At 72.6% G+C, this 57,671-nt stretch carries 38 protein-coding genes and 4 pseudogenes (2 of these 42 running past the window's edge); 15 read left to right on the top strand and 27 right to left on the bottom strand.

From position 1 onward, the window contains the following. The 3 genes and pseudogenes from IE251_RS03510 to IE251_RS03500 form a co-directional block, all read right to left on the bottom strand. On the bottom strand, window positions 1–9 hold the 5' end (the start) of the coding sequence (locus IE251_RS03510; RefSeq protein ID WP_189751426.1) for an ATP-grasp domain-containing protein. It extends 1,233 nt beyond the left edge of the window; 9 of the gene's 1,242 nt are visible here — the first part of the coding sequence; the start codon lies at window positions 7–9; its stop codon lies beyond the left edge, outside the window. 45 nt (window positions 10–54) lie between these two features. Further along, complete coding sequence (locus IE251_RS03505; RefSeq protein WP_189751751.1) at window positions 55–1,314, bottom strand: hypothetical protein; 1,260 nt, start codon at window positions 1,312–1,314, stop codon at window positions 55–57. An 85-nt stretch (window positions 1,315–1,399) separates the two neighbouring features. Beyond that, window positions 1,400–1,642, bottom strand: a pseudogene (locus IE251_RS03500) (SDR family NAD(P)-dependent oxidoreductase); the annotation flags it as partial. A 177-nt stretch (window positions 1,643–1,819) separates the two neighbouring features. Here IE251_RS03500 and IE251_RS03495 point away from each other — a divergent pair. The 7 genes and pseudogenes from IE251_RS03495 to IE251_RS03465 all read left to right on the top strand — a co-directional run bounded on the left by IE251_RS03495 (window position 1,820) and on the right by IE251_RS03465 (window position 10,599). Then, window positions 1,820–2,785: an alpha/beta hydrolase gene (locus tag IE251_RS03495; protein WP_189751425.1), complete on the top strand. Its 966-nt coding sequence runs from the start codon at window positions 1,820–1,822 to the stop codon at window positions 2,783–2,785. A gap of 285 nt (window positions 2,786–3,070) precedes the next feature. Further along, window positions 3,071–4,768 carry a peptidase dimerization domain-containing protein gene (locus IE251_RS03490; protein ID WP_189751424.1) on the top strand — a complete coding sequence of 566 codons (1,698 nt, stop codon included), beginning with the start codon at window positions 3,071–3,073 and terminating at the stop codon, window positions 4,766–4,768. A gap of 186 nt (window positions 4,769–4,954) precedes the next feature. Beyond that, window positions 4,955–5,422: an SsgA family sporulation/cell division regulator gene (locus IE251_RS03485; protein ID WP_189751423.1), complete on the top strand. Its 468-nt coding sequence runs from the start codon at window positions 4,955–4,957 to the stop codon at window positions 5,420–5,422. Between the two features lie 243 nt (window positions 5,423–5,665). Continuing rightward, a pseudogene (locus IE251_RS40610) lies at window positions 5,666–6,231 on the top strand (Bax inhibitor-1/YccA family membrane protein); the annotation flags it as partial. A gap of 316 nt (window positions 6,232–6,547) precedes the next feature. Beyond that, a complete protein-coding gene (abc-f, locus tag IE251_RS03475) occupies window positions 6,548–8,182 on the top strand; it encodes a ribosomal protection-like ABC-F family protein (protein WP_189751422.1) in 1,635 nt (544 codons plus the stop codon). Window positions 8,183–8,260: 78 nt separating this feature from the next. Further along, window positions 8,261–9,943, top strand: a complete 1,683-nt coding sequence (locus IE251_RS03470; protein WP_189751421.1) for an ABC-F family ATP-binding cassette domain-containing protein — start codon at window positions 8,261–8,263, stop codon at window positions 9,941–9,943. Between the two features lie 95 nt (window positions 9,944–10,038). Continuing rightward, the gene (locus tag IE251_RS03465; protein ID WP_189751420.1) at window positions 10,039–10,599 is read left to right on the top strand and encodes a CGNR zinc finger domain-containing protein; all 561 of its coding nucleotides are present in this window, start codon (window positions 10,039–10,041) and stop codon (window positions 10,597–10,599) included. Window positions 10,600–10,736: 137 nt separating this feature from the next. Here the strand turns inward: IE251_RS03465 and IE251_RS03460 are convergent, their stop codons facing one another. The 4 genes from IE251_RS03460 to IE251_RS03445 all read right to left on the bottom strand — a co-directional run bounded on the left by IE251_RS03460 (window position 10,737) and on the right by IE251_RS03445 (window position 15,513). Beyond that, a complete protein-coding gene (locus IE251_RS03460; RefSeq protein ID WP_189751419.1) occupies window positions 10,737–10,931 on the bottom strand; it encodes a hypothetical protein in 195 nt (64 codons plus the stop codon). A 259-nt stretch (window positions 10,932–11,190) separates the two neighbouring features. Next, window positions 11,191–12,396: a vWA domain-containing protein gene (locus tag IE251_RS03455; protein ID WP_189751710.1), complete on the bottom strand. Its 1,206-nt coding sequence runs from the start codon at window positions 12,394–12,396 to the stop codon at window positions 11,191–11,193. 227 nt (window positions 12,397–12,623) lie between these two features. Beyond that, window positions 12,624–13,907: an AAA family ATPase gene (locus IE251_RS03450; RefSeq protein WP_229896563.1), complete on the bottom strand. Its 1,284-nt coding sequence runs from the start codon at window positions 13,905–13,907 to the stop codon at window positions 12,624–12,626. Window positions 13,908–14,019: 112 nt separating this feature from the next. Next, window positions 14,020–15,513 (bottom strand): amino acid adenylation domain-containing protein, encoded by a 1,494-nt coding sequence (locus IE251_RS03445; protein ID WP_189751418.1) that lies wholly within the window; start codon window positions 15,511–15,513, stop codon window positions 14,020–14,022. Between the two features lie 667 nt (window positions 15,514–16,180). Here IE251_RS03445 and IE251_RS03440 point away from each other — a divergent pair. Then, window positions 16,181–17,191 (top strand): methyltransferase, encoded by a 1,011-nt coding sequence (locus IE251_RS03440; protein WP_189751417.1) that lies wholly within the window; start codon window positions 16,181–16,183, stop codon window positions 17,189–17,191. A 444-nt stretch (window positions 17,192–17,635) separates the two neighbouring features. Here the strand turns inward: IE251_RS03440 and IE251_RS03435 are convergent, their stop codons facing one another. Further along, a complete protein-coding gene (locus IE251_RS03435) occupies window positions 17,636–18,493 on the bottom strand; it encodes a helix-turn-helix domain-containing protein (protein ID WP_189751416.1) in 858 nt (285 codons plus the stop codon). 368 nt (window positions 18,494–18,861) lie between these two features. Here IE251_RS03435 and IE251_RS03430 point away from each other — a divergent pair, with 368 nt between their 5' ends. Further along, on the top strand, window positions 18,862–19,308 hold the full coding sequence (locus tag IE251_RS03430) for a hypothetical protein (RefSeq protein WP_189751415.1): 447 nt from the start codon (window positions 18,862–18,864) through the stop codon (window positions 19,306–19,308). Between the two features lie 218 nt (window positions 19,309–19,526). Here the strand turns inward: IE251_RS03430 and IE251_RS03425 are convergent, their stop codons facing one another. The 4 genes from IE251_RS03425 to IE251_RS03410 form a co-directional block, all read right to left on the bottom strand. Next, window positions 19,527–20,396 carry an endonuclease/exonuclease/phosphatase family protein gene (locus IE251_RS03425; protein ID WP_189751414.1) on the bottom strand — a complete coding sequence of 290 codons (870 nt, stop codon included), beginning with the start codon at window positions 20,394–20,396 and terminating at the stop codon, window positions 19,527–19,529. Between the two features lie 212 nt (window positions 20,397–20,608). Next, window positions 20,609–21,958: a dicarboxylate/amino acid:cation symporter gene (locus IE251_RS03420; RefSeq protein WP_189751413.1), complete on the bottom strand. Its 1,350-nt coding sequence runs from the start codon at window positions 21,956–21,958 to the stop codon at window positions 20,609–20,611. A 342-nt stretch (window positions 21,959–22,300) separates the two neighbouring features. Next, window positions 22,301–22,957 carry a hypothetical protein gene (locus tag IE251_RS03415; protein ID WP_189751412.1) on the bottom strand — a complete coding sequence of 219 codons (657 nt, stop codon included), beginning with the start codon at window positions 22,955–22,957 and terminating at the stop codon, window positions 22,301–22,303. 104 nt (window positions 22,958–23,061) lie between these two features. After that, entirely contained in the window at window positions 23,062–23,295 is a 234-nt protein-coding gene (locus IE251_RS03410; protein ID WP_229896562.1) for a hypothetical protein, read from the bottom strand. 153 nt (window positions 23,296–23,448) lie between these two features. Here IE251_RS03410 and IE251_RS40605 point away from each other — a divergent pair. Beyond that, a pseudogene (locus IE251_RS40605) lies at window positions 23,449–23,670 on the top strand (diadenosine tetraphosphate hydrolase); the annotation flags it as partial. A gap of 104 nt (window positions 23,671–23,774) precedes the next feature. On the opposite strand, the gene IE251_RS03405 reads toward IE251_RS40605, so the two are convergent. The 5 genes from IE251_RS03405 to IE251_RS03385 form a co-directional block, all read right to left on the bottom strand. Continuing rightward, entirely contained in the window at window positions 23,775–27,785 is a 4,011-nt protein-coding gene (locus IE251_RS03405; protein ID WP_189751411.1) for a tetratricopeptide repeat protein, read from the bottom strand. 6 nt (window positions 27,786–27,791) lie between these two features. Continuing rightward, on the bottom strand, window positions 27,792–28,115 hold the full coding sequence (locus IE251_RS03400; protein ID WP_189751410.1) for a trypco2 family protein: 324 nt from the start codon (window positions 28,113–28,115) through the stop codon (window positions 27,792–27,794). 251 nt (window positions 28,116–28,366) lie between these two features. Further along, window positions 28,367–29,311, bottom strand: a complete 945-nt coding sequence (locus IE251_RS03395; RefSeq protein WP_189751409.1) for an amidohydrolase family protein — start codon at window positions 29,309–29,311, stop codon at window positions 28,367–28,369. A 589-nt stretch (window positions 29,312–29,900) separates the two neighbouring features. Further along, window positions 29,901–31,637: an outer membrane protein assembly factor BamB family protein gene (locus IE251_RS03390; RefSeq protein ID WP_189751408.1), complete on the bottom strand. Its 1,737-nt coding sequence runs from the start codon at window positions 31,635–31,637 to the stop codon at window positions 29,901–29,903. 88 nt (window positions 31,638–31,725) lie between these two features. Continuing rightward, complete coding sequence (locus IE251_RS03385; RefSeq protein WP_189751407.1) at window positions 31,726–32,472, bottom strand: hypothetical protein; 747 nt, start codon at window positions 32,470–32,472, stop codon at window positions 31,726–31,728. A 284-nt stretch (window positions 32,473–32,756) separates the two neighbouring features. Between IE251_RS03385 and IE251_RS40600 the strand changes: the two are divergent. Further along, a pseudogene (locus tag IE251_RS40600) lies at window positions 32,757–32,879 on the top strand (IS110 family transposase); the annotation flags it as partial. Window positions 32,880–32,977: 98 nt separating this feature from the next. Here the strand turns inward: IE251_RS40600 and IE251_RS03380 are convergent. Further along, on the bottom strand, window positions 32,978–33,688 hold the full coding sequence (locus IE251_RS03380; RefSeq protein ID WP_189751406.1) for an ABC transporter ATP-binding protein: 711 nt from the start codon (window positions 33,686–33,688) through the stop codon (window positions 32,978–32,980). After that, window positions 33,685–34,773, bottom strand: coding sequence for an ABC transporter permease (locus IE251_RS03375; protein ID WP_189751405.1), 1,089 nt, complete (start codon window positions 34,771–34,773; stop codon window positions 33,685–33,687). The genes IE251_RS03380 and IE251_RS03375 overlap by 4 nt, the downstream gene beginning before the upstream one ends. 172 nt (window positions 34,774–34,945) lie before the next feature. On the opposite strand from IE251_RS03375, the gene IE251_RS03370 reads away from it, so the two are divergent. Next, window positions 34,946–36,166 (top strand): sensor histidine kinase, encoded by a 1,221-nt coding sequence (locus IE251_RS03370; protein ID WP_189751404.1) that lies wholly within the window; start codon window positions 34,946–34,948, stop codon window positions 36,164–36,166. Beyond that, window positions 36,163–36,801, top strand: a complete 639-nt coding sequence (locus IE251_RS03365) for a response regulator (protein WP_189751403.1) — start codon at window positions 36,163–36,165, stop codon at window positions 36,799–36,801. Before IE251_RS03370 ends, IE251_RS03365 begins: the two co-directional genes overlap by 4 nt. Window positions 36,802–36,834: 33 nt before the next feature. Here the strand turns inward: IE251_RS03365 and IE251_RS03360 are convergent, their stop codons facing one another. From IE251_RS03360 to IE251_RS03340, 5 genes are all read right to left on the bottom strand, one after another. Beyond that, entirely contained in the window at window positions 36,835–37,320 is a 486-nt protein-coding gene (locus IE251_RS03360) for a hypothetical protein (protein ID WP_189751402.1), read from the bottom strand. A 151-nt stretch (window positions 37,321–37,471) separates the two neighbouring features. Further along, window positions 37,472–39,274 (bottom strand): hydroxysqualene dehydroxylase, encoded by a 1,803-nt coding sequence (locus tag IE251_RS03355; protein WP_189751401.1) that lies wholly within the window; start codon window positions 39,272–39,274, stop codon window positions 37,472–37,474. A gap of 222 nt (window positions 39,275–39,496) precedes the next feature. Beyond that, the gene (locus IE251_RS03350) at window positions 39,497–40,765 is read right to left on the bottom strand and encodes a CE1 family esterase (RefSeq protein ID WP_189751400.1); all 1,269 of its coding nucleotides are present in this window, start codon (window positions 40,763–40,765) and stop codon (window positions 39,497–39,499) included. A 41-nt stretch (window positions 40,766–40,806) separates the two neighbouring features. Then, on the bottom strand, window positions 40,807–42,225 hold the full coding sequence (locus IE251_RS03345; protein ID WP_229896561.1) for a glycoside hydrolase family 43 protein: 1,419 nt from the start codon (window positions 42,223–42,225) through the stop codon (window positions 40,807–40,809). A gap of 46 nt (window positions 42,226–42,271) precedes the next feature. Further along, window positions 42,272–43,918, bottom strand: coding sequence for a glycoside hydrolase family 27 protein (locus IE251_RS03340; RefSeq protein WP_189751399.1), 1,647 nt, complete (start codon window positions 43,916–43,918; stop codon window positions 42,272–42,274). A gap of 469 nt (window positions 43,919–44,387) precedes the next feature. Between IE251_RS03340 and IE251_RS03335 the strand changes: the two genes are divergently transcribed. Then, entirely contained in the window at window positions 44,388–45,494 is a 1,107-nt protein-coding gene (locus IE251_RS03335; RefSeq protein WP_189751398.1) for a ricin-type beta-trefoil lectin domain protein, read from the top strand. Between the two features lie 250 nt (window positions 45,495–45,744). Here the strand turns inward: IE251_RS03335 and IE251_RS03330 are convergent, their stop codons facing one another. From IE251_RS03330 to IE251_RS03320, 3 genes are all read right to left on the bottom strand, one after another. Continuing rightward, on the bottom strand, window positions 45,745–46,896 hold the full coding sequence (locus IE251_RS03330) for an LLM class flavin-dependent oxidoreductase (RefSeq protein WP_189751397.1): 1,152 nt from the start codon (window positions 46,894–46,896) through the stop codon (window positions 45,745–45,747). 85 nt (window positions 46,897–46,981) lie between these two features. Then, the gene (locus IE251_RS03325) at window positions 46,982–53,023 is read right to left on the bottom strand and encodes a non-ribosomal peptide synthetase (RefSeq protein WP_189751396.1); all 6,042 of its coding nucleotides are present in this window, start codon (window positions 53,021–53,023) and stop codon (window positions 46,982–46,984) included. Between the two features lie 385 nt (window positions 53,024–53,408). Continuing rightward, window positions 53,409–55,199 carry an asparagine synthetase B family protein gene (locus IE251_RS03320; protein WP_491590659.1) on the bottom strand — a complete coding sequence of 597 codons (1,791 nt, stop codon included), beginning with the start codon at window positions 55,197–55,199 and terminating at the stop codon, window positions 53,409–53,411. 473 nt (window positions 55,200–55,672) lie between these two features. Here IE251_RS03320 and IE251_RS03315 point away from each other — a divergent pair, with 473 nt between their 5' ends. Then, on the top strand, window positions 55,673–57,671 hold the 5' end (the start) of the coding sequence (locus IE251_RS03315; RefSeq protein ID WP_189751394.1) for a type I polyketide synthase. It continues 3,998 nt past the right edge of the window; 1,999 of the gene's 5,997 nt are visible here — the first part of the coding sequence; the start codon lies at window positions 55,673–55,675; the stop codon falls past the right edge of the window.

The raw sequence follows: 57,671 nt of genomic DNA, 5'->3' as shown, positions 1-57,671 counted from the left end.
GTCGGGCATACGGTGTTCGTTCCTTTCGCCGGTCGGTCCGTGAAGGGGCGCGGATCAGTCCGTGACGGGGCCGAGGGTCTCGGCGACGCGGTGGCGGGCCGTCAGCAGCCGGTGCACGGCGTTCGTCAGGACGTTGTGCACGCTGAAGCCGGATGTGCCCAGCTCGTCGCCCCGGCCGTCCCCCGGCCCGGCGCCGTCGAGGAAGTCCCGTTCGCCGTCCTGGGCGAGGATGCTCTGCCGGGTGGGCCTCGCGGACGGTTCGAACGCCTCCGGGAGCGCCTTCCTGGTGACGCCCAGGTGCACCATGCGGAAGTCCACGAACATGTCGATCACGCCGAGCAACGCGGCACCGGCGCGGCGGTCGGGCTTCAGACGGCCGTCGAGCACCGCCTGTACGACGTTGCCGCCGGCGCGGGACCGCTCGCGCCACTCGGAGACGACGGGCCGCGACCACGCCGGGAAGTACGCCAGGGACTGGCCGAGGTACCGCTCGTACAACGGGGTCGGCGCCAGCAGCGCCAGCTCCAGCAGCTGCACGCTCGGCATGAACGCGCCGCTCACGCCGCGGGCACCGCCCGGATGGCTCATGTGATAGCGGCGGAACGCCTGGAACGCCTCCCTGGGCAGCCTGCCGTACTGCGCCATGTACCGCCGGAAGTCGCCCAGGCCGCGCAGCGCCTCCTCCAGCGCGGCGGCCGGATCCACCGCGTCCGGCTCCAGCACCAGTGCGCTCAGGCGGTCGAAGGCGCCGCGCACGGCCGGTTCCGCCAGATGGTGCCCGAGGTAGAAGTCGCGTTCCAGGCACCCGAGTTCACCGTCGGAGAAGACCCGGATGCGCCCGGTGGTCTCCCATTCGGCGCAGTTGACGTCGATGAGTAGTTCGTAGCTCATGTGGGGGTCGAGCGAGGGATACCGGTCGCACTGCGCCGCCAGGGATGCCAGCAGCGGGCGGGGGAAGGCCGTCGGACCTGCCGGAAGGTATCCGTTGAGCATGAACAGCAGGTCGAGCTGGACCAGGCGCGCGGAGGACGGGTCGGTGGCGAGCGGTCCGTCCTCCGCGCCGGCCGCGCGCAGCACGCGGCACTGCTCCGCCGCGAGCTGTTCGTACGTGGCGCGGCCCTGGGCGACGGCGGCCAGGTCGGCCGGCAGCCGGTTCAGCACGTAGGACGCGAGCGGGGAACGTAACAGGGGGTCCGCGTCCCGCGCGGGGCCGCGTCGCGGACGCTCCGGCGGTTGGGATCGGGCCGGGTGTCCCTGCGGGGAGAACAGGTCTTCCTTCTTCACCTTCGCCTCCATGGTGCGGGCAGGTCTCATGGAGGGAACGAGACCGCGGGCGAGCAAGGTTCACCGGAATCTGGTCGCGGAAGGCCTGCCCGGGCATGTCCTCGATGGCGGCCACGCCGGCGTAGCCCGCGTCTTCCACGGCCACGTCCAGGCGACCGGACGCCTCGACGGCGACCCGCACCGCGTCCCGGGCCGCCGCGCCGTCGGTCACGTCCAGGGTGACCAGGCGCACGCGCTCGCCGTATGTCTCGGCGAGGCCGCGGAGGGACTCGGTGCGCCGGGCGGTGGCAACCACGTTGTGGCCGGCCTCCAGGACGGATTCGACGAGGGTACGGCCCAGTCTCGTGGAGCCCGGCATGACGAGCGCCACACCTGACCGTGAAGGGGGGAAGGTTCTTTCCCAGGCAGAAACCTGTCTCTTCCGCCCGTGCGGGAGCTGACGGACGGTGGACGCGTGCCCGGCGCACAGCCGCCCCCTGGGAGCGCGCCGCCCGGCACACGACCGCACCGTCAACCTCTTCGCAGGAGTGCCCCCATGGCCAGGACCACCATCGCCTACGACAGCGCCGGCATCCGCATCGCCGCCCACCTCCACATCCCCGACGCCCCGGCGGCGGGCCCGCGCCCGGCGCTGGTCGTCGGCCACCCCGGTACGGGTGTGAAGGAGCAGACGTCCGGCACGTACGCGCGGCTGATGGCCGAACGCGGCTTCGTCACCCTGGCCTTCGACGCCGCCCACCAGGGCGAGTCGGGCGGTCTGCCGCGCGGACTGGAGGACCCGGCGCAGCGCGTGGAGGACTTCAAGGCCGCGGTGTCCTACCTGACCACCCGTCAGGAGGTCGACGCGGAGCGGATCGGTCTGCTCGGCATCTGCGCCTCCGGCGGCTACTCGCTGGCCGCGACCGGCGGCGACCACCGGGTCGCGGCCGTGGCGACCGTGTGCACCGCCGACCCCTCCCGCCAGTTCCGCCTCGGCGCCGGGGGCGACCAGGACCCGGCCGTCTTCCGGTCCCTGCTGGACGCCGCCGCCCGGGCCCGTACCGCCGCCGCCCGCGGCGAGGACCCCGGCGTGATGACGATGTTCCCGGAGACGGCGGAGCAGGCGCGCGCGCTCGGCGGTGAGCACGGTGCCGAGGGCTTCGAGTACTACTGCACCTCACGCGGCGGGCACGAGAGGTCCGCGAAGTTCCTGGCCTGGGAGAGCGTCGACAGGCTGGCCTTCTACGACGCCTTCTTCGCGGTCCCGTTGATCGGCCCCCGCCCGATGCTGCAGATCGTCGGCGAGCGCGCCGTCACCGCCTGGATGGCCGTGGAGGCGCACCACCGCGCCACCGGGCCGGCGGAGTTGTACCGGATCCCGGGCGCCGGTCATGTCGACCTCTACGACAAGAGGGAGTACATCGACCCCGCCGTCGAGAAGCTCACCGACTTCTTCACCACCGCCCTGGGCTCCGCTGCCCGACCGGCGGCGGGGCCGGCTCCCCGCTCCGCCGCCGCGTAGGGATCGCTGTCAGGTGGTCGGGACGGTGCTCCCACGCACCTGCACAGGCATCGGCAGCCTGTGCGCCGCGTCCGGCTCGAGGACGGTCCGGACGGGCGCTCGAAAACACATGTGACCGTCTGCCCGCACGTTTCGAGGCGAGTCACCCGGGAGAAGGCGGAGCGTTTCCGGCCACAGGGCGTCGGCTTCCCGCGGAGACACCTATGCTCTTCGGTGGCACGCCAGGAACACATGTCATGGAGCCGGCCACCGGCCCTTCCCTCACGACTTCGAGGACGAACCGACGTGAACGACTTCCACCCCGGCCGTCGACGCCTGCTGAAGATGTTCGGACTGAGCGCCACCGCGACCACCGCGGCCGTCCTCCAGGCCGACCCGGTGCTCGCCGCGACCCTCGGCCACGACGAGCGGACCGGGATCGACCCCGCCACCTACCGCGCCCCCACAGGGCTGGCGAAGAACACCGCGGCCAAGCAGACCGCACTCGAGTGGATCAACGCCAACGAGGGCGCCGTCACCGGGCTGAGTGACCGCGTGTGGGAGTACGCGGAGTTGTCGCTGCGCGAGTGGAAGTCCTCCCTCGCCCACGCCAGGCTGCTGAAGGACAACGGCTTCACCGTCACCTGGGGCCCGGCCGGCTTCCCGACCGCCTTCGTCGCCACGTACGGCACCGAGGGTCCCGTCCTCGGTTTCAACGCCGAGTACGACGCCCTGCCCGGCCTGTCGCAGAAGAAGGGCGTGGGCACCCACGACCCGCTGGTGCACCACTACGACGCCTACGGCCCCACGTACGGCGCCGGCCACGGCGACGCCCACAACTGCCTCGGCGCGGGCGGCACCGCGGCCGCCATAGCCGTGGCACGGGCGATCCGCGCCCACGGGCTGAAGGCCACGGTCAAGCTGTTCGGCAGCGCCGGCGAGGAACAGCTCGTCGGCAAGGCCTACGCGGTCAAGGAGGGCGTCTACGACGGTCTCGACGCCTTCCTGGACTGGCACCCGTTCAACATCACGGTGCCGTTCTGGAACACCACCAGCGCGCTGATCTCGGCCACGTTCACCTTTCTCGGCGCCTCCGGTCACGGCGGCACCCCGCTCGGCAACAAGAGCGGCCTGGACGGTGCCCTGCTGATGGCGACGATGTCGGAGTACCTGCGGGAGAAGAACGTCGCCCCGTCCGGACGGTTCCACTACGCCGTCATCAACGGCGGCGGCGCCCCGAACGTGACTCCGGACATGTGCTCCATCTGGTTCTTCGTCCGCGAGGGCAGCCCGGCACGCGCCCAAGTGCTGTACGACAAGATCGTGGAGTGCGCCAAGGCCGCCGCGCGGGCCAGCCAGACCCGCCTGGTGCACAAGTTCCACTCGGCGACGTGGAACCTGCTGGCCAACAAGGCCGGAGCGGAGCTGCTCAACGACAACATGCGGCAGATCGGCGCGCCTCGGTTCACCGACGCCGACCACGCCCTGGCCAGGAGCATCCAGAAGTCACTGGGCCGGCCCGAGACCGGCATGCCGACCTCGCTGACGCCGCTCGCTCCCCCGGCCGCCGCCTACACCGGCGGACTGGCCACCGACACCGCCGACGTCAGCTGGCAGGCGCCGACCGCCGTACTGCTGTCCGCGGCCTATCCGCCCGGCATCCCGAACCACAACTGGGGCGCCACCGCGACGGCGGCCACCAACATCGGGCACCAGGCGCTGCTGTCCGCCGCCCGCTATCTCGCGGCCGGCGCCATCGACCTGATCGAACAGCCGGAGCGGCTGGAGGCGATGAAGCAGGAGTTCGCCGAGCGTACCGAAGGCGTCGGCTGGGCCTCGATGATCCCCGACGGAAGCCAGCCGCCGCTGTACGAGCCGCCGGCCGAGTTCCTCAGGGCGACCGGGCAGAGCTGGCCGCCGAAGGGCGTGACCTGGCCGGTGCCGCCCGTGGTGGCGGACGGACAACTGGGCACCACCGGCCCCGACTTGCCGCCCGTGACCTGACAAGGGTCACCCGAGGACACCTGGGAGGGCGTTGACTTACGTCAGGACCCGGGACACGTCCGAGGAGGGTTCGTCCACTGCCGCGCGAAGCCCCGCCGCCCGACCGTCAAGTGACCGATGTGCGGCCGGGACGCGCGGCGGACAGTGGGAGGCGCGGACTTCGTACCATCGAGGGGAACTCCTGTCATGCACCGTGATCAGTCACCGCCGCGGGCCCGGTCGGCGCCCCGGCACGTTCCGTCGCTGCTCCTGGACGTCGGCCAGATGCTGGACGAGTTCTCCCGTCAGGCCGTTCAGGCGGAGTTCCGGTTCGACCCGGACATGCCCGCGGTGATCACCGTCGAGTTCCGGGCGGAACGCGGACCCAGTGTGATCTGGCGGATCGGCCGCGGGCTCCTGCGTCGCGGGCTGACGGAGATGAGCGGCTGCGGCGACGTGCGGATGTGGCCGACACTGCCCGGTGAACGGCCGTCGTCCTGGCTGCTCCTGGAATCGCGGGAGGTGGAGGCGCTGTTCGAGCTGCCCAGGGCGGAGCTGACGGAGTGGCTCGACGCCACCTACCGGATCGCCTCGGCCGAGACGGAGCTGGACGGTCTGGACTGGGACGGGTTCCTGCTGGGACTGACGGGCGGCCCTGGGGTGCCGGACGAATGAACGCGACCGTACCGGGCCGAGGATGACTCGCCCCCTCTCGCATCACCTGTCAGAGTGATGACGCGAGAGGGTCACCTCGTCGGCCCGGTGGACGGTCTTCGGCACACGTGTGCTCCGGGCACCCGATGGCGACGCCCTGCCCGGGGGCCGCACCCGCGGCACCCGAGGAGGAACGACGTGAAGATCGGCAACCCGGTCTTCTTCTCCCGCTGGGGTGCGAGCCGTGACGACACCCCCGCCAGGCACATCGGCCGCTCCTACGGTCTCGCCGTGGGGGCCGCCGTCGTCGCCTTCGTCCTGTCGCCGGTCCAGAGCCTGCGACGTACGCCGTCCCCGGCGCTGATCCTCGCCCACGCGGCGTTCGAGGGGTCCTCCCCAACGTCATCTCCAGAGCGACCTCGACGTACTTCGCACCGGGTGTGGTCGTGCAGGGCGTGTTCGGTGCCTTCGCGGTGTCCGCGGGCGTCCTGATCGCCTACCGGACGCGCTGGATCCGCGTCACGCGGCGCTTCGCCGGGTCCGTCGCCGCGGCCGCGACCGGTTTTCTCCTGCTCCTGGCCGCCGGCCTGCTGTTCTCCGCCTTCGGCGCGGGCAACGGTCTGGGCATGCACAGGGGCGGACTCGGCATCCTCTTCGGTGTGCTGGGCGTCCTGCTCGGTGCGGCCTTCCTCGCTCTCGACTTCCGGCAGCTCGAGGACGCCGTCGCCCACGGCGCCCCTCGCGAAGAGGCGTGGCCGGCCGCCTTCGGGCTGACCACCACCCTGGTGTGGATCCACCGGGAAGTGCTCCGGGTGCTGACCGTCTTCAACAGCGCCCTCCCGCTTCAGCTTTCCTGCCATCGTCAGTGCGCTCCTTCGGCTCACACGTGTGAACGGCGGGCTCCGGCCAGGCGAACGCGGGAGCGACACCTGCTACGCTGTCGGTGACCTGGACCGTGTGATCGAGGAGTCGCAGACGTGGTGGGTGAAGACGACATCTCCGGGTGAGATCCGGATCTGACGGCCACCGGCCGGCGCACAGGAGCGCCGCCGCCGACGTGGCCCGTCTCGTCGTACCCCTTTCCCCGTGTCTGCCCAGGGCAGAGGTCTCTCTTGGTTCTGCCCTCCGTGCCTTCGAGGTCCCTTCATGTCTCACGCCGCCATCGTCTGCTCCGGCCTCTCCTTCGCCTGGCCCGACGACACCCCCGTCTTCCACGACCTGTCCTTCACCGTGACCACCGGCCGTACCGGACTGGTCGCCCCCAACGGCTCCGGCAAGAGCACCCTGCTCAAGCTGATCGCCGGTGAACTCCGGCCGGCCACTGGCTCGGTGTCCGTCGGCGGCACGCTGGGCTACCTCCCGCAGACCCTCCCCCTGACCGGCGACCTCACCGTCGCCGAGGTGCTCGGCGTCGCCGCGGTGATCCGCGCCCTGGACGCCGTCGAGTCCGGCGACGTCAGCGAGGAGCACTTCACCACCATCGGCGACGACTGGGACATCGAGGAGCGCACCCGCGCCCAGCTGGACCGGCTGGGCCTCGCCGGCCTCGACCTGGACCGCAGCCTGAGCACCCTCAGCGGCGGCCAGGTCGTCTCCCTCGGCCTGGCCGCCCAACTGCTCAAGCGCCCGGACGTCCTCCTGCTCGACGAGCCGACCAACAACCTCGACACCGAGGCCCGCCACAAGCTCTACGACGTCCTCTCGGACTTCACCGGCTGCCTGCTGCTGGTCAGCCACGACCGCGCCCTGCTCGACCGCATGGAACGCATCGCCGAACTCGGCAGCGGCGAACTCCGCTTCTACGGAGGCAACTTCACCGAGTACGAAGAGGCCGTCCGCGCCGAGCAGGAGGTCGCCGAGAAGAACGTCCGCAACGCCGAGCAGGAACTCAAGCGCGAGAAGCGGGAGATGCAGCAGGCCCGCGAACGCGCCGAGCGCCGGATGAGCAACGCCTCCAAGAACCTCAAGAACGCCGGCCTGCCCAAGATCTTCGCCGGCACCATGAAGCGCGGCGCGCAGGAAGCAGCCGGCAGGTCCGGCCAGCTGCACGCCTCCCGCGTCAGCGAGGCCAGGGCCCGCCTCGACGAGGCCGGACGCGCGCTGCGCGACGAACAGCGCCTCACCCTGGAACTGCCCGACACCCACGTGCCCGCCGGCCGCAACCTCTTCCTCGGCGAGGGCTTGCAAGTCCACCACGCCGGCCGCGCCGTCTTCGCCGACGGCGGCGTCGACCTGACCGTCCGGGGCCCCGAGCGCATCGCGCTCACCGGACCCAACGGCTCCGGCAAGACCACCCTGCTGCGGCTGATCACCGGGGACCTCGCCCCGGACAGCGGGGAGATCAAGCGCAACGACGGCCGGATCGCCTATCTCTCGCAGCGCCTGGACCTGCTCGACCTGGACCGCACCGTGGCGGAGAACTTCGCCGCGTTCGCCCCCGAGCGGCCCGAGGCGGAGCGGATGAACCTGCTCGCCCGCTTCCTCTTCCGCGGAGCCCGCGCCCACCTGCCCGTCGGCGTCCTCTCCGGCGGCGAACGGCTGCGCGCCACCCTGGCCTGCGTCCTGTGCGCCGACCCGGCCCCCCAGCTGCTCCTGCTCGACGAGCCGACCAACAACCTGGACCTGATCAGCGCCGGCCAGCTGGAGAGCGCGCTCAACTCCTACCAGGGTGCCTTCCTGGTGATCAGCCACGACGAGCGGTTCCTCGCGGAGATCGGCGTGAACCGCTGGCTGCGGCTGGCCGACGGCGTACTGAAGGAGACGGGAGCTCCCGTGGGGTGAACCCCGGCGTGTGACGTGGCCCGCGTCCGAGGCTCCGCGCCCGGCGGGCCGACCACCGACCACGTGGGAAGGTTCCCCATGCCCCAGCCCGCTCTGCTCGCCCGCGACGTCGTCCGCACCCTGGGCGGCCGGCGCGTCCTCGACGGCATCTCCCTGACCGCCTCCCCCGGCCACCGCATCGGCCTGATCGGGGAGAACGGTGCCGGCAAGTCCACCCTGCTGCGGGTGCTCGCCGGCGTCGACGAACCCGATTCCGGAACCGTCACACGCCCCGCCGGACTGGGCTTCCTCCACCAGGAGATGCCCTACGACGCCGACGCCACCGTCGCCGCGGTGCTGGACGAGGCGCTGCGCGAGGCCCGCGAGGACCTCGCCGAACTGGAACGGCTCGGCGAGGAACTCGCCCGCGTCCCGCAGGGCGACCCCGGCCACCAGGAACTCCTCGACGCCTACGGCAGGCGGCTGGAACAGGCGCAGGACCGGGAGTCCTGGGACGCCGACCGCCGCGCGGCCCTGGTACTGGACGGACTGGGCCTCGGCACGGTCGGCCACGACCGCACGCTGGGCTCGCTGTCCGGCGGGCAGCGCGGCCGGCTGGCCCTGGCCGCGCTGCTCGTACGACGCCCCTCGGCGCTGCTGCTCGACGAGCCGACCAACCACCTCGACGACGGCGCCGCCGCCTTCCTGGAGGAGCAGCTGCGCGCCCTGCCCGGAACGGTCGTGGCCGCCAGCCACGACCGGGCGTTCCTCGACGCCGTCTGCACGGACCTCGTCGACCTCGACCCGGCGGTGGACGGCCCGGTCCGCTACGGCGGCGGCTACACCGCCTACCTCGGCGAGAAGCGCGCCGAACGGGCGCGCTGGGAGCGGCGGTACGCCGAGGAGCAGCGGGAACTGGCGGAGCTGCGGAAGGCGGCCGGGGTGACCGCGCACCGGGTCGCCCCGGACCGGGGGCGCACCGACAACGAGAAAATGGGCTACGGCCACCGGGCGGGCCGGGTGCAGAACCAGATCTCCCGCCGGGTGCGCGACGCCACCCGGCGGCTGGAGGAGCTGGAGCGCGCCCGGGTCGCCGAGCCGCCGCGCCCGCTGCGGTTCGCGGCCGGTGACCTGGCCGTACGGGTCGAGGAGGGCCCGCAGCCGCTGGTGGCCCTGCGGAACGTCCGGGTGCCGGGCCGGCTGGCGCCGGCCACGCTGGAGATCTCCGCGACCGACCGGCTGCTGGTCACCGGCGGCAACGGGGCCGGCAAGTCCACGCTGCTCGCCGTACTCGCCGGGCGGCCGGCGGCCGAGGGCGAGGTGCGCAGGCGGCCCCGGCTGACGGTGGGGCTGCTCACCCAGGACACCGTGTTCGACCGGCCCGACCGCACGGTCCGCGACACCTACGAGCTGTCGCTGGGCCCGGCACGGGCCGAGCGGGTGCCGCTGGTCTCGCTCGGGCTGCTGCACGAGGCGGACCTGGACAAGCCCGTCGGGCTGCTGTCCGTCGGGCAGCGTCGGCGGCTCGCGCTGGCGCTGCTGGTGGCCCGTCCGCCCCAGCTGCTGCTGCTCGACGAGCCGACCAACCATCTCTCCCCGCGGCTGTGCGACGAACTGGAGGAGGCCCTGGGCTCGGGCCCCGGCGCCATCGTCGTCGCCAGTCACGACCGCTGGCTGCGGCGGCGGTGGCAGGGCCGGGAGTTCCGGCTGGAGCCGGGAGGCCGGCCGGACGCGGGAGGCGGACGGCGAGAGAACCCGGCCACGGTCCGGTCGGGGGCCTGAGCCGGGAGGCGCCGCGGGTGGCGCCCTGGCACGGCACCGCCCGGAGCGGTGACGGGTTCTTGCGCTCCTCATCAGTCACCTGTCAAGATGGTGATGTGAACCTTGACCACGTTTTCGTATGCGGACACCCGGCCCTCGACTTCGCGGCCACCCTGCGTGCCCGGCGGTCGACCCGGTTCGAGATGTTCGCGGCGCCGGACCGGCTCAACGCCTGGTACCTGGAGTCCGGACTCGTGGACACGATCACGCCCGCCGACGAGTCGGACGTCCGGGAGGCGATCACCGTGCGCGAGGCCGTCTACCGCCTCGTCACCAACCGCCGGCTCGCTGAGGACTTCGACCGCGAGGCACTCGCCGTGGTCAACGGCGCGGCGCGCAAGACGCCGGTGACGCCGCAGCTCACCATGGCGGGCCGGCACAACGAGGCGACCCCGGCGCAGGCCCTGGCGACCGTCGCGCGGCAGGCCGTCGAGCTGCTCAGCGGCCCGGACGTCCCGCTGATGAAGGAGTGCGGCAACCCCGAGTGCACGCGGGTCTACATCGACCGCTCCCGGGGCATGCGGCGCCAGTGGTGCGGCATGGAGTCCTGCGGCAACAAGATCAAGGCCGCCGCCTACCGCGCCCGGAAGAAGACCACGCCCGTGCCCGCGCGCTGACCTCCCGCCCTGGGCATCACACGGTTCCGGCGGACGCCGGGGCTCGGCCGGCCCCGACAGCCGGTCAGCGTGGTCGTACCGGCCGACGGTGCTGCCGGTGTGCCGGACGGCGACGGCTGCCGGCTCATGGCCGTGGCTCACGCCGGACTCCCCGCGGGGTTGGCCGGCCCTGCGGTGAGGGTGAGGAGCGCGGAGGGGTCGGCGGGCCGGTCCGCGAACGTCGGATCGCCGGGCACGACGGCCGGGACCGGCCGTCCCAGCTCGTAGCGGGCCGCCTTCAGAACCGTCGGCGTCAGGTGGCGCAGCGTCTCCCCGCCGAGATCCGCGCACACTTTTCCGCCCGGTCGTTCCGGCGCGGATCGGAGAGCGCCCCGAGACGCGAGACAGTGCGGGCCTGATTTTCGTTTCCCAAGCGTCGGCGTGCCGGTAGCTCCGGTGCGGGGAGCGGCGCCTGGCGCACTCGGATCCGGTCCGGCCTACGACGTGCCCGGCCGGTACGGCCCCGCCGCCTCCGGTCCCGTCACCGGCGCCCCGCGCCCGCCGCGCGTGCGGACGCGGACCGGGCGAAGGCAGACCGGGCGGGGCGGGGCCTCAGCCGATGGTGACGACCCGGGCCCAGTGCGGTGGGGTGTCCGGGACGTGGTCGGGGTCCGTCTCGTCGACGGCGCGGGCGGGACGGGGGAACAGCCCGACGACGGTCCGGCAGGCCGGCTGCTCGGAGGGCCAGGGTGTCTGACCGTCCGTCAGGGCGACGATCACGTCCGGGCGGGGCCGGGAGCGGAGCGCCCGGGCGAAGCCGGAGCGCAGGTCGGTGCCCCCGCCGCCGACCAGCTCCATGTTCTCGGCACGGCATAGGGGTACGGCGATCCCGGCCGCCGCGTCGCAGGAGATCACCGAAACCAGGTCGCGCCGCCCTCCCACGGCCCGCGAGATCGCCGCGACTTCCAGCAGCGCGCTGCCCAGTTCGGCGTCGCTCACCGATCCGGAGGTGTCGATGACGACGCAGACCCGGGGCGGCGTACGGCGCAGGCTCGGCAGCACCACCCCGGGGACGGACGCCGAGCGCCGGGACGGACGCCGGTAGGTGTGGTTCTCGCCCGTCCCCGGCGCGCTCGCTGCCGAGCGGACCGCCGCCCCGAGCAACTGCCGCCACGGCTGCGGCGGATGGAACGCCTCGTCGGCCCACCGGCGCCAGCCGTCCGGCGCGTTGCCCGGTGCGCCCTTGATTCCCTCGGCCACCCGGAAGCGGACCGCGTCGCGCTGCTGTCTGGTCAGCCCGTGGGCCCCGTCGGGCCCCAGCTCCCATGGCCGCCGCTGCCCGTCGGCACCGCTGCCGCAGTCCAGCCAGGCCGATTCCGCGGCGAGGGAGGACATCGTCGCCGTCCGCAGGTACTCCTCCATCAGCAGCCCGGTGGGCAGCCGCAGCAGCGACGGCAGCACGGCTCCGGTGGGCAGGGGCAGGCCGTCGCCGTAGATGTCGTCGTTGATCTCGAAGTCCGCTGCGATGTTCCGCCGCAGCCGCTCGCCCGGCCCGTGCCGTTCATGCTCGCGTGCGTAGCGCTCGCCCCGCTCGTGGTGGTCGCGCAGCAGATGGGAGACTTCGTGCACCCAGACGCCCGCCAGTTCCTCCACCGGGGTGCGCGCCACGAAGCCGGGCGAGACATAGCAGCGCCAGTGTGCGTCCACCGCCATCGTCGGGACCGACCGGTCCGCCACGATGTGCAGCGCGAAGAGCGCGTCGGCCAGGTAGGGACGGACCTTCACCGCGTGCAGCCTCGCGGCCAGCAGTTTCTCCATGTCCAGCGGGAGCCCGGGCCGGCCGTCCGGCCCCGTGGAGCCCGCCGGTCCGCCGGGTACGCCCGACGTCTCCTCCACAGTGGCCCGCACCGGGCGCGGCGCCGGGGGCGGGGCCATGGGGCGTGGCACCGGGCGGGACGGCGGGCGCGCGGGCACGGAGTGTCCCATGGGGCCCACGGGTCCCATGGGACCTGTGGACGTGGGGCCTGTGGGTCCCGTAGGGCGCGTCATCGGCGTGCCCCCGTCGTGTGTCCGGCCTCGGCCGCCGTGGCCTTCGCCACCGACCGGTCCGCGCGCCGGGCGATTCCGACGACCGCGGCCAGCCGCTCCACCGCCCGCGGCACCTCCCAGTCGTCGCGGCGCAGGGAGGCCAGCGTCCTGGCCGGGGCGACGAGCAGGTCCGGAGCGCCGGTCTCCATGGCCCGGACGAGCACCGCCCAGGCCGCCTCCCACCGCTGCCGCTCCGGGCGTGCCCCGACGGCGGCGACCACTGCCTCCAGCGCCGCCTGGCGCAGATCACCCCGCTCGGGGAGTTCGGCGGAGGACGGTTCGGCGAGCAGTGTCTCCGGGTCCGGCAGGTCCATACGGTCCAGGTGGGCGAGGAGTTCCAGCCCGGGGCCGTCCCCCACCGCACCCCGCACCAGCAGCGCCATCACCTCGCGGGAGGCGGCGGCCGCCGTGCCGAAGGCCAGCAGGGTCAGCGCGGCCTCCCAGCTGCGGGGCGAGGGCCAGGCGCCGCCGCGCCGTGTCTCGGTGCTCGGCAGCCGGTGGATCAGCGTCGGCCTGACCTCGAGGAAGCCGCAGACCGCGCGCCGGGCGAATGCCACCGCCTCCGGCAGCCGCTCGGGCGCCAGCCGTGGCAACTCCGCGCGGGGCCAGACTCCGCCCAGCCCGCGCACCACCACGTCCCGGTCGTGCACCCAGTGGAGGTGGACGAACCGGTTGGCCAGCGGCGGGCTCAGTTCCCATCCGTCCGCCGCCGACGCCCGCGGATTGGCTGCGGCCACGATCCGTACACCGGGCGGAAGTTGCAATTCCCCGACCCTCCGTTCCAGGACCACCCGGAGCAGGGCGGCCTGGACGGCCGGGGTGGCGGTGGACAGCTCGTCCAGGAAGAGCAGCCCCCGCCCGGCCCGCACGAGTTCCACCGCCCACCGCGGCGGCGCCATCGGCACCCCCCGCACCCCCGGGTCGTCGCCTATGACGGGCAGCCCGGAGAAGTCGGACGGCTCGTGGACGCTTGCGATCACGGTCGTCAGCGGCAGGTCGAGGGAGGCGGCGAGCTGGGTCAGGGCCGCGGTCTTGCCGATGCCCGGCTCGCCCCAGAGCAGCACGGGCAGGTCGGCGGCGACGGCCAGGGCGAGCGCGTCGAGTTGTTCGTCGGGGCGCGGCTCGGTGGCGGTCGTCCGCAGGAGGGCGAGGAGGTCGTCGGCAACGGCGAGTTGGGCGCCGGACGCGGACGCGTCGGCGGCAGTGGGGGCGGACGCGGGCAGCGGGGTGCTGCGGGTCATGGGCATCACCTGAGTGGGATCGGGGGACGGGAAAGCCCGTTCCGGAGGTCATGGGAGGCGTACGGCACCGAACGGGCGGTACGGTTCGGGGACTTCTGCCGGGTGCCGGTGATCAGCGGGTCTGGCCGGTACGGGGACGGCCCCGGCCGGTGCGTTTGCGGCGCATGTCGTAAGGCGTGCGGCGGTCGAGCCGGGGACGGTGGTCCGTCTGCGCGTGGCCGCCGCCCCCGGCGGTCCCGCCGCCCGCCGTCGCGGCGGCGGGGTGGACGGCGACCAGTCCCGAGCGGAAGAGCCCGTGGTCGACACGGCGTTCCGCGGCCGACTCCAGTTCCTGCCGGAGCGGTCCGTCGCGCAGGACCGCGGCGGGGCCGAGCAGGCCCTCGACCACGGCCAGCGCCCCGGCGACGTCACCGTGGCGGAGCCGCTCCCGGACCGCGGGCAGCGCTTCCGGGGTGCGGTGGACCGCGTCGATCGCGCGCAGGCAGGGCAGTGCCGGACCGCCGAGCGCCACCAGCAGCTCCTCCCGGCGCAGTTCGGCCGGGTCGTGATCGACCGCCGTCAGCACCCCGTCCCGCAGCGCGATCCGGTGGACCTCGCCCCGGCATGCCACCCGGTGCGGATCACCGGGCTCGGCGGCGGGGCCGGTCACCGCCGCGCGACCGGACACCGGCAGTGCCGCGGCGACGAGCGGATGCAGCCGCTCGGGCGTGATCAGCCCGGCCCGCAGCAACTCCAGGTCCGGCAGGACCCGGGCCGCCGCCTCCGGCAGCAGCGGAAGCGCCGCGGCCTCCCGCGGCGGCAGCGTCTCCCGCAGCGGTCGGCACACCGGGGCGTGGCTGTCGTCCGGGGCGACGAGTTCGAGGACGACGCGGCTGCGGGCGCCGAGTCGTACGGTGAACGCCCCGCGAGGACGCCCCTCGGCCCGCAACAGCAGTTCCGCCTCGGCGGCCCAACGGCCCACCGCCCAGGGGGCACCGGGCACATGGGGCGAGTCGGGCGGCGCGGACCGGCCGCGCCCACCGGGCGGGGCGGGCAGGTCCGTGGGCGCCGTGGAGGTTGCTCCGTACGCTCCGCACCGCCGCGCCAGTTCCCCGCTCCGTGCGGCGTCCCAGAGGTGCCGGTGCAGGTCGAGCCGGAATCGCCGGTCGGGGTGCGGATGCGGGTGGTGCCGTGGTGTGCCGTGCGCGGACCCGTCCCACAGGGCCAGGGACAGCCGCTGTCCGGCGTCCGCCCAGGCCGGCGGGGTGCGCACCACCAGTTCCAGCGGCGGGGCGCCGGCCACCCCGTAACGGGCCAGCGACAGGGTGAGGCCGGGTCTGAGCCGACCGTCGGGGGCGACCCGGGGCATGTGCCAGCGGAGCAGATCCGGCGAAAGCCGCCGCAGATCCGCACGGAGGCGGTGGACGAGGTCGGTGCCGTGGCGGTCGCGCACGGCGCGCAGATCGAGATCGACGTCGATCCGGGCAGCGGCGCAGGCCCCCGCCCAGTCACCGACAGCACGCCGTGCGGTCACGGTCTCGATCATGGACGGTGGCACGGCGTACTCACGCACGCGTTGCCACATCGACAGGCGGGACGGGAGGTCGTTCGCGAAGTGATGTGCCATCAGCCATCACCTTGCGCGGACGATTCCCCCAATCCGTACGAGGAGAAGTTCATCATCGCGGGCATCGTAACCGTCCCGACGACGATCCGCCTCTCCTTTTCCCGCCCCGGGCACCCGGCCGGGCGCCCCCGGGAGGATCCGGGCGCGCGGCAGCCGTGACCTCTGAACGCTCGTGCGCGGCGTGCTCCGGGCCACCGTTCTGCCGCCGCCACCGGCCGTCGTACCGGCTCCGGGGCGGCGGAGGTTCCTGGCCTCGGTGGCGGCCCTGCGCGATGCGCGACGAGGTACGGGCGGCCGAACCGGGCGCCGTCACCCCTGCCGCCCTGTCGCGCACCGTGCCCGGTTCCTCCCGGACACCGAGCCTGAGCCGGCGGCCGGGGCGGAGCCGCTGCGGATCGGGGACGAGTACCGACGGGTGCCCCGCAACAGCCTGCCCACGTCCGGGTGAAGACGGCCGGAAGCCCCCTGTCCGCACCGTGCCCGAAGGGATGCACTGGGACCAGCAGCCCCACCGGACCCACCCACCGTCAACACCGGTCACCCCGACCGCTGCACCCGAGTCGGCAACCGCCCGTCCCCGCCATCCTGGTCCCCCGCCCTCCCGTCCCCGCCCCGCGGCCCTGCCGCCGCGAGGAACCGGGGCCCGCCAAGAAGAGGTGACGCAGCAATGAACACGGCACGGCAATCCGCCGCCCGGCTGATCGACGAGAGCCTGGGCTTTCTGTTTCCCGCGGCGCTGCGCGCTGCCGCCGCCGTGCGGGTGGCCGACCACATGACGGACGACGCCGAGAGCGTCGAGCGGCTCGCCGAGGCGACAGGGACCGACGCCCGCAACCTCGGGCGGGTCCTGCGGCTCCTCGCCACGCGCGGCGTGGTCGAGGAAACGGCCCCGGGACGCTTCCGGCTGACCACCACCGGTCAGGCACTGCGCTCCAACGCCCCCCACTCCGCCCGCGCCGCGATCCTGATGCTCACCGACACCACGATGTGGCGCCCCGCCGGGGAGATGCACCGCTGTCTGACCGACGGCGGCTCCGCCTTCACCGACATCTTCGGAACGACGTTCTTCGACTACTTCGCGCGCGACGCGGAAACCGCCGCCGTCTTCCACGACGGCATGGCCGCCATGTCGGACCACGAGAACGAACCCATCGCCGAGGCCTACGACTTTCCGCCCACGGGCACCGTCGTCGATGTCGGCGGCGGCCACGGCGGACTGCTCCTCGAAGTCCTCCGCCGACAGCCCGGCCTGCGCGGAATCCTCCACGACCAGACGCACGTCCTCGCCGAGCACCGGCTGGGCGACCACGACGACATCGCCGGCCGATGGTCCACAGCCGACGGAGACTTCTTCTCCACGGTCCCGCCCGGGGACATCTACCTCATCAAACGCATCCTGCACGACTGGAACGACGAGCAGTCCGCCACCATCCTGCGCAACTGCCGGCAGGCCATGGCACCCGGAGGCCGCATCCTCGTCATCGACGCCGTCGTACCGCCCGGCGACCAGCCCCACCAGTCCAAGACCCTCGACCTGATGATGATGAGCTCCCTGGTGGGACGGGAACGCACCGAAGAGGACTTCGTCCAACTCCTCAAGGAAGCGGGACTGCACCTGCGCCGCATCGTGCCGACATCAACCGTGCTGTCGATCGTCGAAGCCGTAAGCACCGACTAGGAGAAGAAGGGGCATGGGCCGATCCGCTGGGAGCTGACGATCTCGGCGGTGGACTTGGCGGCTTGTTGCGCCTCGGCTGCCGGCCGACCGGCCGTTTTCTCGTAGACGCGAAGCTACTTGGACGGAGCGGAGGCAGAGCAGCCGGGCTGTGTCGCGGTAGTGGGAGACGGTGAATCGGGTCAGCCGCTCAATGGCGGGCAGAGATCCGGCTGGTCGAGCGGCCCGTGCGGTCACCAGCTCGGACCGTCTCGAACGCCGGGGGCCGTCGTGCGGATGCGAGGCTCTCGCTCAGCCCTAGGTGCCCAAGGGCCGCCGCATCGGTACGGGTGGCCGCGCGGGCCTCCTCTACGGGGTACGCGCGCCGGCACCGCCGGGCTCAGGCCCGTGCGCGCTCTCACGTCGCGGAATCCTCGCTCAGCGCCTGGCGCTTGGGAACCGGGCCGGTCACCCGCGCAGCGCCTGCCACGTGTGCGGGCCCACCACGCCGTCCGCCGGCAACCCGGCCTGCTTTTGCAGACGCATCACGGCGGCGATGGTCTGCTGCCCGTAGACACCGTCGACGGTACCGGGGTCCAGCCTGCGGTAGCGCAGCAGGCACTGGGCCTCCACCACGTCCCAGCCGGGACCGGCGAGGACGGCGGTGCGTGTCGTGCTGTATCCGGCGCTCAGCCCGCCGCCGGCCACGCCGCCTCGGCGGACCTTGCACGGGTAGGTCCGCCCCGGCTTGAAGACGTACCGTCCCGGCCCCGTGCTCGCGGTGGTGCTGCCGCTCGGCCGTGCGCTGGGCGTGCCCTGCGCCGCGGGCGGGCCGTCGGCTCCGCCGCCGCCCAGGGGCAGGCCGATCAGGATGCCGGCGCCCGTCCCGAGGACCGCGGCGAGGACGACGGCGGCGAGGACGACCGGTTTGCGTACGCCCGGTGGACGTTCGTCCGCCGCCGCCGTCGCTTCCTGCTCAGGGTCCGGCCGCGGGTCGGGCTCACCGGTCCGGCCGTCGGCCGTCGCCTCCTGCCCGGTGCCGGGCGGCGCCGGGACGCGTTGCTGCCAGACCTCTTCGGCCACTTCGTGCAGGGCCAGCAGCCGGGCCGGGTCGGCCCCCGTGGCCCGCGCCAGTTCCTCCACGGCCTGACGGGGCGGCAGGGCCTTGCCGTTGAGGTAACGCTCCCATGACGAGCGGCTGTAGCCGGTCTTGGCCGCGAGCGACGTCAGGCTCATGCCGCTGCGGTCTTTCAGTCTGCGCAACTGCACGAAAAGCTGCCGGACCCGCTGATCGTGCATGTCCGGCAGTTCTTTCCAACGCGCCATGTGACACCCCCGAAGGCATCGGGCTCCCGCAAGGCCCCCCGGCCCGGCCACCCCTCGCTTGATATACCGAGTGGCGCTCGCACGGACCAGGCCCTGGCACCGGTGGTTTCGGCCATGTTCCGCGCGGGCGGCATCCCATCGGTTCGCCGTCCCGTCCGGCGTCCCAGCAGGTCACGGCGGCAGGCGTCCCATGGTGTCCCATGAGGGCCGCTGCCGATGGCGGCCGTGCGGGCCGGGCGGCAACCCTGTGGAGGCAAGCACGGCGGACCGGGCGAGAGACCCGGAGCCGCCGCCCGTCCGGAGATCCACGGGAGCACCCACGGAACCGGACGCACGTCGTCCCACCCATAGGGGAAGGAACCACGACCATGGAATTCCGCAAGACCCTCGCACTCTCGACGGCCACCCTGACGCTCGGCTCCGGCTTGGCGCTCGCCTCCGGCGTGGCCGTGGCGGACACCGCGCCGGCCGTCCCCGCCAAGGAGGTCGCGGCCCGGGCCGGATGGCACACGATCTGGGGCAACTCCTGGGTCCCGGCGCAGCGCAGCGGGCAGTGGACGTCGGGGAAGTACCGCTCGCCGAGCAAGCCGACCCGTGCCGTGCTGCGGTGCTACAACACCCGCGCCTCCATGAGGGTGCGCCTCTTCGAGTACAAGGGCGGCCACTGGAAGCAGATCGCGAGCAGCGGCTACAAGCGGTGCAACCCCAACGGGGGCATGATCGCCAAGGGGAAGGTCAGCAACACCCGCCACTGGCTCAAGGTACGTATCGACGGCCGCCAGGGCTCCTTCGTCCGTGCGGAGAAGTGGTCCTGAGCCCGGCCGACCGGGGCCTCGGGCCGGCCACGCGCGTGCTGTCCAGGCGCGTGGCACTCGGGCAACGGGCACACTCACCGACGACGGGAGGGCCGGTGAGTCGCGAGGTGCACCGAGGCGGGTAACCCACCGGCTGCCGGGCGATGTCCCGGCAGCCGGTGACCAACTCGTACTTCCGCAGGGCGAACACGAGCGTCCCACAGCCGTGGGGCGTTCGGTCAGCGGTCGGCCTCAGGTGCCGTGGCTTCCTGGCCGATGTCCAGGTCGGTGTGCAGCAGGTCGTGGTCCGAGTACTGGGTCGGGTGCACGCGGTGTCCGAGCGGGACGATGCCTCGTAGGAACACGTAATCGAACTTGCTCTGCCAGTCGGTGGTCGGGGTGCAACCGCCGGTGGACAGGGGACGGCACCGGGGGTCCGCGTCCGTGGCCAGTTCCCACATGGGGGCGAGTTCGGGGGCGTCCGGCACGGCGTTGAAGTCGCCGAGGACGATCACGCGGTCGTACCGGGCGACGGCCGCGGCGAGCACCCTGGTCTGCTCCGCCCGGACCGCTTCCTGGCGTCGTTGGGCAAGGTGGGTGTTGAAGACGCGGACGGACCGGCCGTCCACCGTGGCGGTGACGGCCATGTACCCACGGTCCTCTGACCCGCCGTCGGGGTATTCCGCGCTGACGGGATCCGTCAACGGCGCCGCCGAGAGGATCGCCTGACCGTAGCCCCCGGGATTCCACGGCACTCCCCCGCAGCGGCCCCAGTCCTGGAGAACCGTCCCGTACCGCACGTGGTACACCAGCCCGTAGTACCTCCTCAGATGGATGCGTATCTTCTCGACGTCACGCACGCAGGCTTCCTGCAGGCCGATGACCTGGGGCGCGTACGTGGCGATCTCCCTTGCCCGGTCGAGGTTGTTCGTGCCGCACGGGTTGCAGATGTTCCACGTCATGACCCGGTCCGGTACGACGCCCTTGACGGCTCCGGCCGGCAGTGGTCTGGCGAAGAGGGCGCCGGTCGGCGCGCTGGGGCCCATGAGCACCACGCATGCCACGACCAAGGCGCCCGCCCACATCCGCGTGCGTCTGCCGAACACCATCGCCTCCTCGCCCCGCGATTCCTTGCCATCCTGCCTTAAGGTGTCGAGCCGGTGTGGCCGGCCGCGGATTCTCCGTGCGCTGGTGAACCGGTGGTCCACCGCCATCGGGCCCGCTGCCGGGAAGTGTTCGACCTCCCGGCGGCCCGCGACCGCACGCGCGAAGCGCCCCCGCCGGCCTGCCGGCCGATGGGGGCGCTTCGTGGGAAGGAGCGTCAGGCGGTGACCGGCAGGGTCACCTTCTGCTCGGCGTCGCGCACGCCGTACTCGTCGTCCACCGGAGACGCCGAGGCGGAGTTGTACGCGTCGACGTCGAGAATCTTCTCGCGGGCGGCGACGACGACCGGGACCAGTGCCTGGCCGGCGACGTTGGTGGCCGTGCGCATCATGTCCAGCACCGGGTCGATCGCCATCAGCAGGCCGACGCCCTCCAGCGGCAGGCCCAGCGTGGACAGGGTCAGCGTCAGCATGACCGTGGCACCCGTCAGACCGGCGGTGGCCGCGGAGCCGACCACCGAGACGAAGGCGATCAGCAGGTAGTCGCCGACGCTCAGCTGCACGTCGAAGATCTGGGCGATGAAGATCGCGGCGAGGGCCGGGTAGATCGCGGCGCAGCCGTCCATCTTCGTCGTGGCGCCGAACGGGACGGCGAAGGAGGTGTATTCCTTCGGCACGCCGAGACGCTCGGTGACCTTGACGGTGACCGGCATGGTGCCGACGGACGAGCGGGAGACGAAGGCCAGCTGGATGGCGGGCCAGGCGCCCTTGAAGAACTGGACCGGGTTGACCTTGGCGACGGTCGCCAGCAGCAGCGGGTAGACACCGAAGAGGACCAGGGCGCAGCCGATGTAGACGTCGGCGGTGAAGGTGGCGTACTTGCCGATGAGGTCCCAGCCGTAGTCGGCGATGGCGTAGCCGATGAGGCCGACGGTGCCGAGCGGGGCGAGGCGGATGACCCACCACAGGGCCTTCTGCAGCAGTTCCAGGACCGCCTCGCTGAGGGTGAGGATCGGCTGCGCCTTCTCACCGAGCTTCAGCGCGGCGATGCCGGCGACGGCGGCCATGAAGACGATCTGCAGGACGTTCAGCTCGGTGAACGGCGTGATGACGTCCGTCGGGACGATGCCGGTGAGGAAGTCCAGCCAGGAACCGGCGTGCTCGGGCTTCTGGCCGTCCTTCGGGGTGAGGCCGGTGCCCGCGCCCGGGTTGGTGACCAGGCCGATGACGAGGCCGATGGCGACCGCGATCAGCGATGTGATCATGAACCAGAGCAGGGTGCGGGAGGCCAGCCGGGCGGCGTTGTTCACCTTGCGCAGGTTGGTGATGGACACCAGGATCGCGAAGAAGACCAGCGGGGCGACGGCCAGCTTCAGCAGCTGGACGAAGATGTGGCCGATCTTGTCGAGCGTGGTGTGCAGCCACTGCACGTCATAGCTGCGGGTGATCCAGCCGAGGACGACGCCGAGGACGAGACCGGCGACGATCTGGGCCCAGAAGGGGACCGCGGGTATGCGCCGGGCGGGCTTGACGGGGGTTTCGGTGCTCGCGGACGCGGACACGGACACACTCCAGTGAGGGCGTATCGGGGACTACGGAAGGACGGGATGGGTGCGGCGCACCCGCGCCGGGGCGCGGTGCCGCTGTTTGTTGCCGGTCACACCGCGCGGCAACAGACCGCGGACATACAGCGGCACAGGTCGACATGCAGGCGCGCCACGAGTAGGGGGCTCGTGGCTTCACGGGGGCGCACAGATGTCTTCACATCGAACACGTTAACACTTGTACTTTGAGACTCTCAAAGCACTTCTTTGGGGGCCGTCCTTCCGGAACACCGACACCTTGTGCCGAAGCCCCGACTTCGGCACGGAGGCACGTACGGCCATATGGCCCATGTCACGGCATAGTGGCTAGCCCGCGGGCCAGTGCGGGTTGGGCATACCGTCATCGTTCATGTGCGCGCGGTGCCAGATCTCGTCCCATCTGTACGGGGTCTGCGGCACGAGCCGGTGCCGCCGCCCACACGGACACGGTGTTCGCGCCCACGCGCACCGGCCGCACAGCTCCACCCGACCGTGCCCGGTCGAGTGCCGCTCCAGCGGCCCCTCCTCCTCCCCGCAAGCGGGGCAGCCGGGCGGTTCGGCACCGTCCAGAAGCGCGTTCTGCCGCCGGACGTAGTCGGACAGCCGCAGCGACGGATGGCGCGACGGAGCGTCGTACCAGGCGCGCTCCGATCCCTCCCACCCACTCCTCAGCCACCACGGCCGAGGGTCGGGTACGGCCCGCCGCCCGGTCCGCTTCTCGGCCCGGCGCTGTACGGCGTACTCCTCCGCCCGCGCGATCCACAGCACCCGCGCCTCGTGCACTTCCTCCACCGCCCGCACCAGCGCGTCGGGATCCGCCTCCAGCCGCCGGGGGATCGCGGCACTGAGCGTGAGGTGGTGGTACGTCGCCCTCAGCCCGTAGGGCGCGAAGAGGGTGAGGCAGGTGCGCAGCGCGCTGTGCCGCCGGTGGAGGGGGAGCCGCGCGTCGTGCACGCGCGCCCGGTGGGTCAGGAAGCTGGGCATTCCGCGAACTCCAGGTGGGATGCCCGGGCCAGGGCGACGGTGACGGCGTCGGCGTGCGCGGGCAAGTGTCCTTCGGCCCGGTTTCCGGCGGCGCCGGGGAAGTTTCACGCGTCCTGCTCGGTGCCGGTGACGAGCGGGCCTCCGGTCGGACACGGCCCCCGCTCCTCCCGCGGCTCGGAGACGACACAGTCGGCGATCCGCACGACCGCCCTGCCGACCTCCGCCGAAGCCGGCTCCGCGTCCGGCACGAGGCAGCCGAATGACCCGTGCTCGTCAACCGACCGGAGCGCGGAGTCGTCGGGAGCGTAGATCCGGGGAACGGGGTGCGTCACCATCACACGGGGATGATGCCGGACCCACCACCACACCGCCACGGGCTTTCGGCTACGGCATCGGGCGCGGGGCGTCCCACCGCCTCGACAGGCTCGCGCCCGGCCGGATCCCCAGGCCGGCCATCGGCTGACGGCTGTGCTTGACCAGCGCAGGTCGCTTTCCTCCGGGTCAATCTGGAGATCCTGGGGAACACGGACCCGTTCTTGCATGCGCATGTCTGGCCGCGGTACGAGTGGGAGCCGGCCTATGTGGTCGGCAGGCCGGTGTGGCTCTATCCGCGTGAACGGTGGAGTGACGAGCAGTTCAGGCTCGGTCCGCAGCACGACGTTCTACGGGATGCGATCAGCGGCGAGTTGGACCGGCTGCGCTCGGTGACTTGACGGCCGATCCGTTCTCCGTCTCCCCTGGAACCGGCCGGCCGACTGGAACGAGGCCCTCGTTGGACCCCCGACCAGCCGGAGTGCGTGTGCCGCGACCCGGCGTGTCAGTTCGCTGGGCGGTGGGGTGCGCCGGGTGGTCGGAGTCGGGCCAGTAGGCGGATCGCGCGGGATATGTCGGGAGCCGGCACCTGTTGTGGGGGTCGTGGCTCCAGCAGTGTCGCGGCCTCGGCCGCCCGCTCGCGATCCTGTCGGGTGGAGCCCAGCCCGGCACCGGCCACGGCGATGCGGTAGAGCGGCAGCGCCCAGGAGGAAGGGGGTATGCCGGGCAGCGCGCGCAGTGGAGTGCGCACCACCTCCAGGGCTTCGGCGAGGACCGACACGGCCTCGGGGAGGCGGCCGCTTTCGTCCAGGCACCAGACCCTCGTTCCCAGCGCGTCCAGCAGGTCCGGGACGTGCACAGGAGGGTCTGTCGCGACGAGGGCGCGCCGCAGACCGATCGCCTCGGCGAAGTCGCGGTCGGCCTCGTCGTGTCGCCGGAGCCGCAGCAGGATGACGGCTCGGTGGTGGCGGAACATCGCGATCGCGCCGGCCTGCGGCTGGTCCGCCGTCCGGTGGATCCGCAGCGCCGTGTCCACCCCCCGCAGCGCGGGGCCCCATCGTCCCTGGGCGTAGCGCAGCATGGCGTACCGGTCGATCACGAGTGCCGTGGGAAGTGGGTCGCATCCGGCGGGCAGGCCGTCCATGCGCCGCAGCAGCCGCACCGCCGACTCGATCGCGTCCAGCGACTCCTCGGTTCGCCCCAGCAGTTGGAGCAACTCGCTGTGCGCCAGGTGGGCGGCGGCCAGCTCGGGCCGGTGACGGGCCGGGTCCTCGTCGGCCAGCGCGGTCAGCAGGGCGATGGCCTCGGCGGTGGGCTCCAGTGCCTCGGCGGTACGGCCGAGCGCCGTCAGGCAGCTCGCCGACTGCCGCAGTGTGCCCGGCAGTTCGGCTCGTGCCTCCCCAGGATTGGTGCGGGCCGCCGCGCGTACGGCGCTGACGGCTTCCAGGGCGGCGTCCAGTGCGCTGTCCTGCCGTCCGACCGTGGCCAGGTCGGCGCTGAGGTTCTTCAGCGTGTGGGCGAACAGGACGCGGTCCGTCTCGGGGCGCTCGGCCACACAGGTGCGAGCACCGGTCACGGCCTCCTCGCTCACCGCCAATGCCTCGTCGTGGCGGCCGAGACCGTGCAGCCGGTTGGCGAGACCGACCAGCGCGCCCACGAAGAGGCGGAGGTGGCTTTCGGGCCGCTGGCGCATGAGTGCCCTGGCGACCTCGACGGCCTCGCGCGCCGTGGTCAACGCGGCTTCCAGGTGCCCGAGTTGCTCCTGCACATTGGCCAGGGTGGTCAGGCTCATGCCCAGGTCCCGCAGGTGGGCGTCGGGCAGCTGCGCGGCGAGTTCACACCGCAGCCGTACCGCCTCCCCCTCCTGCTCGTAGGCCCTCGTCAGGTGCCCGGTGCGGCGCAGCGCGATGGCGTGGGTGTGCAGGGCGTGGGCGTACGGGGCACGGTGCCGGGCGGGTCGTTCGCCGTGCAACTCGCCGTACAGCGCGGCCGCTTCCTCGCTCGCCACCAGTGACTCCGGCAGTCGGCCGAGCTCGTCCAGCCGTATGGCGAGATTGAGCAGCCCGCCGGCGAGTTCGCCCAGGTGCGCGTCGCGGTCGTGGTCCGCCAGCCGGCGCCGGATGGCAATGGACGCGCGGATCGCCTCCAGGGACTCCTCGCCCCGGCCGAAGTCGGCGAGCCGGCCGCTGAGCGTGGCGAGTCCGGCGGCCAACTCGGGCTGCCACCGGCCGGGTTGGGCGGCGGCCAGGCTCTCCCAGAGTGTGACGGCCTCGGTGGCGGCCGCCAGGGCCCCCTTCCGGTCGCCGAGGTCGTCGACCCGCTGGGCCAGGTTGCCGAGGCTCGTGGCCAGACGTGGGCTCCGCGCGGGGTCGTCCGCCGGGCGGGCGCGGTGGTGGGCGACGACGCGCTCGGTGAGGCGGGCGGCCCAGGGGGCCAGGCGCTCGCTGTAGTGCGGCAGGCTGCCGGCGAGACGGCCCAGCGTGTCCGGGGTGAGGCCGGGATCCGTGAGGATGGCGTCCAGGGCCGCCAGCAGCGGTTCGGGCGCGGTGGTGCGGGTGGCCAGGCCGACGGCATGCGGGGCGAGGACCTCTTGGTGGGCGAGGCACAGATCGCGCAGCGGGGCGTCGAGCTCGCCGTGGAAGACGGGGTGGGCGGCGGCCCGGGTGTAGAGGTCCAGCAGGTGGGCGGCCTGTGCGGGTGCGGCGCCCGGGGCGAGGTGGTGGGCGAGGGCGGGGTCGTCGTGCAGTCGCCGGCCGACGAACCGTTCCGCGAGCCGGTCGGGTTCCAGGCTGCCCCAGGTGGTGTTTCCGGCGGGCGGGTAGAGCCCGGCGATCCAGGCGCGCACGCTGTTGCGGCGGCTGCGGGTGATGCCTTCGAAGGAGGGCAGCCGCCGGAGTACGGCGTCGGCCTCCTCCCGGTCCACTCCCCCGACCAGCAGCGCGGCGGCGAGGGCATCCTCGAGCGTGTCCTGGCTCAGGTGCCCGTACAGGTCCGGCCGTGCCTCGGCGCTGTTCCGCCAGTAACCGCCCTCGTGTTCCAGCAGCCGGTCCTCCACCTGTTCCGCGTCGTCGCGCAGGGGTCCGCGCGATGCGCCCGGACCGCTCGGGGCGGCCGCGTCCAGCAGGTCGACGAGCGCCGTCATGTGCAGGGTGAGGGCGTTTCCGTGACCGCTTGTGTCCAGTGCGGGCGGGGGCAGAGCGGCGGCGAGGGCAGCCCAGTCCGGCCGCTCCGGGCCGTCCGGCGCGGGAAGCGCGGGCAAGGCGGGCAGGGTGGCGGCGAACGCGGTCAGGGCGCGCCGGTAGGCGGTCCGCCGGTCGTCCGGGTCGGGCTGGAGCCCGGTGAGGGCCAGCTTGCGCGCCCCGGCGAGCAGCTCCCTGGCGTACGCCTCCCGGGTGCGCAGTGCGGTCCACCAGTCGCCGTCGGAGCGGGCCAGGAACAGCAGTTTGAGGGGGTGTTCGCCGGAGTGCGCCGCGGCGGCGCGCAGCAGGGCCGCGGCCTGTTCGGGGCGGGTCTCGGCGTAGTCCAGTACGACCAGCAGCGGGGCGGCGACGTCGCGGACGACCTCCAGGTCGTCGGGCCGTGCCTCGGGGGCGGGCCACAGCACCTGCCACGGCGGGCGGTCCCCGGGCCGGTCGGCCGGGGCGGTCAGGCCCGCGGCCAGATGGCCGGCGAGCCGGGTCTTCCCCTGGCCGCCGGCGCCGTGCAGCAGCAGCGCGCCGAAGCCGTCCGCGGCGCACCAGTTTCCGAGGTCGGCGAGCGTCTCGGTACGGCCGTAGAACGGGACGACGTTCCGTTCGGCCCGCAGCAGCCCCGCCGGAGAGGCCGGCGGTGCGGTCGGCGGCCGTCGGCCGAGGTCGGCCAGTGCGCTCAGCTCGACGCCTTCCGGCGGGGTGTACGCCCCGGCCGCCGCGAGCGCGGCGCGGAAGCCCGGGTCGGAGTCCAGGACGGGGACGGGCACCGCCGTCAACATGCCGTGCGCGAAGTGGGCGGGGTCGACGGCGACGACCCCGACGAGCAGGTCCCCGCAGTACAGGGGTGCGCCGGAGAGGCCGCCCCATGGGGAACTCCCGGGGTCGGGCCAGGTGGGCGGATGCTGGTCGAGGGTGCAGTAGTGGCGGTCGTGCACAAAACCGCTGCCCGGGTTGATCTCGCACGTCAGCTGGTAGGCGTCGATGTCCCGGCCGGGGCGCTGGACCACATTGGGCAGGCCCCAGATCGCGGCTTTCCGCCCCGTGCGGTGGGTGACGAACCGGCCCCAGCGCAGTGGCCGGCCCTCCGGTTTGGGCCATCCGGAGCCGGTGACGCGGACCAGGGCCGCGTCGTCGCGGCCGTGGGGGGTGCCGCACCACACCACCTCTCCGGCATGGTCACCGGCCTGGCCGGGCCGGAACAGTCCTACTTTGGCGCCTTCTTCACGGACGAGGTGAGCGGAGGTGAGCACCAGGCGCGGGCCTACGAGACAGCCCGTGCCGGGGCCGTCGAGGCCGACCACTCCGACCAGACGAGAGCCTTCCACGCGGGGTCAGCGGGTGCCGGGGCCCGCGGGCCGGTTCCAGCCGCCGCGCACGGAGAGGTCCCGGCCGTCGGCGTAGCGGGGAGTGAGGGTGAAGGCGATGCGCTGGGTGCGTTCCCCGCCCACTCCCACCTCGGCGTCGGCGGACAGCACCCAGGCGCGGAAGCCGGTTTTCACGGTGGTGTCGGCACGCAGTACGACGGTGAACTCCAGGTCCACGGGCCCCACGGTGAACTGCAGGTCCTGGCCGTTCCCGCTCTCGGCCGCCGCCAGCAGTTCCTCGCGTATCGCCGCCACCGCGTCCGCCAGGCCGATCTCCCCAGGACGTGACATACGATCCCCCCGCCTCTGCCCGCCCTGTCTGGGCGGCGTGAAATCCACAGTAGCGACAGCCGGGCTCCTCCGGAGGCGGAATGCGGGCGGCCGGAAACGGGGGTGGTTCAGCGGGCCCGCCACAGTCCCCGGACGCGCGCCGACGGCCTCAATGGAGAGCAGGAAAACAGCTTCTGGCCAGTGACTCCGATACGGAAAAGGACGTAGGCCGAGTAGTAGTCGCTCTCTTTCACGGTGCCTTGTCCGCGGGGTCAGCGGGCGAGGCGGGGGAAGAGGGTCTCGGCGTTCTTGCGGTCGATGGCGGCGGCCTGGCCCGGGGCGTAGTCGGGGTAGGTCTCCAGGTGGTGGTTGTAGTAGCTGCCGGCGTCCTGCGGAGCGAAGGGCCAGTCGCTGCCGTAGAGGACGTGGCCGGGTTCGGTGAAGGCGAGCAGGGCGGGCAAGGCGCTGGGACTGGCGGACAAGGCGGTGTCGAAGTAGAACCGCTTCAGGTCGCGCAGGATGTCCTCGGCCGTGCGCTCCCGGTCGACGACGATGGAGGTCAGGCCGGTGAAGCGGTACGCGGCGTAAGGGAGGAAGCCACCGCCGTGGGAGAGGATCACCCGTACGTTCGGGTAGCGGTGCATGACGCCGTTCAGGACCAGGTTCAAGGCGCTGCGCGTCGTGTCGAAGACGAAGTCGGCGAGCGGGGCGGGGGTGCCCGGGAGCAGGTCCATCGGGGGCTGGGCGGGGTGGACGAAGACGTTTGCGCCGCGGCGGTCGAGCTCGGCCCACAGCGGTTCGAAGTCGGGGTCGCCGAGGTAGCGGCCACGGACGTTGGACATCAGTACGACGCCGTCGGCGTGCAGGGTGTCCAGCGCGTGGACGGCCTCCGCCACGGCGGCGTCGACATCGGGCAGCGGGATGCTGGCGAAGAGGCCGAAGCGGTCGGGGTGATCCTTGACGACCTCGGCGCCGTAGTCGTTCACGACGCGGGCGAGATCCCGGGCCTGCGCGTCGTCGCCGAGGTGGACGCCGGGAGCGGTGACGGACAGGACGCCGGTGGCGATGCCCTGCTCGTCCATCATCGCGATCGCGCTCTTGGGGCTCCAGCCCGGGATGGCCCAGCCGCCGGAGTCCAGGCCCTGCGCGGCGAGGGTCTCGGCCCACACAGGCGGAACGATGTGCTGGTGGACGTCGATGCGAGCGGGAAAGGACATATTGCTTCGCCCCCTGGCATTCAGCTTGCTGATCGCATTCATTTGGTAAGCCAACAGTTGTGCCGGCGCCTTCGCGGTGGCGGCTGACCGCGACGGGAGCCCAGTCGCACGACGGATGCGGTGCGAGTGTTTCCCGGACGCAGCGGACTCGGCCACCGGTTTGGGCACGGCTTGACGATTCCGTGAACCGCATCGGCTGGTCACCTCGTGTCCCCGCGCTCACCGAGCGCCCGGGCCCCTTCCCGTGCCGGTGTCCAGCCGGGCGGGTGATGGCGGGCGGGAACGGTCCGTACACCGGCGCGCGTTGGTAGCGTCGGAATGCTCCGTTCCGGCCGGGACGGCGTGCTGCCGTGGGCGTTCCTCTGACCGCGGCCATGGGTGCCGGCGGTGGCACGCTGGCCTTCACCTACGGCGCCGGCATGTCTGCTTTCTCCTACATCAGGAAGCAGAGCAACTAGCGCGGCGTGGGGCGGCCTCGACGGGTCGCCCCACGCGCTCCCTCGGCGAGCACCGGCTTCCTCCGGGTCGGCTTCCCCAGGAACGGGCTGACATGGAGCAAACCGGACTCGTGTCCCAGCCGCTTCGTGTCTCATTCGCGGCGCCCGCCCCGCTCGGACAGGTGCAGGGCGACCCGCCGGACCAGCGCCCTGTGCGCCGGTACGTCCTCGCCCGCGGCAACCCCGAGGACGTACCGGCCGGACACCACGGTGGCGTGGGCCACGGGCCTCGCCTCCAGGCCCGTGCGGTAGGTGTACAGCCAGACCCCGCTCCGCGGCTCCTCGATCTCGGCAGTCACACACCCGCCGAGTGGCGGGGCGCAGCCCCAAGGGATCGCGCTGGCCGCGTACGTCCGGGCGGCCGTCGCGTCGGGCGCGGCCCAGCGCACGGTGACGGAGAAGACGTCGTCGCCGCTGTCACCGGACTCCGTGGCGAAGCGGCACACGCTCGGGTGTGGCAGCCGGACTCCGCGAACGGTGCGACTCTGCTTCTCCGGCAGCCTGAGATAGTCCGGGGCGAGTTCCGAGAGAAGTCCGGCGTCCACCAGACCGCAGGCGTCGGGCCAGTGTCGCGGTTCCGATCCTCCCAGTGCGACGGGCCGGGCCGCGTCCTTGGCGCGATGCCCCGGCCGCAGTCCGGTATAGCGAGTCCCCTTCGCCTCCTCACTGCGGACCACGAGCAGTTCCCCGCTCGCCCCCAGCAGCGTCCCGGCGACCGGCCAGGGCACCGAGGCGGTCCGGCGGCCGTCAAGAGCCACGAGGTTGCTGGCTCCGGGCCCCTGGCCGGCAGCGTCCCCGACGGACCAGCGCGCGTCACCGGAGTACGAGCCGTCCGTGCTCGTGTCTTCCACGATCAGCCCGTCCCCCATGAAGGCGACGCCGGTCAGAGGGCGAGCACGATTCCAGGCGGGCTTCCCGGTGTCCGCCCGGAAGGCCCGCAGTTCCTGGCCGACTCCCGCGTACACGACCCCCTGTTCCTCCCCCACCGGATAGCCGAACTCCGCCTGCCGCAGGATCTCCTCACCCGGTTCCGTGAGCAACCGGAACTCGTTGTCCACGCGTACGCCGAGGGCCCCGTCCGCCGCACTGACACTGATGTCCCGCCCACGCCCCAGCCGCTTTCGCCATACGGACCTCCCGTCCCGCTCGTCCACCGCCCGGAGCTCCGCGGTCTCGCCCGGGCAGTGACGGAGCAGGAGAAGACGGGCCGCCGTCTCCGCCATGCGGTAGGGCACGTCCACGTAGGGGTCGGGGTCGGCGCAGTGGGTGTCCAACCGGACATTCCACCGGACCGCGCCGGTACGCGGCTCAAGGGCCAGTACCCGGTCGCCGTCCACGACCACCGGTCCCCGGTCCGCCAGGAGAACGCCTCCGCCGACGAAGTTGCCGGCCCCCTTCCCGTCCGGCCCGGGGACCGCCCTGCGCCGCCACAGCTCGCGCCCGGTCGCGGGATCGTACGCCCGCAAGGTGTCCTTGAAGTGGTCCTGGGTGTCCACGAGGAAGAGCACACCGCCCGACAGCCCCAGGTCGGGGGTCTCCTCCGCGAAGCCGTTCACGGTGGAGAGGAGCCGGCCGCTCCGGGTGTCCACGACGAGGACGGAGCGGCCTACGGGAATCGCCAACGCCTCGTCGCTGAGGGCTGGTGGTACGTCGTATGCGTCCAGCGCCCGCCCGGTGGCCACGTACGACCAGGCCACCTCCAGGGTGTTGGGAGGCCCGGACGGCTTGCCGGCGGTCCTCGCGTCGCCGATCAGCAGCACCAGCAGCACGACGGCCAGCAGGCCCGCTCCCGCCGCACGCAGGTCCGTACGCGAACTCCGACGTGCCATCCAACTCCCCGTTTCCCAGAACTTTCCGGAACTTCGCGGGCCTTCCCAGGTTCTTGCGGGCCTTCCCCGGAGCGATGAGCACCGCCGGTCAGCATGGCGCCGCGGGAGACCATCGGCAGGGCCGGGAGTCGTCCTCGAGCCGGAACCCTCCGTTCGGCGCCCCCGAGTACACGGCCCCGTACTCCGCGGCGTATCCGGTCACCGCGTACCGGCTCCCGCGCGGGGCAGGCACGGAGACCGCGCCCTCCTTCCCGTTCCGCACATAGCGGACGACCAGCCGGAACTCGCGGGACCCCTTCACGGCCACAAAAGTCGCCGACAGGTTGACCTGCTCGCCCGGCGCGAGCGTGACGACGTGCTCGTCGAAGTATCGATCGGCCGAGCCCTTCCCGTTCAGGAACACCGGTCGGGTGCTGTCCAGGTCTGCGTACAGTTGGATCTTCGGCTCACCTCCGGCGCTCTCCTCGCAGAGCAGCGTTCCGGCGAACGGCGGTGCGGGACGCGGCTGTTCGGGCTCGATATCGATCGAAGTGATGGTGAGGGGCCGTGTACCGCCTTCGATCGTGAGTTCGGTGGTGAGTTCACCGGCCCGTGCGCCACGATGGCGCCGGACGACCCCGGCCACGTCACCGCCGGTCACGATCTCGGCCCGGTCCCGCGGCGAGGAGATCCTGTCCTCCAGGGCCGTGCAGCCGCCGTCATCGCCGTCCTGCCGGGCGGACACGGTGAACGGCGCGGACGCAGGACTCGCCGAGGGGCTGCCTGTAGCGGCGGGCACGGCGGATTCGGACTCGCCGCCCAGGCCCAGGCCGTTGAGGGCGAGGGCGGTCAGCACCGCGCCGATCACAGGTATGCCGACCCCGAGATAGAGCAGCCGTCCGTGCTTCCTCCACCACGGCTCGGCGGCGGTGTCCGCTGTCCCGCGTGAGGTACCGGGCCGTGACCTACGCGAACCCACCCGCAACGTGGTCCGATTCCTCACCCGTCCCCCACCCTTCGGTGGCCCACGCATCCCTTGTCGCCACGGTCAGGCCGTCCGGCACCGCTCCCAGGCCCCGGCCCGGCATCCCGTACGCGTATTCCTGCTCCCCGAGCCCCGGGCGAGATCGAGCGTAGCGGAAGGCACCGCGGGTGGCCGAGCGGCTTGTCGAGGACGTCTTCGCCGCGTCGGACGAGCAGACCGTAACCGTTCCGGGGACCGAGGCGGCCTCGCTGATCGTCTCGAGCCCGGCCGCCTCATTGTTCGCCGGTCCGGGCGACCCGGTCTCCCGGGCCCGCTACGACAAGAAGATCGCCCAGGGCAGGCACCACACCCAGGTCCTGCTCTGCCTCGCCCCACGTCATGGTTGGCGATCCGCCCCGCCGGTGCCCTCGGGCGACGCCGCCAGGTGGAGCCGGCCGTCGTGGACCTCGGCGAGCCGGTCGGCGGCGGTGAGGTGGGTGCGGTCGTGGGTGACCAGGACGGTGGCGGTGCCCCGCTGGTGGGTGAGGCGGGTGATCAGGTCGACGACGGCGGCGCCCCGTTCATGGTCGAGGGCGCTGGTGGGTTCGTCGACCAGGAGCACGGTGGGGTCGTTCATCAGCGCGCGGGCGATGTTGACGCGCTGGCGCTGGCCGCCGGAGAGCTGATGGGGTCGCCGCGCGGCTTGACCGGCCAGGCCGACGGCGTCGAGGAGTTCCAGCGCGCGGGCGCGGGCGGTACGGGGTGTACGGCCGGCGATCCGGGCCATGACCTGGAGCTGCTCGGCGGCGGTGAGGGAGGGCAGCAGATTGGGCTGCTGGAAGACGATGCCGATCTTGTGGCGGCGCAGTGCGGTGAGTTCGCCGCGGGACAGGCCCGAGGTGGTCCGGCCGTCGACGGCGACGGTGCCGGTGTCGGGGGTGATCAGGGTGGCGGCGACGGCGAGGAGACTGGACTTGCCGGAGCCGGAGGGGCCGGCCACGACGGTCAGGGTGCCCCGGGGGACATCGAGGCTGACCCGGTCCAGGGCGGTCAGGCGGCCGTCGCCGTCGGGGTAGGTGAGAGTGACGTCGGTCAGGTGCAGGCTCATCGGGCGCTCCCCAGGGCGCTCAGCGGGTCGACGGAGGTGATGCGGCGGATGGACAGGGCGGCTCCGAGGACGCCGAGGAGGATGTTCACGGTGGCCGGGAGCACGACGGTGGCGGGTGTGAGCAGGAACGGCACGGCGGAGCCGGATACCAGGGCGCCGAGGGCGGCGGCGCCGCCGGTGCCGATCAGGGTGCCGCCGGTGAGCAGGACGGCGGCCTGGCCGAGGGCGTCCTTGAGGAGATCCGTGGTGGAGGCGCCCAGGGCCTTGAGGACGGCGACGTCGCCGCTGCGCTGGACGGTCCAGACGGTGAAGAAGGCGCCGATGACGAGGGCGGAGATGGCGAACAGGAAGCCGCGCATCAGTTGCAGGGAGCCGTTCTCGGAGGTGTAGGAGCCGATCGCGGACAGGGAGTCGCCGGTGGCGACCGTTCGGGTGCCGGCCTGCCGGTCGACGGCCGCCGTGTCGGCCCGGGAGGTGGTGTTCAGGGCGATGACGGTGGCGCTCGGGCCTTGGCCGTAGCCCGTCGGCGGCGCGGTCTTCCGCCAGATGTCCAGGCTGGTCCAGATCACCGGGGTGTGGCTGAAGTGGGCCTCGCCCTCGACGGCGGCCACCTCCAGCCGCCGGCCCGCCAGGGCGAGGGAGTCGCCGACGCGCACGCCGAGGTCGTCGGCGGCCGCGGTGGACAGCACCACCGTACTGCCGGTGATCTTGTCGCTGTGCGGTGCGAGGCGGGAGCCGGGTTCGACGCCGAAGGCCGAGACCCCGGTGCTCCTGCCTGCCGCGGTGGCCTTGGTGGTGGTGATGCCCAGCGGTTCGGCGCTCTCGACGCCGGGGGCCCCGGCCCACTGCCGCCACTGCCGTTCGGTGACGGTGGAGTCGGCATACGACAGGTCCTGCCCGCCACCGGGATCCTGGAAGGCGATCTTGTCTGCGGGCAGTTCCGTGATCGCGGAGACGTTCTGCTGCCCCAGTCCGGCCGTGAGCCCGGACAGCAGCCCGACCAGCAGGGTGATCAGCGCGATGACACTCCCCATCAGGGCGAAGCGCCCCTTGGCGAACTTCAGGTCTCTCCAGGCGACGAACACGGCCCTGGCCTGTCCTTTCCGGCGGTGAAAGCGGTAGGACCCCACCATCGCCGCCAACCCCCTGGGCGCGCGTCCGGCGCAGGACGGCACTTGGCGGGCCGAAAGTCCGCACGCGGGTTCTAACTTTCGATGGAGGTCCCGGGCCGTCCGTCTCCGTAACCTGGGACGTACTGTGAACACCGCTGCTCCCGCCCCGACCCCGACCACCCGGGCCCTGGCCTGGTGCCTGCACCTGCTGGTCATCGGCCTGCTCGCGCTGGCCGCCGGCCGTGCCGTGACCGGCGGCCGGCCCCATGCCGGGGTGGTCGTCGCCGCGTCGGCCGTGTGCGGCCTGGTGTACGCGGCCGGGCCCGTCCTGCCGCGCGTACGCCGCTCACGGCGGGCCGCCGCGCTGTGGCTGGCCGTCGTGGGCGCCTGCTGGCTGATGCTGCTCGCCCTGTCCCCCGACGCCGTGTGGGTGGCCTTCCCGCTGTACTTCCTCCAGCTGCACCTGCTGCCCCGCCGCGCCGGACTGGCGGCCGTGGCCGCCACCGCCCTGGCGGCCATCGCGGGCTTCGCCGCCCACCAGCACTCCTTCAGCCCCGCCATGGCCATCGGCCCGGCCCTCGGCGCCGCCGTGGCGGTCGCTGTGGTGTGGGGGTACGAGGCCCTGTACCGGGAGAGCGAACACCGCCGCGGGCTGATCGAGGAACTCACCGCCACCCGCGCCGATCTGGCCGCCGCCCAGCACACCGCCGGCGTGCTCGCCGAACGCGACCGGCTGGCCCGCGAGATCCACGACACCCTGGCCCAGGGCCTGTCCAGCATCCAGCTGCTGCTGCGCGCCGCCGAACGCGCGCTGCCGCAGGCGCCACAGAACGCGGCCCGCTACGTCGACCAGGCACGGCAGGCCGCCGTCGACAATCTCGCCGAGGCCCGCCGCTTCGTCGCCGCCCTCACCCCGCCCACGCTGGAGGGCACCACCCTGGCCGGCGCCCTGGAGCGCCTGTGTGCCACCACCTCCGCACGGCACCGCCTCACCGCACGCCTCCGCCTCACCGGCGACCCCGCCCCGCTCACCACCGCCCAGGAGGTCGCCTTGCTGCGCATCGCCCAGTCCGCCCTCGCCAACACCGTCCGCCACGCCGGGGCCACCAGCGCCGACGTCACCCTCGGCTACCTCGGCGATCACGTCGCCCTCGACATCGTCGACGACGGACGTGGCTTCGACCCCGGCCGGCTTCCCGCCCCCGACCCGGAAGCCGGCGGCTTCGGACTGGCCGCCATGCGCGCCCGCGCCCATGCCCTCGGCGGCACCCTCACCGTCACCTCCGCCCCCGGCCACGGAACCGCCCTGGCCGCCCGGTTGCCCCTCACCCCGCCGGCCCGGATCCAGCCGGAGGCCCGCCCGTGACCGACGCCACCCCCATCCGTCTGCTCCTGGCCGACGACCACCCCGTGGTACGGGCCGGGCTGCGCGCCGTGCTGGAGACCGAACCCGGCCTCGTCGTCGTGGCCGAGGCCGCCACCGCCGAGGACGCCGTCACCCGCGCCGCCGAAGGCGATATCGACGTGGTGCTGATGGACCTGCGATTCGGCAAGGGCATGGGCGGCGCCGAAGCCACCGCCCGGATCACCGCACGGCCCGGAGCCCCCCGGGTCCTGATCGTCACCACCTACGACTCCGACGCCGACACCCTGCCCGCCATCGAGGCCGGAGCCACCGGCTACCTCCTCAAGGACGCCCCGCCCGAGGACCTGGCCGCCGCCGTACGTACCGCGGCCGCCGGACGCACCACACTGGCACCCACCGTCGCCGACCGGCTGATGCACCGGCTGCGCGCCCCCGGCACCGCCCTGACCCGGCGCGAGACCGAGGTCCTCGCCCTGGTCGCCGACGGCCTGTCCAACCAGGCCGTCGGCGACCGTCTCCACCTGGCCGAAGGCACGGTCAAGTCCCACCTGGCCCGCGTCTACGCCAAGCTCGGCGTCGAGTCCCGCACCGCCGCCGTCGCCGTCGCCACCGACCTGGGCCTCATCCGCCGCTGACCCGAACGCACAACGGACGCCCGGGGCGGTGGGTCAGTCTCCTTCGGGCCAGGTGCGTTCCTGGCGGTGGTAGGTGCTCCAGTCGGCCGGCGGGTAGGTCGCCTGGGGAGCGGCGAGGGCCACGTCGATCGCGATCGCGGTCTCCTCGGGGAAGAAGCCGAGGTCGCGGATCAGCTCCATCGCCTGCACGGTGGCTTCGCCGAGCGGGCGTGCCATGCGGTCCGCGCCGGACGGGAAGGACAGCGGTTCCCTCCGTGCCATCGCGAGCGCCCGGGTGCCTCGCTCGTCCATGCCGAGGGCGAGGTAGCCGGCGGCCAGGGCGAGTTGTTCGAGCGCCGTGGACATGGACCGGGAAAGGTCCGTGATGCCGTGCAGTGTCTGCGCGGGGCTGCCCGCGATGGCGTCGTACGGTGTCCGACCGTGCTGTTGTTCCAGGCGTTCGCGTTCGGTCTCCAGCAGGGAATGTGCCTCCTCCAGCGCACGGCCGACACGCGCCAGTTCGGTCAGATCATGGGACATCGTGCATCCTTCCCGTCAACTGGCCCGACTCTACGAGCGTTTGGCGCGGCCGTGGCGGATGTCGCGCATAGTCGGCCTGATGGGGTGACAGATGGCCGGACCACGGCTGCCGCGGTGACCGCCCCGTCCGCCCGGGGTGGCTTCGCGCACGTCAGCCCAGGTCGAAGGTGTTGGGCAGGCCGAGCCGGTAGCGCACCTCGTCGACGCGTTTGAGGGGCTCCAGCTCCTGGGGGCGGTACAGCTCCCAGATCCGGCAGCGTTCGGCGTCCGAACCGTCCCGGTCGAGCAGCGCGTTGACGGCCCGCCGCGCCGACTCGTTGGCGCCCTCCATCGTCGCCAGGTCCACGTCGGTGCGGACGTAGTCCCCGGCGAGGAAGAAGTTCGGCACGGCGGTCCGCGCCGACGGGCGGTTGTACAGCGTGCCCGCGGGGTGGACCAGGAGCGGTTCCCGGTTCTGCGGATCGGGGCCGCCGAGTCCGGTGACGGCCGGATCCATGAACCAGGCGATCCGGTCGGCGTCCCTGAGGGTCGTCTTGCCGGAGTCGTTCAGGGCGTCCTTCAGCTGGGCCCAGCACTCCTCGACGACCTCCTCGCGCGTGCACTCGCGGGCCGTCTTGCCGTACAGGATCCCGGGCTTGTCCCACTCCGAGACGATCGCCGACAGGCAGTCGTGGGCGCGTCCGTCGCCGTAGTCCGCCGGGAAGTCCCGTACGTCCCAGAACTGCGCCTGCCCGATCGCGGTCACCGACCACGGGGAGTCGAGGCAGTTGATGTGTCCGTGGACGACGGGTGCCGGCGTGCGCAGATAGAACTGCACACCGGTCATCCAGTCCGTCTGCAGCGCGTCGCACCGGGCGAGCTGCGGGTCGGCCGCGCGCAGCGCGGCACCCCAGGTCCGCCGGGCGTGCTCGACGGGCATGGCGCTGATGTAGTGGTCGGCGGTGACGGTGCGTTCGCCGCTCCCGTCACGGGCCGAGACCCGTACGCCGGTGACGCGCCCACCGTCGTAGAGGACCTCCCGCACCTCCGTGCCGAGGACGAACCGGACGCCCAGGGAGCGCAGATGAGTGGTCCAGGGGTCGATCCACGCCTCGCTGGTCGGGGCGTTGAGCACCCGGTCGATGTCCGCGTCACCGTCCATGCCGCGGCCCAGCAGGCCCCACAGCAGCAGCGCCTCGATGATGACGCGGCCGACGGTGCGGGTGGAGGCGACCTCGGCGCGGGTGGCGACGAGGTTGCGGGTCTGTCCGATGCCGAGCAGGGTGCGGTACTCCTCGCTCATCCGCTCGGCGCGGATGAAGTGCCACCAGGGGGTCTTCTCCCACTGGTCCTCGCGGCGCGCGTCGCAGCTGGTGAGGTGGACGAGGACACGGCCGGCGAAGTAGGCGGCCTCGTGCGCGGGCAGCCGGCTGCCCAGGTCGAGGACGGAGAGGATCTGGTCGCGGATCCACGACGGGGTGATGTCGCCGGGTGCGGGCGGGGTGGTGACCCGCCGCAACGGGAAGTGGAGGTCCGGGCGGCCGGCTTCGCGGGCGAAGAGTGCCTCGGTGCCGTTGCGGAGGTTGTCGTGGACGCCGCCCGGGTTGCCGGGGAAGGGGATGCGGCGCATGGTGTCCGGCAGGTTCCGGTAGAAGCCCGGGAAGAAGCGGAAGCCGTGTTCCCCGGGCAGGGGTCTGCGGCCGCCGGTGCCGGTTCCCGGTACGTCCATCGAGCGCGCCTTGCCGCCGAGCACGTCGTAGTACTCGTAGACGGTGACGGTGTAGCCGCGTTCGGCGAGTTCGTGGGCGGCGCTGAGTCCGGCGACGCCGCCGCCGAGGACGGCGACGTGCTTGCCGGCGGGGGCGGCGGCAGCGGCGTGGGCGGCGGCAACCGGCGCCAAGGCGAGGGCGCCCACCGTGCCCCCGGCACCCGCGAGGAACCGTCTGCGGGTCGTTTCCTGGTGTCCTGCTGTCATGGATACGGGAGGGTAGAGAGGCCGGGGACGCGGCGACAGGTCGCCATTCGGCCACCACGGCATCCTCACAATCACGCGGGGGTCACCGGGGACCACCCCGGCCCGGCCGCCGTCGATGTGCTCCCTCGCGTACGTCGTCACCCCCGGCCCCGGGACAGCGGGCCGGGGGTGGCGGCGTCGCGGCGGCCGGAGTTCACCGGCCGGCGCTCGGTGGCCTCCCGGTCAGCCGCAGGCTGTGCCGTTGAGGGCGTAGGAGCCCGGCGCCGCGGTGTTGCCGGTGTGGGTGGCCTGGAAGCCGATGTCGACCGACGCGCCGGGAGCGAGGGTGGCGTTGTGGGAGACGTTCCTGGCCGTCACCCGGCCGGAGGCGGGCGAGTAGTCGGCGTTCCAGCCGGAGGTGATGGTCTGGCCCTCGGGCAGGGTGAAGGCGAGGGACCAGCCGTCGATCGCGGTCGTGCCGGTGTTGGTGAGGGTGAGGTTCGCGGTCAGGCCGGTGTTCCACGCGTTCACGGTGCTGGTGACCTGGCAGGTCGCCGTCCCCGGGGGCGGGGTGGAGGTCTGGAACTGCGTGAAGAACTTCCAGATCTCCTGCGGCAGCCAGGTCCTGGAGCCGCTGTCCCCCGGGGCCCCGTCCTGCGGAGCGGCGATGTGCCCTTCGTCGAACGCGGCCCAGACGACCGGATGGCCGGCCGAGCAGCCCGAGTAGGCGGTGACCCGGTGTGTCAGGCTGCCCTGGGCCGGCTCGGGCGGGTTCTGGGCGGTGCAGCCGTTGTTCCTGACGAACCTGTCCCGCATCTCCCGGCCGCCGGAGATGCCGAGGACGTTGTCCCTGAGCCCGTGCACTCCGAGGTAGGCGATGGGCCGGGTGCCGTCGGCGCAGCCGCTGAGCACCCCGCCGCTCTGGACCGCGACCGCGCGGAAGACGGTCGCACGGGAACACGCGAGCGAGTACGACATGGCGGCGCCGTAGCTGAACCCCAGGGCGAAGCGCTGTGTCTGGTCGACACACAGGTCCGTCTCGATCCGCTGGATCATGTCGTCGACGAAGGTGATGTCCTGCCCGCCGGTGTTGGCCCAGCCGTTGTCGAGTCCCTGGGGCGCGACGAAGACGGCGCTGTTGTCCGCCAGTCGCTGGAGCCCGTAGTAGGCCCAGGTGCCCGGGTCCACGGTGCGGCCGGTGGCGACGTCGGTGGAGGTGCCGCCCAGCCAGTGGAAGCCGAAGACCAGCCGGTACGGGCGGTTGCGGTCGTAGCCGTCGGGGACCCGCAGGATGAAGCTCCGGTTCCTGCCGCCGCTCTGGATCGTGTACGTGCCGCTCGTCAGTGTCGGTGCCTTGCCGCATCCGGCACTCGCGGCAGCCGCGTCGACGGGTGCGGCGGCGGTTCTGGCGGGGGCGGCGGCAGCGGCGCGGCCCAGTGCCGTGCCGCCCGTGCCGAGGACCAGCAACACCGCGAGCAGGCCGGGCCATAAGAGGGATCTCGTCCTTGTCATCACGCACCTTCCGTTCTGTTCGGGCATCGCCTTGTGCCGGGTCAGGACGCGGCAGGGGCGAATCGCCACCAGTCGACGTTGAACAGGTAGCCGCTGCCGCCGGTGAAGCGCAGGTAGAGGTCCTGGGTTCCCGTGGCGCCGCTGACCGGGCAGGTCACCGAGGTCCAGGTCTGCCAGCCACCGGTGGGGGGCACGGCGCACCGGCCCACGACGGTCCCGTTCGGGGAGCCGAGCCGCAGTTCGACGGTGCCGCCGCCGCTGCCCGAGGCGACGCGCGCGGTGAAGGAGGAGGCGCCCGCCCCGAAGGCCACGCCCTTGACCTTGATGTAGTCGCCGTTGTCGATGTAGCCGACGTCCATTCCGCCGTCACTGGCCGGTTCGGTCTCGATCCCGGATCCCCAGGCGATCGTCTCGGCCTCCTGGCGCACGTACGGGTTAAGCGTGCCGGTCTGCGGTGCGCCGGCGTTCGTCATGTTGATCGTCGGGATCGTGCCGTCGGCGTTGTAGGAGAACCGCTCCACCGCGACCGAGCGGGTGAAGCCGCCGCCGCCCGGCAGCGCGCCGTTGTGGTAGAAGAAGTACGAGTTGCCCTTGAAGTCCACGATCCCGGGGTGGTTGGTGAAGCTGCCGCCCTGTGTGGGCATGACCGTCCCGCGGTAGGTCCAGGGTCCGGTCGGACCGGGCGCCGTGGAGTAGGCGATGAACTCCGAGCAGCACTTGGCCGCGAACACCAGGTAGTACAGGCCGTTCCGCTTGTAGACCCAGGGTCCTTCCTCGTACAGGGTGGGACGGTTGGGGTCGCCGGTGCGGGTGCCGAATCCCGCGGTGGTGAGCGGGATCCTGGTGGGGGCGCCCGAGTAGGAGGTCATGTCGGCGTTCAGCTTGACGTACCAGAGGTTCGGGTTGCCCCAGTACAGATAGGCCTGGCCGTCGTCGTCGATGAAGACGGTCGGGTCGATCTCGCCGTTCTCCACCAGCGGATGGCCGAGGGCGTCCCGGAAGGGGCCGGTGGGGCTGTCCGACACCGCCACGCCGATGGCCATCCGGCCGGTGGCCCGGTTCTTCACCGGCACGTACCAGTAGAACCGGCCGTCGCGCTGCACGGCCTGGCCCGCCCAGGCGTCGGCGGACGCCCAGCCGAAGGTGGCCAGGCTGAGCGGTGAGCCGTGGTCGGTCCAGTTGACCATGTCGGCGGAGGACCACACCCGCCAGTCCTTCATGGTGTAGTACGTGGAGCCGTCCTCGTCGTGCCCGGTGTAGAGGTAGACCCGTCCGTTGTGGACCAGCGGGGCCGGATCCGCGGTGTAGACGTGCTGCACGATCGGGTTGTCGGCCCTGGCCGGGGTGGGCCCCACCGCGGCGGGGACGACGGCGAACGCCAGCAGCAGACCCAGGGTCCAGGCGAGTGCCCGGCTGAGCCTCGTGCCGCCGGCGGACGACCGCCCGGGCGGGATCGTCATCGTGACCTCCTCGGGGTGTCGGCGGACGGCTGCCGCGCGGTGTCCCTCATGGGCGGGACCACTTCTGGGCGGCCCGGCCGTCGCAGGTCCACAGGACCAGCGGGGTTCCGTTGGCGGTGCCGGAGCGGTCGGTGTCGAGGCACAGTCCGGCGTGGACGTTGCGGACCGTCCCGTCCGGGCCGAGGGTCCACTTCTGGTTGTCCTGGCCGTTGCAGGGCCAGGTGATGACCCGGGTGCCGTTGGCGGTGCCCTGGTCGTAGGCGTCCAGGCACTTGTCGCCGTAGACCCGGATCTCGCCGCCCGCCCACGTGGTCCACAGCTGGTTCGCGGCCGTGTGGCAGTCCCAGAGCAGGACCGTGGCCCCGGCGGCGGTGGAGGCGTTGTCCACGTCCGCGCAGCGGCCGGACGCCCCGCCGCGCAGACGGGAGGTGGTGGCGGCCAGCGGGCTGCCACCGCTGACCCGGTACACGGCCACGCCGTGCGCGGGGACGTTCGCGGAGATCTGCCCGGACGTGCTCGACGTACCGCCGGTCCACAGGTCGGTGAGGGTGAACGGCCCGCCGGACAGGCCGACTTGCGCGGGCGAGGTGGTGACCGTCGCGGCATCCGAGCCCCGGTTGAACAGGCCCACCGCGACCGAACCGTCCGACAGCGGCTTGGCGAACACCTCGGTGGCGCCGTCGTCGCGCACCCTGCGTCCTCCCGCACCGAGCGGATCCTGGTTCACCGCCAGCAGACGCGGATTGCGCAGGATGGCGCTCACGTCGGCGGACATGGTGCGGATGTCGTTGCCGGCCATCAGCGGGGCGCCCAGCAGGGCCCACAGGGCGAAGTGGGAGCGGGACTCGGTCAGCGTCAGGCCCGGGCGGCCGACGACCAGCATGTCGGGGTCGTTGAAGTGGCCCGGGCCCGACTGGGCCGCCAGCGGCGCGGTGACGTCGAGGACGTTGCCGACGCCCATCGGGTAGCTGTTGGTGTTGCCGTTCTGCCAGATGTCGAGCAGGTCCTCGGTCGTCCGCCACAGGTCGGCGACCTCGCCCCAGTTGTACGTGGAGCCGGTGATGGCGTGCAGGCTGTTGGGGTTGATGCTGTAGACGATCGGACGGCCGGTGGCGCGCAGCGCGTCGCGCATGAGCGTGAACCGCGCGACCTGTTCGTCACGGGTACCGCTGGAGGAACACCAGTCGTACTTGAGGTAGTCCACGCCCCAGGAGGCGAACGCGGCGGCGTCCTGGGCCTCGTGGCCCTTGCTGCCGGTCGACCCCGGGTAGCCGCCCGTGGCCTGTGCGCAGGTGCGCTCGTTCGGCACCTGGTAGATGCCGAACTTCAGGCCCTTGCCGTGGATGTAGTCCCCGAGCGCCTTCATCCCGCTCGGGAACTTGGTGGGATTCGCCCGCAGGTTGCCCTGCGCGTCACGCTGCGGGTCGAACCAGCAGTCGTCGACCACCACATACCGGTAGCCGGCGTCCCGCATGCCCGAGGAGACCATCGCGTCGGCGGCCTGGCGGACCTGGGCCTCGGTGATCCCGCACCCGAAGCTGTTCCAGCTGTTCCACCCCAACGGCGGGGTGAGCGCCGGGCTGCCCGGCGCGGCGGAGGCGGTGGAGTGAGAGGCGGCCGTCAGGGACGCAGTGACCGTCAGTGCGGCGGTCGCGAGGAGGCGGAACAGTCGTCCGCCCGATCGTCTGAGCACCGGGGGCTCCTTTCCCGGAGGAACGTCACGTCATGAGCGGGCGACGCGCGGGGTGACGCGCTGGGTGACGCGCGATCGAATGTCAGGCTCATGACAGTGGAGAGTGGAAGGGTTCGCAATTTCGAACGGCATTCGGAAAGTTGGGCCTCACGGATACTAGAGAGACCTCCGGGCATGTCAACACCGCCCGGCCTCCCGGCTTCGCCGGATCAGCCGGCAAGGGCCGCACATGCGCATCGAGCTGTGGCGGTTGGCCAATGGGCCCGTAGCGGCGCCGGAACCCGCACTTGCGAAGGTTTCGGCGTACGTGACGAATCATGCGGGGAGGATTGACGCACCCCGCTGACCGCCTATCATCCAGGTTGCTCGATAGGCCAATCAACGTTCGATATGACGAACTTACCCGTCAATCCATGGACGGCGAGCAGTCCCGTCGCCCCGGCCATCACTCTCAGAAGAGGACGTGTGCATGAGAAAGTCCTGGACCCTCACCCTGGTCACGCTGGTCGCCGCCGCGCTCGGGGTCACGACGGCCGGTGTGACCCCTGCCTCCGCCGCCTCCAACACCCCCTTACGCCTCATGCCGTTGGGCGACTCCATAACCTGGGGCGTGGGGAGCAGCACGGGCAACGGCTACCGGGGACCGTTGTGGAACGAGCTCGCGGCGGACGGGCATCCGCTGGACTTCGTGGGCACGGTGCGCAACGGTCCGATGTCCGACCCCGACAACGAAGGCCACTCCGGGTACCGCATCGACCAGATCGCCGCACTCGCCGACGCCTCGCTGACCCGTTACCGGCCCAACGTCGTGACCCTGCACATCGGAACCAACGACCTCCAGGGGGCCTCCGAGGTCGACACCGCCGTCGCCCGGCTGCGCTCGCTGGTCGGTCAGGTCACCGCCGACGTCCCCGACGCGACCGTCCTCGTCGCCTCCCTGGTGGTGTCCACCAGCGCCTCGGAGGAACGGTTCCGGGGCGCGTACAACCAGGCCGCCTCCCGCATCGTCAGTGACGCGCGGGCCGCGGGCAAGCACGTCGCGTACGTGGACATGAGCGGCCTGACCACGGCCGACCTGGCCGATCCCCTGCATCCCAACGACGCCGGCTACCAGAAGATGGCCGACGCCTTCCACCGCGGCGTCCAGGCCGCGGACAACGCCGGGTGGCTGAGGAACCCGGCGCCCGCCCCCACCCGTGTGCAGTCCGGCATCGCCGGCAAGTGCCTGGACGTCAGCGGCGCCAACAGCGCCGACGGGACCGCCGTCCAGATCTGGAGCTGCGGCAACGGCGCCAACCAGATCTGGTCCGCCTACACCGACGGCACGCTGCGTTCCCTGGGCAAGTGCCTCGACGCGGCCGGCGGGAGCACGGCCAACGGTACGAAGGTGCAGATCTGGTCCTGCCACGGCGGCGCCAACCAGGTCTGGCAGCCCTACAACGGCGGCTACCGCAACCCCGCCTCCGGCCGCTGCCTCGACGACCCGGGCTTCTCCACGGCCGACGGCACGCAGCTCCAGCTGTGGGACTGCACCGGCGGCGCCAACCAGAAGTGGACCACACTGACCGCCGGATGACCCAGGTATCCGTGAGGTGCCGGCCGGTCCGGGCGGTGGTGTTTCGAACGCCTGCGGCCTCTTGTCGACCTGCGGGGTCGTATGCAGGGGTGAGGCGGTCGGGCACACACCGGGCTTGCGCCCGCCCCGCCCGAGCGCCACGGGGGCGGCGCGCGAGCGGGGCCGGGGGGGTGCCGGCCGCGTCCGGAGGCGGCTGAGCCGTTCCTCCGGTGCGGACGGCGGGGGATGTGCCCGTTCCACGCCGGAAGACTCACCCCGGTGCCAGCAGTCCCCGCCTCCGCAACTCGGGTGCCAGGCCGTCGGAGAGCCAGTGGGCCTCCTCCAGGTTCGGGAAACCGGAGAGGATGAACTCGCTCACGCCGATGTCGCGGTACTCCTCCAGCCGGTCGGCGACCTCGGCGTGGCTGCCTACGAAGGCCAGTGCCGAGCCTCCGGCCAGGAGCCCGAAACCGCCCCAGAGGTTGGGCGCCACGTGGAGGCTGTCCAGGTCCTCGACGCCGGCTCCTTCGAGGAGGCTCTGGCCCCTGGCCTGGCCGACCGAGTCGCGGGCACCCAGCAGCGCGCGGGCCCGTGCGGCGTGGGCCGGGTCGAGGCCGGCGAGATGCCGCTCGGCGTCCGCGAACGCCTGCTCGGCGGTGTCCCGGCTGAGCAGCCAGGCGCGCAGGCCGAACCGCGGGGCCGGCCGGCCCTCGGGCACCGCCTCGGTCAGCCACTTGGTCTTCTCCATGATCATGTCCAGTGGTTCCAGCCAGCTCAGGTAGACGTCGGCGTGCCGGGCGGCGACCGGCCGGGCGTACTCCGAGGACCCGCCGAACCAGATCTCCGGCGGCTTCGCGGGCAGGTCGCGCCCCGGGGCCGTCACGGAGGCGTCCCGCGTCGAGAAGTACTCCCCGGTGTGATCGACCGTCTCACCCGCCAGCAGCGGCCGGACGATCCGCAGGAACTCCTCGGTGCGGGCGTATTGCGCGGCCTTGTCGCCGTGGTCGCCGTAACGGCGTGCCTCCCACCCCGGTTCACCGGTCACCACGTTCAGCGCCAGGCGGCCCTGGCCGGCGAGCCGCTGGAAGGTCGCCGCGTGATGCGCGGTCAGCAGCGGGTGCTGGGTGCGGGGGTGCAGCGCCACCAGGAACCGGAGGGTGCGGGTGTGCGCCAGGAGCACGGAGGAGACGATCCAGGGGTCCTCACAGGAGGACCCGGTCGGGACGAGTACGGATGTGCACCCGGCCTCCTCCACCGCCAGCGCGATCTCCGTGAGGTAGGACAGGGTCGGTGCGCGGAAGCCCCCGGGCCCGGCGGAGTCCCGGTCGGGCAGCACGACGTTGGTGCCGCCCTGCCGGAACTGCCGGGTCTCCCCGGAGCTGGGCAGGTACCAGTGGAGGCGGATCCGGTCGTCGGTTGTCATGTCAACGGCCCGCTTTCGGTCGGTTCGTGACGGTGGGAGTCGGAAAGACGCGAGTCGGCGCGGCACGCCCGCGTCAGCTCGCGGGTCACTTCCACGGCCGGTGCGGGTCGACGGGCTCGGCCAGGCTCCGCTCGGGGGCGTCCGCCAGGCCGACGAGCACGTCGCCGATCGCCGCGGCCAGCGTCCCGGCCTGCTTCGCCGAGACCCGCGTCCCCTGGTAGGACAGCACGGCGGTCAGATCGCCGTCCTCTTCGGCCACGGTCAGGGTGATGCCGGTCTTGGCCTCCCGGGTACCGAGCCGGTCGAGGAAGACCGGCCGCAGATACGTTCCTCCCAGTTCTGCCTTGCGGTCGCCGCGCAGATTCATGTTCAACGTGACATCGGTGTAGGGCGAGCGCCCTGGCCGCCGCGCCGGGGCCAGCCGCTCCAGGACGTCCTCGAAGGGGGCCTCGCCGTGGGCGAAGGCGTCGAGCGTCTCGGTCCTCAGCGCGGCCAGTACGTCGCCGAGCGAGCTGTCCGCGGTCACGTCGGACCGCAGCACGACGGTGTTCAGGGTGGGCCCGAGCAGATCCGGGAAGGCCCCCCGGTCCGGCTGGACGGCGGGGACGCCCACCGTCAGATTCGGCTGGCCGGTCCAGCGGTGCAGGGCGACCATGAGCGCCGCGCCCACCACCATGAACCAGGACACCGAGTGGCGGGTCTGGAGGTGCCGCAGCCGCTGTCCCAGGCCGGCCGGCAACGGCACCGTGACCGCCCCGTCCGGCTCGGGCGTCGCCGGCGGCTCGGGGAACTCGACCGTGCTCGTGGCGCCGTCGAGCCGTTGACTCCAGAAGTCGAGGTCACGGCGGTGCCGCTCGCCTCCACGGGCCGCTTCGCCGGCTGCCGTGAACTCGCGGTACTGGGTGCGCGGCGGCCGGGCGGGCACTCCGTCGGCGACGGCACGGTAGTAGCGGTCGAGCTCCGACAGCAGCGTCGGGACCGATTCCCCGTCGATGACGAGGTGGTGTGCGCACACCAGCAGCGCGTGCGCGTCCCCGAGGTCCGCCACGGCGAACCGCAGCAGCCGCCCGGACTCCGGGTCGAAGGGCTGCTCGGCGGTGTCTTCGAGCCATTGGGCCAGTTCCTCGTCCGGCTCGGCCGGGTTGGCGACGAACACCAGCTCGATGCGGGGCCGCCACGGCTCCCGGACGACCTGGCGCAGCACGCCGCCGTCGGCCACGAACGCGGTGCGCAGGATCTCGTGCCCCGCGACCAGCTCGGCGAGCGCGCGGTTCAGCACCGCCAGGTCGAGTGGTCCCTCGGCCTTCCAGGACAGCAGGACGGTGTTGCGGGAGCGCTCGTCGACCTGCTCAGCGAGCCAGAGCTGTCGCTGCAGCGGGCCGGCCGCCGGAAGCCGGCCGGCGTCCGTCGCCGTGTCCGGGGTGACGGCGGGCGGGCGGTCGCCGAGCTCGCGGTCGACGAGCGCGGCCAGGGCATCCAGGCGGGGGTGTTCGAACAGGGCACGCATCGGCAGTTTCACACCCAAGTGCTGCTGGATCCGTGCGATCAGCGCGACCGCGTTCATCGAATGCCCGCCCAGCGCGAAGAACGAGTCGTCGGGTTTCACCGAGGGGACACCGAGCAGTTCCGACCACAGCTGCCCGAGGACCGCCGCCGTGCCGCTCCCCGTGGTGGCCGGTCCCCCGGCCCCCGGTTCGGCCGGGGGTGTCCCCGGCCGGCGGCGCAGCGCTTCCTCGTCCACCTTGCCGTTGGTCGTCAGCGGAATCTCCGGGACGATGCGGAACTCTCCCGGGATCATGTAGCCGGGCACCTTGGCGAGCAGGTGGTCGTAGAGGTCGCGCCGGGTCAGCGGGGCGGTGGTGGCCACCACTCCGACGAGGCGGTCCGGCTCGGCCAGCACCACGGCGTCGTGGACCCGCGGGTGTTCGAGCAGCGCGGCGCGCACCTCGCCGGGTTCGACGCGGTATCCGCGCAGCTGCACCTGGTCGTCGGCCCGGCCGATGAACTCCAGTGTTCCGTCCGGCCGGTACCGGGCCAGGTCGCCGCTGCGGAACAGCTTCCCGTCACCGAACGGCGACGCGACGAACCGCTGCGCCGTCAGCTCGGGCCGGCCGGCGTAGCCGCCCGCGACTCCGGCGCCGCCGACGTAGATCTCGCCGACCGCGCCGACCGGCAGCAGCCGGCGGCCGGTCAGCCGGTCCAGGAGCAGCAGCCGGGTGGTGGGGATCGGCCGGCCGATGACACTGGCGTCCGCGTCGGCGTCGGCCCGGGTGACGGTGTGGATGCTGGCGTGCACCGTGGTCTCGGTGATGCCGTACATGTTCACCAGCCGCACATGGGGACGGCGTTCCAGCCAGTCCCCCAGTACCGCCGGGCGCAGGGCCTCGCCTCCGAAGATCACGTATCGCAGCCGGTTGAGCCCCGTGGGCGTCGCCGGTTCGCGGCCCACGAGGCGGCCGAACGCACTCGGGGTCTGGTTGAGCACGGTGACCCCTTCCCGTTGCAGCAGCGCCCAGAACTGCTCCGGGTCGCGGGCCTGTTCCTCGGTCACGAGCACCAGCCTGCCGCCGTGCACGAGTGCGCCGAAGATCTCCCAGACCGAGAAGTCGAAGGCGTAGGAGTGGAACATCGTCCACACGTCGCCCGGTCCGAACGCGAACGGGAGGCGCTCGTTGGTGACGAGCCGCACCAGGTTCCGGTGGGTGATCACCACGCCCTTCGGCTTTCCGGTGGTGCCGGAGGTGTAGATGCAGTAGGCGGGCGCGTCGGCGGCCACCGAGGGCAGGTCGCGGTCGGAGCCGGGTTCGGCGTCGACCGCCACGGTGGCCCCCGCGAACCCCGGGACGCCGGCGCCGTCGGGGGTCACCGCGAGCCGGGTTCCGGAGTCGTCGAGGATGAAGGCCGCCCGCTCCTGCGGCCCCGCCGGGTCGACCGGCAGGTAGGCGGCCCCCGCGAACAGCACGGCGAGGACGGCTTCGATCTGCCGTGGCCCGCGCGGGAGCAGCAGGGCGACGAGTTCGCCCGGTTCCACGCCGTGTTCGAGGAGGACCTTGGCGAGCCGCTCGGACCTGGCGAGGAGCTGTCCGTAGGTGATCCGGGTGCCTTCGTGCGTCAGGGCCACGGCCTCGGGCCGGCGCCCGGCGGCCTGCCGGACCAGTTCGTGGACGGTGGTCTCGGGGTAGGCGGCGTCGGTCGCGTTCCAGACCGCCAGTTGGGTGTGGCGTTCGTCGTCGGTCAGCGGGTCCAGGTCGCCGAGCGCGGTGTGCGGCCGCTGCGCGAGCTGCCGCAGGGCGGTCGTGAAGTGCTCCGCGAGGGCGGCGATCTGGTCGTGGTCGAAGTAGCGGCCGTTGAAGACGAGTACGCCCCGGTGGCCGCCGTCCTCCGGGCGCAGCACGAGGTGCAGGTCGTATTTGCCGTAGCCGCCGGCGAGGCCGGTCTCCTCCTGCGGCCCGGTGTCGTCGAGGACCGTGACGAGCACGTCGAACAGGGCGGTGCGGCTCATGTCCTTGACCGGGTCGATCCGGCGTACCAGTTCGTCGAACGGTGCGTGCTCGTGCCGCTGGGCGTGCGCGCGCTCGGCCGCGACCGCGGTCGCCAGCCGGTCGAAGGTGACGTCCGGCCGCGCCCCGAAGCGCAGCGGCAGCAGGTTGGACAGCGGACCGACGATGTGGCGGTCGGCGTCGTGACGTCCCGGGTGGGTGAGGCCCAGCACCAGGTCGGTCTGTCCGGTGTACCAGCCGAGGACGGCGGTGAAGGCGGCCAGCAGCACGTCCAAGGGGGCTACGCCGAGCCCTTCGGCGAGCGTGCCGACCGCTGTGTCCGCCGGCACCGCGAAGCCGGCCGTGGCCTCCTCGTAGACGTGGACGGCGTCACGCCGGCGCCGTTCGGGCAGGCGCAGGGGCTCGGCCGGGGGGCTGAGCACGGCGGCGCGTGCCTCGATGTCCGCGCGCCGCGTCTCTTCCGGTGTCCGCTCGTACCAGGCGCCGAAGCTGCTGGGTTCGGGGGTGTCCCCGAGGAGCTGCCGGGCGAGGAGCCGCAGCGAGTGGTCGTCCGCGACGGCCTGGTGGGCGGTCAGCGCGAGCCACGCCGAGCCGTCTTCGTGCGGCAGCACGGTGACGCGCAGCAGCGGGCCCTCGACCAGGTCGAACGGTGCGGTGACGGCCGCGCGCAGCGCTTCGGGGCCGGTGCCGGCGGGCAGCCACCGCGGGCGTACCGGGACGGTGTCGTGGACGCGCTGCACCACCTGGCCGTCCACGTGGTCGAAGGTGGTGCGCAGCGCCTCGTGCGCCCGCACCACCGCCGCGACGGCGGCGTCCAGCCGGGACGGCTCGGGGGCCTCGGGGAGCCGCAGTACGAGCCTCAGGTTGTGGTAGGTCGGTGCCGCCGGGTAGATCTCCCCGTTCTCGAAGCGGTCCACGAACCACATGCGCTGCTGGTGGGGGGAGGCGGGTCGGACGAGGACGGCGGGCGCTGTCCTCGGGGCGTCACGGTCCGTCTCTGGCGGCACGGGGTCCGCGGCCGGCAGGTCGTCCGTCGCCTCCGGGGCGGCGGCCGGAGCCAGGGCCGCCGTGAAGTCGTGCAGGCGGGGGTGGTCGAACAGGGTCCGGATCGACGCCGCCTCGGCGTCGTAGCGCTTGTTGACCGCGAGTACCAGCTTCTCCGCCAGCAGCGAGTGGCCGCCCAGCTCGAAGAACGAGTCGTCGGGGCCGATGTCCCGCACGCCGAGCACTTCGGCCCACAGCCGGGCCATCTCCGTCACCGACTCGTCGCCGGCCCGCTCCGGGGAGGGGCCGGGCCGTGTCCGTTCGACGGGTCCGGGGTCCGCCTTCAGGTCCCGCCGGACGTCGATCAGCGGCGCGTCGGGGTTCTCGGCGACCGCGTCGAGTACGGAACGGTAGTCGTGCGCGAGTTCGGCCACCCGGGTGGGGCCGACGGCACCGGTCGGGTCCTTCCACAGCACATGGGTGCCGGCGCTGTCCTCGCGCACCATCGTCGCCAGCAGGAAACCGGCGGAACTCTCCATGCCGAGCAGCCGCAGCGACGCCCGGTGCTCGCCGTGGCACAGGGACAGATCCTGCACATCGACCCCGTCCCGCAGGCCGGCGTTCCAGACCTGGAACACCGTCTGGTGGGTGCGCGCCCCCGCTTCCGGCCCGGTGAGGCCGGCCGCCCGCATGATCGCCGGCAGTGGCAGGTCCCCGTGCGCGACGGCGTCCCGCACGCGGCCGTGGACACGGCGCGACAGCGAGGCGTAGGTGTCGTCCGCCGTGGGCCGGTCCAGGACCGGCAGGGGGTTGACGAAGTCCCAGACGAGTTCGCGCAGCGACGCCGAGGACCTGCCGTGGTAGGGCACGAACGACAGCACGTCCGCGCCTCCGCCGTAGCGGCGCAGCAGCGCGAAGTAGCCTCCCAGGAGCACCGATGTGTAGGAGACACCGATCTCGGCGGCGCGTGACCGCAGCCGGGCGGCGAGGTCCGCGGGTATGAGCTCCTCCAGCACGGTGTACCGCGGCTCGTCCACGCTCGGCGGCAGCCGGAAGTCGAGGTCCTGTCCGCCCAGCGTCTTGCGCCAGTACTCCCGGTCGGACTCGCCCTCCGGTCCGTCGGCCAGCGCGTGCGACCGTTCGGCGTGGCGCACCAGTCCGCCGTGGTCGGGGACCACCGGCGTGGCGCCCGCGTACGTCTCCCGCAACGCCTCCAAGAGCACGAGGATCGACGCGCCGTCGAACACCAGGTGGTGCACGGCCAGGACCAGGACGGTGTAGTCCGTGCCCCGCAGCAGCTCCACCCGGGCGAGCGGTCCGCGGCGCAGGTTGAACGGCCGTTGCCAGCTCCGGCGTACGGCCTCGTCCCGGGGGAGGTCCGTCGTCGTCTCCGTCACCGGGATCTCCGGGCCGCCCGAGCGGTCCAGCACCAGGCCGCCCGGTGTGGCCAGTACCCGGCCGCGGAGCTGGGGGTAGAGCTCGCCGATCTTCCCGACCGCCGCACGAAGGCGTGCCACGTCGAGCGAACCGGTCACTTCGAAGGGCGTCGGGATGATGTTCGTCCAGGCAGCCGGGTCGCGTTTCCACGCGACCCAGATGGCTTCCTGCCCGACCGAGAGCGGGACCTGCTTCGGGTCACTCACATGTGCCTCATTTCCGCGTCGTGTCCGGCTTCTTCTCCGCCCTGCCGGTACTCGTCCGGCGCGGCGGAGTCAGGTCGGTCCGTGGCGGACAGCCGGATGTGGGGGGCGTTGACGCGCTGCCGCGCGCGACAACGGAAGACGTCTGCCGGCCCTTGGGCGTCGGCACCGGTGGCTCTCCTCGCTCGGGCGAGGACCGGGGCCGTGGGCAGACGGGTACGGGGCGAAGCGGCGGGTCTCCGGGCTCACCCCAGGGCGGGGTGGGCGGCGCCGCCTCGGCGAACGGTTCGTGGGCGTGCCCGGGCCCCGGGCCGCGGCGGGCGGCGGCCGCCCTGGCCGCGATCGCGGCGCCGCCCGGTCTCGTCCTCTGTGTCGTCCCGCCGCCGGGTCACAGCTGCATCCGCACGTTCAGCCGCCTGAGCCACGCGTCGAGTTGCAGCACCATCTCGACGTCCGCGCGGCCGAGCCAGCCACCACGGTCGAGCCGGCTCGGATCGTCGACGACAGCGGTGGCGGCACGACGGTCCAGCAGCGCGTGCACAGGGGCCGCCGAGTCGTTCAGCAGGGCCCGGAGGCGGCTCAGGAGAGCGGATTTGTAGTACGTGTCGTAGGTGATCGGGTAGGGCACCTTCGGCCGGGTGAGCACCGACTCCGGGACCAGGCCGCGCCCGAGGGCGCGCAGGAGGCTCTTCTCCCTGCCGTCGAAGGACTTCGCCTCCGCCGGCAGGTGGTACACGGCCGACACCACCTGAGGGTCCGCGAACGGGAACCGCACCTCCAGCCCGGCCGCGGTCGATATCCGCTCCGAGTGGAGCACCGTCTGCTCGAGCAGCCGGGTGATCGTCAGGTGATCGATCTCGCGGGCGAGGCGGTCGGTGCGGGACGCGCCCGGCGGGTGCCGCACCTCGGCGACGGCTTCGCGGAACAGGGAGTCGATCCAGCCGGACACGTCGATGGCGGAGAGCAGTTCGGTGTCGAACAGCCCGGCACCGATGCCGTACGGCAGACCGAAACGCCGGGAACGCTCGATCCAGGGAAACGATGTCAGGGCACGGGTGGGGTCGGGATCCCCGCCGAGCCCGGTGAACACCGCGTCCGCGCCTTCCCCGCTGAGCACCACCGGCACGGCCCGCGCGACCCGGCGTCCGAAGACGTACGGCGTGATGTTCTTGTCGCCGAACGGGGTCGGGTGGTCCTTGGCGGCGGCCACCTCGGCCAGCAGGCCGGGCTCGGACAGCTCGCGGGGGTCGATCTCGGCCTCGTGGTGCTCGCATCCGAGGAAGTCGACGACCTCCTGCGCGTACGGCCGGTCCGGAACCGGGACGCCGGTCTGGTCGAACACGACCGTGAAGGTCCGCGGAGGGTGTTTCGCGATGCCGGCGGCGAGGCCGGTCAGCACGCTGGAGTCCAGTCCCCCGGACAGCAGCACAGCGGGCTCGGCGTCGCCCAGCGCCCGGCGTACGGCATCGTCCAGGAGCTCTCCGACCTGCTCGACGGGGTGGCCGCGTGCGGCCTCCGGTGGATCCTGGAGGGACCAGTAGCGCGCCTCGGAGGCGGCACCGCCGGCCCGTAACTCGACCGTGGTCCCCGGCACCACCTCGCGCACGCCCGCGAGCACCCCGCGGCCCGGCGGACGCAGTTGCGTGATCAGCGCGCTCAGGCCGTCGGCGGTGAGCCGGGGCCGGGCCCAAGGGTGCCGCGCGAGAGCGGCGAGGTCGGACGAGAACAGCAGGCCGCTGTCGGTCACCAGATAGCTGAGCGGCTTGATGCCGAGGCGGTCGCGTCCCAGCAGCACCCTGTCCGCGTCCAGGACCGCGAACGCGAAGTCGCCGTGGAACCGCTCGACGGCGGCCCGTCCCCACTTGAGGTAGGCGTGGGCCACCAGTTCGGAGGGCGAGTACCCCGGGCGCACCGCCAGCGAGGCCGCGAGGCCGGTGGCGTTGGCGAGGTGACCGTCGAAGACCACCGCCACCGGCGGAGCCCCGGCGCGCTCGAGCACCGCCGGCCCTCTCGGCCCGGTCCAGGTGGGGCCGACCGTCTGCACGAGGGCGGCACTCTCGTGCCGCCACATCCCGTGTCCGGCCCTGCCGCGCACGGCGAGATCCGTCATCAGGCGGCTGAAGTCCGCTTCGCGTACCTCAGCCTTGGAATAAGCCGACCATCCGGCAAAACTAGACATTGAGACCTCGCCTGGATTCTACAGACTCACGTGACTCATCGGAGTCGAATTACGTCCGCATCATCTGCCGAGCAGAAGCCGCGCTCAGGCCGTCACTTGGTGGAACCTCTCGACAACCTATCCCGATCGGCCGCCGGCAATGTTGCCGGAACATTAAAATAACTGGAACATGAATGCAAATAGTCAGGACAGACTCTGTCATGTCCCGGATGTCCGCCCGAGTTCCGCGATCCCGTGTATCACAGTCCCGCAACATCGCCTGGTAATCGACGGGTAAAAACTCCCTTGAGTCCTGGTGGAGTGACAGCCGAAATGCGCTGGTAATAACGCACGAGCAAGGTCGTCCCGGGGTTGACACCGGTTCGTTCCTTGCAATACTGGATCACTCAACGGGGTGGTAAGTAATGCGCCGCAAGGTCTTGGCGGCGAGCGGGCGCGACGAATAGATACGCCGCATGACTTACGGAGATCCGATGACGCAGGAAAACTCTGTCGCCGTAGTCGGGTTAAGTTGCCGCTTCCCCGGTGCTCACAACGTCGAGGAGTACTGGAGAAACCTTTGCGCGGGCATCGACAGCATCACCCACTTCGACCGGTCCACACTCGACGCGTCCGGACTCGACGCCGCGCTCGTCACGGATGCCAGGTTCGTTCCGGCACGCGGAGTGGTGCCGGACGGCGAACTGTTCGACCGGGAGTTCTTCGGATTCAGCGCCGCCGAGGCGGCGACGATGGACCCGCAGCACCGCGTCTTCCTGGAGTGCGCCGCACAGGCCCTGGACGACGCGGGCATCGACCCCGACCGGTCGGGGAAGTGGACCGGCTTGTTCGCCGGCGGTGACCACACACCCGCGCCACCGGCGGGCCCCGTCGACACCGCCACGGCCACGCGGCGTCTGATCGGGCGGGAGAAGGACTTCCTGGCCACCCGGGCCGCTTACAAACTCGATCTGCGCGGCCCTGCGATCACCGTGCAGACAGCCTGCTCGACCGGACTGGTGGCGGTCCACCAGGCGTGCCAGGCGCTGCTCGGCCACGAGTGCGACGTGGCTCTCGCCGGCGCCACCGCGCTTCACCTGCCGCAGGCCGGCGGCCATCTCCACCAGGAGGGGTCGATCCTCTCCGCGGACGGCCGCTGCCGCGCCTTCGACGCCGACGCCTCCGGAACCGTCAACAGCGGCGGGGTGGGCGTCGTCGTGCTGAAACGTCTCACCGACGCGCTGGAGAACGGCGACCGGATCATCGCCGTCATCCGGGGATCTGCGGTGAACAACGACGGCCGGGAGAAGGTCGGCTACACGGCGCCCTCGGTGGCGGGGCAGCGGGACGTGATCAGGATGGCGCTGGCCCGGGCGGGCGTCTCCTCCGACGAGATCGGCTACGTGGAGGCGCACGGCACCGGCACCCCCGTCGGGGACCCGGTCGAAGTGGCGGCGCTGACCGCGGCGTTCGCCGCCGAGAGCGAGGGCTCCCGGACCGGTCCCTGCCTGCTCGGCACCGTGAAGGCCAACATCGGCCACGCGGGCGCCGCGGCGGGCATCGCCGGCCTGATCAAGGCCGCGCTCATGCTGCACCACCGCGTCCTCGTCCCGACCCCGCACTTCTCCCGTCCCAACCCCGCCCTGGACCTCGACGCGTCACCGTTCCGGATCAGCACCGAGCACCGCCCCTGGGAGCAGGCCGGGCCACGGCTCGCCGGCGTCAGCTCCTTCGGCATCGGCGGCACCAACGCCCACCTCGTCCTGGAGGAACCGCCCCGCACCGAGCCGGGCGGCCTAGACGAGGCGGACGGGGCGCACGCGCTCTGTCTGTCCGCCGCCACCCCCGAGGCGCTGCACACGATGCGCACCCGGCTGGCCGATCGGTTCGGCGCGGCCGACGCGCCCCGGCCGGCGGACGCGGCACGGACCCTGGCCGCGCGCCGGCGCTTCCCCTACCGCCTGTCGGTCGTCGCCGGGACCGCCGCCGAGGCCGCCGCGCTGCTGCGGGACACCGACCGGACCACCCGGGCCGCGCAGGCTCCCCGGGTTGCCTTCCTCTTCCCCGGACAGGGCGCCCTGCGGGCCGGTCACGGCCGGGCCGCCCACGCGCTGCTCCCGGTCTTCCGCGAGGTGTTCGAGACCTGCCGGGCCCACCTCCGCGCCCGCCACGGCATCGACCTGGCACCGGCGCTGGACCCGGGCACCTCCCCCGACTGGTTCCTGGACACCCGTCACCAGCAACTCGGCCTGTTCGTGTACGGCTACGCGCTGGCCCGGCAACTGTCCGCGTGGGGCGTCACCCCGGAGGCCTCGCTGGGGCACAGCGTCGGCGAGTACGCGGCCGCCGCGACCGCCGGCGGCTGGGACTGGCAGGACGCTCTCGACCTCGTCCACGCGCGCGCGACCGCGATGCACCAGGCGCCGCCCGGCCGGATGCTCGTGGTGCGGGCGCCGCTCGACGAGGTGACGCCGCTGCTGGACGACAGCGTGT

This window comes from Streptomyces eurythermus, assembly GCF_014649115.1.
Taxonomy (GTDB): Bacteria; Actinomycetota; Actinomycetes; order Streptomycetales; family Streptomycetaceae; genus Streptomyces; species Streptomyces eurythermus.
This window is presented reverse-complemented; position numbering and strand designations above follow the sequence as displayed.

Excerpts from the sequence above, each read along its gene's own strand:
- IE251_RS03505 (WP_189751751.1), bottom strand. The coding sequence starts at position 1,314 with ATGAGACCTGCCCGCACCATGGAGGCGAAGGTGAAGAAGGAAGACCTG.
- IE251_RS03495 (WP_189751425.1), top strand. The coding sequence starts at position 1,820 with ATGGCCAGGACCACCATCGCCTACGACAGCGCCGGCATCCGCATCGCC.
- IE251_RS03485 (WP_189751423.1), top strand. The coding sequence starts at position 4,955 with ATGCACCGTGATCAGTCACCGCCGCGGGCCCGGTCGGCGCCCCGGCAC.
- abc-f (WP_189751422.1), top strand. The coding sequence starts at position 6,548 with ATGTCTCACGCCGCCATCGTCTGCTCCGGCCTCTCCTTCGCCTGGCCC.
- IE251_RS03470 (WP_189751421.1), top strand. The coding sequence starts at position 8,261 with ATGCCCCAGCCCGCTCTGCTCGCCCGCGACGTCGTCCGCACCCTGGGC.
- IE251_RS03455 (WP_189751710.1), bottom strand. The coding sequence starts at position 12,396 with ATGGAGAAACTGCTGGCCGCGAGGCTGCACGCGGTGAAGGTCCGTCCC.
- IE251_RS03450 (WP_229896563.1), bottom strand. The coding sequence starts at position 13,907 with ATGACCCGCAGCACCCCGCTGCCCGCGTCCGCCCCCACTGCCGCCGAC.
- IE251_RS03445 (WP_189751418.1), bottom strand. The coding sequence starts at position 15,513 with ATGGCACATCACTTCGCGAACGACCTCCCGTCCCGCCTGTCGATGTGG.
- IE251_RS03440 (WP_189751417.1), top strand. The coding sequence starts at position 16,181 with ATGAACACGGCACGGCAATCCGCCGCCCGGCTGATCGACGAGAGCCTG.
- IE251_RS03435 (WP_189751416.1), bottom strand. The coding sequence starts at position 18,493 with ATGGCGCGTTGGAAAGAACTGCCGGACATGCACGATCAGCGGGTCCGG.
- IE251_RS03430 (WP_189751415.1), top strand. The coding sequence starts at position 18,862 with ATGGAATTCCGCAAGACCCTCGCACTCTCGACGGCCACCCTGACGCTC.
- IE251_RS03425 (WP_189751414.1), bottom strand. The coding sequence starts at position 20,396 with ATGGTGTTCGGCAGACGCACGCGGATGTGGGCGGGCGCCTTGGTCGTG.
- IE251_RS03415 (WP_189751412.1), bottom strand. The coding sequence starts at position 22,957 with ATGCCCAGCTTCCTGACCCACCGGGCGCGCGTGCACGACGCGCGGCTC.
- IE251_RS03400 (WP_189751410.1), bottom strand. The coding sequence starts at position 28,115 with ATGTCACGTCCTGGGGAGATCGGCCTGGCGGACGCGGTGGCGGCGATA.
- IE251_RS03395 (WP_189751409.1), bottom strand. The coding sequence starts at position 29,311 with ATGTCCTTTCCCGCTCGCATCGACGTCCACCAGCACATCGTTCCGCCT.
- IE251_RS03390 (WP_189751408.1), bottom strand. The coding sequence starts at position 31,637 with ATGGCACGTCGGAGTTCGCGTACGGACCTGCGTGCGGCGGGAGCGGGC.
- IE251_RS03380 (WP_189751406.1), bottom strand. The coding sequence starts at position 33,688 with ATGAGCCTGCACCTGACCGACGTCACTCTCACCTACCCCGACGGCGAC.
- IE251_RS03360 (WP_189751402.1), bottom strand. The coding sequence starts at position 37,320 with ATGTCCCATGATCTGACCGAACTGGCGCGTGTCGGCCGTGCGCTGGAG.
- IE251_RS03355 (WP_189751401.1), bottom strand. The coding sequence starts at position 39,274 with ATGACAGCAGGACACCAGGAAACGACCCGCAGACGGTTCCTCGCGGGT.
- IE251_RS03350 (WP_189751400.1), bottom strand. The coding sequence starts at position 40,765 with ATGACAAGGACGAGATCCCTCTTATGGCCCGGCCTGCTCGCGGTGTTG.
- IE251_RS03345 (WP_229896561.1), bottom strand. The coding sequence starts at position 42,225 with ATGACGATCCCGCCCGGGCGGTCGTCCGCCGGCGGCACGAGGCTCAGC.
- IE251_RS03335 (WP_189751398.1), top strand. The coding sequence starts at position 44,388 with ATGAGAAAGTCCTGGACCCTCACCCTGGTCACGCTGGTCGCCGCCGCG.
- IE251_RS03330 (WP_189751397.1), bottom strand. The coding sequence starts at position 46,896 with ATGACAACCGACGACCGGATCCGCCTCCACTGGTACCTGCCCAGCTCC.
- IE251_RS03320 (WP_491590659.1), bottom strand. The coding sequence starts at position 55,199 with ATGTCTAGTTTTGCCGGATGGTCGGCTTATTCCAAGGCTGAGGTACGC.